Genomic DNA, 57,671 nt, shown 5'->3' on the forward strand with positions numbered 1-57,671 from the left:
CCGCGCATCCCATGACGGCGATGTTGATGGGATGGCGCAGGTGCGCGGTGCGTTTCTCCACCTCTTCGGCAATCTTGAACAGGTCGATACGGTTGCGTGCGCAGGTGGGACACGCGATGATGCGCGGCGTGTTGGACTGGATGTGCAGCGCCTGCAGGATCTTCTGCGCCACGCGCACCTCGTCCACCACGTCCGCAGCCAGGGAGACGCGCATGGTATCTCCGATGCCCTCGTGCAACAGGATGCCCAGCCCCACCGAAGAGATCACCGCGCCGCTCAGGCCCGGGCCCGATTCGGTGATGCCGATGTGGCGCGGGTAGGTTGACTGGCTTGCGAACTTGCGGTACGCCGCCAGCGCCAGCGGAACGTGCGACGCCTTCAGCGACACGATTATGTCGTGGAAGTCGTGCTCCTCGAGTACCGCGATGTGACGGAAGGCGCTCTCCACCATGGCTTCGGGCGTGGGGAAGCCGTACTTCAGGAGCAGATCCTTCTCCAGCGATCCGCCGTTCACACCGATGCGGATGGGGAGCCTGTACTCCTTGGCCTTCCTGACCACCGCTTCCACGCGATCCTTGCTGCCGATGTTACCCGGGTTGATGCGCAGCTTGGCGATGCCGGTGCCGGCCACCTCCACCGCCATGCGGTAGTTGAAGTGGATGTCCGCCACCAGCGGCACGTTGATCTGCCGGACGATCTGCTCGGTGGCGCGGACGCTATCCATGTCCGGGACGCTCACACGCGCGATGTCGACGCCGGCCTCCTCCATGCGTTTGATCTCGTCCACCGTGCGTTTCACGTCGGTGGTGGGGGTGGTGGCCATGGACTGGATGGAAATCGGGGCGCCGCCGCCGACGGCGACGGAACCGACCATGACCTGGCGGGTGGGTTGATAGGGAGTGTGGCTCAAAGTAAGTCCTGGTCTGGTTGCGGCGCGACTACCGGGGAAGAACCTCGCTAAAGGTACACCGCGGCAGCAGGCGCGCGCAAGTCTTTTGGGCTGCTATGGTCCATGCAATGTGACACTTACGCGCGCGGGCGGTTCGGGATATAATGCGCGCATGAACATTCAACGCGCTCTCTTGACAACCGCGCTGGCGTCCCTTCTCGTGACCGGAGCATCCGCCGCCCGCGCGGGTGGCGCGCTGGGCATGGAGTGGTGGTTTGGCGCCGGCGTCAACCGCCCGGATTACAACGACCGCTACATTGCGGTTGGACGTGCCGGAGCGGGCGTGACGGTGCTGGAGCGATTCAGCCTCGGTGTCAACGTCCAGGCGGACCGCGATCGCTGGTTCCGCTTCGGGTACGCGGGTGTGGTGCTCCCGGCCATCGGGTTGGTGGAGCCCTACGGGCGGTTTCACTACGGGCGGCGCGACGACATTGACGACGACTTCATGCAGGTGACCGGTGGACTGCGCTACGGGGTGGACGAGGTGAAGCTCTTCCTGGAGGTGTTCGGAATCATCGAGCCGGGGTATGGAACCGGTGTGTGTTTCGGCGTCACCTTCTAGGCCTGAAAAGACGAGAACCCGGGATGGATCCTCGTCAACCGGACAGTCGCGAAAGAGGGAGAAAAAATCGACTGTCAGCGCAGAGGATCGACTCCGGGTTCCGTCCGTTCGATCCGATTTCTTTTATCACCGGCGGGTGGTGCAGGACTCCCGAACCATTCGTCCCACACCAGGATGTATCGTTAGGATTCAATCCTCCCGCCGGTGATGACTCTTCGTTGAGCGAAGAGAAGATTTCCGGTGACCGGCCCCTGTGGACTTACGCCCCCACCGTCCACATGGTGCTGTACCGTAAAGATGCCCGGCCACCGGAAAATGTGCTTTGCTTGTCCCGCGGGAAGGAAACGACATTCTCCGTGCCGGTACAATGATGCTTTATAGGGTACTCCTTGGGTATGGCTTCGGCAACCTATTTCTGGGACCGGAGGTACGCCGCCAGGTTAATCTCGCGGTGATCAATCTGCAGTTTGCGGCGTATCGACTGCCGGTGCTTGTGGACCGTCTGCGGCGAAAGGCCCAGGCCCTCCGCGATCTGCTTCGATGACCGACCCGCCCCGATCATCTCCAGGATGTCCAGCTCGCGCGGGGTGAGCTTGGAGATGTTGTTCTTGAACTGATCGATGTGCAACCCGGTGACCTTGTTGAGGGTCTGGGTCAGGCGGTCGTACTCGGCGGCGGGGATGGCCCGCTCGTCCCGCAGCCGGTTCAGCATGGGGAGCACCAGGTTCTCCACGTTGCAGCACAGCTCATGGCGGTACTGGTCCTTCTCCTTCTGCAGGTGCTCGAGAACCTCGTTGAGGGCGATGTTCTTGCGCACCATCTCCACGTGGTCCCGGCGCAGCTTCTCGGTGGTCTCGCGCAGCCGTTCGTCCGCCAACCGCACGTCGGTCATGTCGCGCGTGACCGCAAGCAGGCAGCGGCGGCCATCCAGCTCGATCAGTTCGGCAGAGACCACGCACGAGCGCGTGGACCCGTCCTTGATGACCACGTCCATGGGAAAGTCGCGCACGTGGCCCTCCCGGGCCAGGGTCTCGGCCAGTTCGCGCCTCCGCTGGGGGTCTTTCCAGATGCCCAGTTCGAGCGAGGTCCTGCCGATCACCTCGTTGCGTGCATAGCCGGTGATGCGCACGAAGCCGTCGTTGGCCTCCACGAACTCGCCCGTGTCCAGGTAGGAGATGGTGATGGAGTCCGGGCTGTTCTGGAACGCCTTCTCGCAGCGATCGTGGGTGCGGCGCAGTTCCAGCTCCACGCTCACGCGCTCGGTGATGTCGCGGTAGTTCATGACCACGCCGCGCACGTCCTCGTCATCCACCAGGTTCTGAACTGTGGCCTCGATGGTCCGCCAGCTGCCGTCCTTGTGGCGCGCGCGGATGGCGCCCACCCGGACCACGCCCATCGATTGCTTCACCCGCTCCAGCGCGCGCAGCGCCAGGTCGGTATCTTCGGGGTGGACGTAGGCCAGCGGGTTGGTGCCGAGCAGCTCGCGGGGATCGTACCCCAGCACGGCCGTGACGGACGGGCTGGTGAAGATGGTCCGGTTGCTCGTATCGACCACCTTGATTACGTCGAACGCGTTCTGGATGAGGGCCTTGAAGAGTCGGGCAACGCGCTCGGCGTCGAGCGATTCGTGGACGTTCGGGCTCATGACGCTCCGCCGATTTGGGTATAAAGTTGGTACGGATAAGGATACCCGGAACCGCGGGCGGAATCAAGCCTCTCCGACCTTGCGCCTTGTGTTATCGTAAGTTAAGGGGGTTGAACCCCATCTCGCATGGACAGGAATCAGGATACCCAATCGCTGCAGGAAGCCGCCGCCCGGTTTCCGTCTGACCCCGGCGTCTACGTCTTCAAGGACGAAGCGGGCCGCGTCCTGTACGTGGGGAAGGCGCGCTCGCTGCGCACGCGCATCCGCAGTTACTTCCGCGAGGGCGGTGACGGGCGCGCGCGCATCGAGTTTCTGGTTCGCCGCGCACGGGCGCTCGAGTACATCGTCACCGAAACCGAGCAGGAGGCGTTGATACTCGAGAACAACCTCATCAAGAAGCACCGGCCGCGCTACAACGTCGTCTTCAAGGACGACAAGACCTACGTCAACCTCCGCTTGAATACGGACCACGCCTTTCCGCGCCTCACGGTGGTGCGCCGGCCGCGCCGCGACGGCGCCACCTACTTCGGCCCCTTCGCCTCGGCGGGATCGGTGCGCCAGACCATCCGCACCATCGGCCGCATCTTTCCCATGCGCACCTGCACCGACGCCGAGCTGGCCAGCCGCACGCGCCCCTGCCTCTACTATTACATCAAGCGTTGTCCGGCGCCGTGTGTCGGGCGGGTGAGCGCGCAGGAGTACGCGGACACCGTCAAGCGCGTGACGATGTTCCTCAAGGGGCGCAACAACGAGCTGCTGAAGATGCTGCGCGACCGCATGGACCTGCAGTCCGCGGAGCGGCGCTACGAGGCAGCGGCGCGCACCCGCGACCAGATCCACGCCCTCCAGCGCGTCATCGAAAGACAGCGCATCACGTCGCCCCAGCGCGCGGAACGCGATGTGTTCGCCGCCCACCAGCGCGAGGAACGGCTGGTCATCCAGTCGCTGGCGGTGCGCGACGGCGAAGTGTCGGGGGGCGAGACGTTTTCGTTCGGAAGCGCGCTCGAGGACACGCCGGTGCACCTGGCGTCGTTCTTGAACCAGTACTACCAGGGCGGCGCGCAGATCCCCGACGAGATCCTGCTCGCCGGGGAGATTCCCGGCGCCGACGCGCTGGCAAAGCTGCTCAGCGACCGCGCGGGACGCGTCGTGCGCATCGTGGTTCCGCGGCGCGGCGAACGGGCCGACCTGGTCGCGCTCGCGACCAGGAATGCGCTCGTCGCGTTCGACGAGGGCCGGGGTGGCGAGCGCAACCACGAGCTCCTGGAGGACCTCAAGGAACTCCTCTCGCTGGAGCACTACCCGCGGCGCATCGAGTGTTTCGACATCTCCAACATCCAGGGCACGCGCGCGGTTGGTTCCGGGGTGGTGTTCATCGACGGTGAGCCGGTCAAGGGGGCGTACCGCAAGTACAAGATCCGCACGGTGGAGGGCTCCGACGACACCGCGATGATGCGCGAGGTGCTGGAGCGGCGCTTTTCGCGCGGGCTCAAGGAAGGCGATCTTCCCGATCTGCTGATGGTCGACGGGGGTCGCGGGCAGCTCAACGTTGCGCTCGACGTGCTCCAGCGCCTGGGCGCCGATGCGGTTTCCGCCATCGGCATCGCCAAGGTCCGCGGGGACGGTAATCGCAAGATTCGGGGCCAGGAGCGCATCCACCTGCCCGGGCACGAGGATTCGATCCTGCTGGACGGCGCGTCGCCGGCCCTGTTTCTGCTGGAACGCATCCGCGACGAGGCCCACCGCTTTGCCATTTCCTACCACCGGACGCTGCGCAGCCGCGCCATGGGGGAGTCGAGGCTGGATTCCATCCCGGGGGTCGGCCAGGTCCTCAAACAGCGGCTTCTGGCGGAATTCGGCAGCGTGGAGCGCATCCGCAAGGCCCCGCTGGACGTGATCGCAGCCGTGCCCGGGGTGTCCCGCCGCCGGGCCCAGGCCATCAAGGATGCGCTTGGCTGAGCCCGCCGAGCGTGGTAAGGGCTTGGAGGCCGTTGACTTTCCGGTGTTGGCCCCCTATGATGCCCGTGTCCTGGTGCCGCGTCCCCGCGGACGCCCGGCGCCCAGGACTCCCCCACCGGTCACCAGCGCAATTCTCATGGAACACGCCATCGCACCCGGCAGGTGCGTCGTGTCCCGAAACCGCGCCGGGGTTCACGGGCCCGGAGAGCGGGCGGCGAAGAGCCGCGTTGGAAAGTCTTCTGGAGGTTTTCGAGGTGAATTCGAGACGCGTACTCGCTTATGTCGCCCTGGCGGCACTGATCTTCGTCGTGGCGTGCGGAAACGACCCGACCACGCCGCCGCCACCGGCCAAACCGCCCCAGATTTCCACCGTGACCAGCTGGACGCGCACCCAGGGGCTTCCCAGCAACGACGTCTACGCCATCCTGGTGACCACCGAAGGCGAGCTGTGGATCGGCACGCAGGCGGGAATCGCCGTGTATCCCAGCATCACGTCGACCTCGCCCAACGACACCATCAACGAACTCAACGGCCTGCCCAACCCGAAGGTGCGCGCGATGACCGAGTACAACGGTTTCATCTACGTGGCCACCTGGGGCGGGGGCATCGGCATCTTCGACATGGCGGCAGACACCTGGAGCTTCCGCAACACGGCCAACGGCATGCGTGCGAACAATGTTGCGGACGTGGAAGCGTCGCCCACCGAAGACCGCGTGTACTGCGCCACCACCAACGGCGTGAGCATCTACAATGTCACCGCCAACAACTTCTCGAGCTTCATTCCGCCCAACCTGCTCGACCCGGTGGTCTCGGCGATCGGCGTTCGCATGAACGGGGCGCTGGTGGAGCGCTGGTACGGACCCCGGTTCGACTCCATCATTCCGCCCGGCGCCGCGGAGGACCAGCACGGCATCACGGTGTCCCGCGGCGCGAGCACCGTCATCAAGTACACCCTCGCCAATTCCGGACTCGCCGAGGCGCGGGTGAATGACATCTTTCCCGACAGCGACCCCGACTCCGTGTGCTGGGTGGCGTGCACGTCTGCGGGTCTCGCGCTCGTCGATCCCAACGCCAGCACCTGGACCTACGCCACGACGCAGAACGGACTGCCCTCCAACCTGGTTTATTCGGTGACCCGTGCCAGCGGCACCATATGGGTCGGAACGCAGGGCGGGCTGGCGCGCAGGCGCAGCGGCGGCAGTTGGCAGGGGTACGATCGTGGCGCCGGCCTGCAGGCGGACCGTGTGCGCCGGGTCTACAGCGACGACGGAACCCGCCTCTGGCTGGGCTTCATCGAGGGCGGCGCGGCGCGCGTCAACCCCGCCAGTGCGCAGTAGGCGAGCGTCCCACCCCCGCGCGGGGCTCAGGGAATCTCGAGGAACTTCGGAAAGCGCGTCAGGTTGCGGATGCCGGTGCGTGTGACCAGCACCGTATCCTCGATGCGCACCCCGCCCACCGGGTGGTAGTAGAGCCCGGGTTCCACCGTCACCACCATCCCCGCCTTGAGCCGGGTATCGTTCATGGCGATGCGCGGGGGCTCGTGGATCTCGAGCCCGAGACCGTGGCCGGTGCCGTGGAAGAACCCCTGCATGCGTCCCTTCGCCTCTCCGGTGGGAAACCCGCGTGTCTCGAAGAGGTCGAGGATCGCCCCGTGGATATCGCGCGAGCGGGCCCCGTGGCGCACCATGCGCAGCCCCAGACGCTGGCCGGCGAGGACGGTCTCGTAGATGTCCTTCACCATGTCACTGGCCGTGCCCTTGACCACCGTGCGCGTGATGTCGGCAAAGTAGCCGGTCGCCTCCGAACGCGGGAAGACGTCGATGATGATGGGCTGGTTGGCGCGAATCGCGCCGCCGCCGACATCGTGCGGGTCGCAGCCGCGGCGCCCCGCCGCCACAATGGTGTTGGCGGGGATGCACCCGCGCGCGAAGATCTCCGCGTTGAGCACCTGGCGCAGCTTCTCCGCGGTGAGCCGGCGCCCGCCGCTCATCACCCAGCCGCCGCGGATGGTGGCGGCGCGCAGCAGGTCGATGGCCGCCTGCAGGCCTGCCTCGGTGGCGCGCATGGCGCGCCGGATGTGGGCCACCTCGGCCGGCGTCTTGAGTTCGCGCTGGGGAAACAGGGGGCCGCGGGCCACGCGCACGCGCACTCCGTTCTCGCGCAGCCCCTCGACGATCCCGGCGGCGGCGGTGGCGGACACGGTGACGGAGCGGATCTTGAGTTCGCGAAAGACCTCCGCGATCACGTCGGCCACCCCTGGGATGCGGCCGGTGCGTTCCACGACGCGGGCCGTGTAGTGGGACAGCGACAGCACGCGGTGCGCGTTGGACCGCGACCGCGCCCGGCCGATTTCGAGATCGCTCATCACGTAGATGCGTTTCCCGGCCGCGGTGCGGATGAAGATGAAGGGGTCCGGGCAGTGAAAGCCGGTTGCATACAGAACGTCTGCATCGCTTTCGCTGGACGCGTATAGTAGAATCGTGTACGGCTTTTCCTTCGAACGGCTCACGGTGCCTCCCTGGTTGCCGTGATCATTGCAGCGCGGCAGGGTACTTGTAAAGACGCACATGACGACATCCGAAGCACGCATCGATCTCCACACGCACTCCAACAACTCGGATGGCGTTCACGCCCCCTCGGCCCTGATCGACCTGGCCAAGTGGAAGGGCATCTCCGCCATCTCCCTGTGCGACCACGACTCCCTGGAGGGGTACCCCGAGCTCGAAGCGGCGGCCCGTCGCGAGGGCATCGAGGTGCTCACCGGCGTCGAACTCAGCTGCGAGCACATCGGCCACGACCTGCACGTGCTGGGATACGGGGTCGACCGCACCAGCCCGCCGCTGCAGGCCCTGCTGCACGACTTTCGCGCCGCGCGCCAGCGGCGCGGGGAGCAGATCGTGGAGAAGCTGGCCGGGCAGGGAATCCGCATCGACATCGAGAAGGTGATGGCCAAGGCGGCGGGTGGCGCGCTGGGCCGCCCGCACATTGCGGCCGCGCTGGTGGAAGCCGGACTGGTGCCCGATTTTCCGCAGGCCTTCGCCAGGTACATCGGCGAGGGATGCCCCGCGTACGTCGAGAAGTACAAGATGCTCCCGGACGAGGCGGTGGCGGCGATCCACGCGGCAGGCGGACTGGCGTTCGTGGCGCACCCCGGTTACTACCTGGAGGACGAAGACGCGTTTCGAACCATGCTGCAGCGCGGATTCGACGGCGTAGAGGTCTACCACCCCTACCACCAGCCCGCGGTGATCAAGCGGTTGCTGGGAATCGCGAGCGACTACAACCTCCTGATTTCGGGGGGCTCGGACTTTCACGGCTTCGCCGGGCGCGACAACCTCGGCGAGCCGGCCGTTCCGTACTCGCTCCTCGAACAGATCAAGGAAGCACTCCACAAGAGGAAACCGTCATGATCGAAGCAGGCAAGAAGGCCCCCGACTTCACGCTCACCGCCGACGACGGCAGCGACGTCAAGCTGTCGGCGTTGCGCGGACGTCCCGTCATTCTGTTCTTCTACCCCAAGGCCGACACCCCCGGGTGAACGGCCGAAGCATGCGATTTCCGTGATGAGATCGCCGCATTCAAGAAGAAGAAGGCCGTCGTGCTCGGCGTGAGCAAGGACTCGGTCAAGGCCCAGGCGAAGTTCAAGGCCAAGTACGAACTCCCGTTTTCACTTCTGAGCGATCCCGACGGTGCCGTGTGCGATGCCTACGGCGTTCTGCAGGACAAGTCGATGTACGGGAAGGTATTCAAGGGCATCGTGCGCTCCACCTTCGTCATCGATGCCGACGGCAAGGTGGCAAAGATCTTCCAGCCGGTGAAAGTGGCCGGTCATGCAGGCGCGGTACTGGAGGAACTCTAACGGTCCCGGCGCCGGTGGAGCACGCGATAGCACAGGAAGATCTCGTCACCCTCGCGGCGCAGCGATTCCAGCTTGAGATGCTGGTGGCTGTCCTGCAGGAAGCCCTTGCCGTCCAGCAGTGACGGCGCGCCCATGCCGCCGATCAGGCGCGGCGTGATGGTCACGTAGAGCCGGTCCACCAGGTTCGCCTCCGCGAAGGCGAAGTGCACCTCTCCACCGCCCTCCAGCAGCAGCCCGCGCAGCCCGCGCGCGTGCAACTGCGACACGATCGCCGCCGGTGAGAGCCTCCGCCCCGGCAACACCACCACGTCCGCCACACTGCCAAAGCGTTTCACGCGCGCCACCGGGGCCTGCCGGGTGGTGAACACGATGCGCTCGGTTTGGTCGGTCTGGAAGAAACGGGCGCGGATGGGGAGGTCGAGCGCGCGGCTCAATACCACGTTCACCGGGTGTGGAGAACGCCCCGCCGCCACGCGCTTCTCGCGCAGGTCGGCGTAGCGGATCAGCATGGGCCAGCCGTCGTGGCGCACGGTCCCGGCACCCACGATGACGGCGTCCGCGGCCGCGCGCAGCTCGTCCATGAGGCGGCGGTCGTTCTCGCTGCCCAGGGCGAAGTGCTCCCGGGTGCGGGTCGTGATGCGCCCGTCGACGCTGACGGCCATGTTGACGGAGACGGTTGCGGCGTTTCGTTTGGGCATGATTATCGTGCGGGGCGCAGTTGAGCTTGCCGGCCCCCGCTCCTATAATACTCAACATGCCGGCCCCGATCATCGTCTTCCTGCATGATGCGCGCTACGACCGCGTGTACCAGGCGGTCAGCCTGCTGGCGACGGCCGTGCGCATGGGGCGCCCGGCGTACCTCTGTCTATTCTACGACGCGCTGGCGTCTCTGGTGGCGGGAACCTGGGACGACGTGGAAACGCTGCGCGCACTGGGCGACGACCCACCGTGGCGCGTCGCCATCGCGCTGGGGTTCGCGCGCAACGAGGGGCCGCCGCCCACGGAGATCCTGGCCGCGGCCCGGGCGGAGGGGTGCAAAGTCTTCGCGTGCAGCACGTCGGTTCGCATCATGGACCTGGATCCGGTCGACGTGGCCCCGAAGGTGGACGCAATCGTGGGTATGGCCACGATGCTGGAAGCGGCAGGGGAGGGCGCGGTCGCGCTGTATATCTGAACGGCCCGGAGCGTCTCGTCCGCGAACGGAACAACCCGATATCAGCCGAAGATGCGGCGGAAGCGTTCCACCGCTTCATTGATCACCGGTACCGGTGTGGCCGAGAACGACAGGCGCACGTTGTCCGTGAAGTGGTGCCCGAAGCAGGAGCCGTACACCGTGGCGATACCGTTCTCCATGAGCAAATCGTAGATGTAGTGATTGCGGGCTTCGCCGCTGAGATCACTCGGGATGATCCTGGTGAAGTTGGGGAACATGTAGAACGCGCCCGCGGGACGGTCGATGGTGATACCGGGCAGGTCCTTGAGGCCTTCGTAGAGCGTGTCGCGGCGGCGCCGAAACTCCTCGTTCATGGCCGCGATGGCGGCGCGGCTCTCCTGCACGTTGTTCATCGCTTCCGCGGCGGCGAACTGCAGGAAGGTGGTCACACCCGCCGTCTGCGTGTAGTTGCCCAGGCGCAGCAGTTTCGCCACCTTTGCGTTGCGCGTCACCGCGTAGCCGATGCGCCACCCCGTCATTGAGTACGCCTTGGACATGGTGAACACCGTGATGATGTTCTCCTGCGCGAGTTTGGAGAGCGAGAAGTGCTCGCCGTCATAGATGATCTTCTCGTAGGCCTCGTCCGCAATCACGAAGGCACCGTGGCTGGTGCAGATCTCCACGATGCGTGTCAGTTCATCCCGGGTGAACACCTTGCCGGTGGGATTTTGCGGATTGTTGAGATAGAAGAAATCGCGCCCGCGCACCGCATCATCGACGCGGTCGTAGTCCACTGAGAAATCCGCGTTGAGCGGCACTTCCTTGAAGTCGATCTGCGCGAAGGGAACAAAGTTCTCCAGCGCGCAACTCCACGTGGGCGAGAAGCCCGCGCCGCTCTTGAACAACTTGAACGACAGCTCCAGCCCCTCCTGGCCGCCGTAGGTTGCGACCACCTGCGACGCGTCGACGTCGGCGTCGTGGTCGATCTTCAGGCGTCGCGCCACCGCCTCGCGGAAGAAGTTCTCGCCGCCGGACCTGGGATACTTGGTGAGCCCCTCGTCCAGCCCGCGCTTGGCGGCGTCCACGATGAACTTCGGCGTGGGGAAGTCGATCTCGCCGCGCTGGAAGAAAACGAACCTGCCCCCCGTCTTCTCATACTCGACCGCCCGCACCCGCGCCGCCTCGCTGATGGAGACGATGGGAGACATACGAATGTCTTCCAGGGCGGGGTTGAACGAACTGCGCAGATTCTTGGATGCGGTCATGGAGCGGGTGGTCGGTTGCATGGGACCTTTCGTCCGGCCGTGGCGCGCGATCGGCGCCGCCGGCATCTGATTGAAAATGAAATGCGATACGAATTCAGGATGTTTTCCGGCGCCTGCGCGCCGCGCGGCGCAAACGGTGGCGCAAGGTGTGGAGGTCGGCATTGTACTCCGTCACCTTGGCCTTCTGGCCTTTCGACGACGCTTCCGCGCGCTTGGCCTTCAGCTCGCGCACCAGCAGCTTGAGCGTGGGGACGTCGCGCGCGCTGCTCTTTCCTCCCCGCGACGGCGCCGAGGTGCTGGAGCCGCCGCTCGCGAGCAGCTGCACCAGGTCGTCCTTCTTCATCGAGGAGATCCCCTTGACGTCACCGAGCTTCTTCGCCTCTTCGCGCAGTTCGGCGACGGTCATCTTGCGAAGCGAATCGACGTCCATGGGTGGTTCCTTTCGAAAGGGTGTTTCGCTCGAGGCGACCGTATGATACAACACCTGAAAATCCGGCAACAAGTCGTTCGTGACGGTGCCCGCGATTCGTCCCGTTCCCATGCGGAATGGCCGGGTTCGTGCGCCGGCGCTGGTGCTCCCCCAAGGCGGCTCCATCATGTCCCATCGAATCCTCCTGGCCCTGTGCGCGGTCGTTCTCCTCGCCTCCTGCGGCAAGAAGTCCCCGGAAACCACACCCGCTCCCGGGGGCGCTGCGGTCGCGGAGGGCAGGAGTTTCCAGGAACTCACCGTGCGCCAGATCATGCAGGGGCCGGGTATCGTGGGTACCGCGCCCACCGCACCCCGTTTCTCCGCCGACGGCAACACGGTCTACTTCAACTGGAACAGCCCCGCCCGCCTGGATTCCATGAACGCCACCGGTCCGGAGAACGCCTACGACCACTGGCTCGATCTGGAGAAGGACGCCGGCACCTGGCGCCTCGACATCGCCACCCAGGCCATCGAGAAGCTCGCCGACGCCGTGGCCGACACCACCGTGCCCGACGATTCCGCGTGGGACCGCGCGCGCCGTCGCCGGGCCGAGATCCGCAAGGGCGACGTCTACCTGGCGGAGCGGGACGGCCGCACGCGCCGCATCACCGCAACCGTGGCCGCGGAGAGCGCCGTGCAGATTTCTCCCGACGGCGAGACGGTGTGGTTCCGTTCCGGCAACGACCTGTTCTCGGTGGCGTGGCGGGGCGGCCCGGTGCGGCAGATCACCAACCTCGCCCTCGCCGATGACCCGGAGGCAAAGAAGCCGTCGCCGCAGCGCCAGTACCTGATCGACCAGCAGAAGGAACTGTTCGTCGAATTCAAGGATCGCGGCGAGAAGAAGGACGAAGCCGAGCCGAAGAAGGTCTACGTGGGCGAAGGGCTGGAGATCAACCGTATGCTGGTGTCGCCGAGCGGAAAGTACGTTGCGCTGGCGGTCACGCGTCCGGCCGGCGGCGACCGCGACCCCATCATTCCCCTCGCCATCACCAAGAGCGGTTACGTGGAGACGGAGGACGTCCGCTCCAAGGTGGGGGACGAGCAGGAGTCGCAGTTCGTGCTGTTCGTGGACCTGGAGGGTGACTCGCTGGTGCGCCTGGCGGACGACGACAAGTCGGACGAGATGACCGACAAGAAACCCGACGAGAAGATCATCGAGCCGATGTCATGGTCGCCCACCGACGACGACCTGCTGGTGCGCCGCATCTCGGGCGACTGGCACGACCGCTACTTCATGGTGGCGTCGCCGCGACAGCGCGGCGCGGACGGCAAGGTGGCCGCGCGCGTGCTGGACCGCTTCCACGACGAGGCCTGGGTGGATGGCCCGTCGTTCTACGAAACCGGGGCGTGGATGCCCGACGGCAAGGCCATCTACTTCATCAGCGAAGCGGAGAAGTGGGGCCACCTCTACACAGTGTCACTGTCGGGCCGCAAGACGCAGCTCACGCGCGGCGCGTACGAAGTGCACGACGTGTTCCTCGACGAACAGCGCGACCGCTGGTTCGTGGTCAGCAACGAGGAGTTTCCCGGCTCGCGGCGCGTGTGGAGCATGAATCTCGACGGCTCCGAAAAGAAGCTGCTCACCCCGTCGCGCGGCGACTACGCGCTCACCTTCTCGCCGGAGATGGACAAGGCGGTGGTCATTCACTCCACCAGCACCATGCCGCCGGAGTTGTACCTGTTCAACCCGGACACCGGCGCACTGGACGGGCCCCTGACGGAGTCGACCACCGCGGTGTTCCGAAGCTGGTCGTGGCTGGATCCGGAACGCATCGTGTTTCGTGCCTCCGACGGTGTCGGTGTTCCCGCACACCTCTTCAGGCCGGAACGCTTCGGCGGCACGCCCAACCGCGCCGGCGTGATCTTCATTCACGGTGCCGGCTATCTGCAGAACGTGCTCGACAGCTGGAGCCCGTACTATCGCGAGTTCATGTTCAACAGCATGCTCGCCGCGCGCGGCTACACGGTGCTCAACATCGACTACCGCGCGTCGGCCGGTTACGGGCGCGACTGCCGCACCGCCATCTACAAGCACATGGGCGGGCGCGATCTGGACGACATCATCGACGGCGCGCGCCTGTTGGTGAGCGACTACGGCGTGGAGAAGAACCGCGTGGGCACGTACGGCGGATCCTACGGCGGATTCCTCACCCTGATGGCGATGTTCAAGTATCCCGATGACGTGGCATCCGGGGCCGCGCTGCGCTCGGTCACCGACTGGGCGCACTACAACCACTGGTACACGGTTCGCATCCTGGGCACGCCGGTGGACGATCCCGAGGCGTACCGTCGCTCGTCGCCCATCTACTTTGCGGATGGTCTGCGGGGGAATCTGGTCATCCTGCACGGACTGCGCGACGACAACGTGCTGGCGGCCGACGATGTCCGCCTCTCGCAGCGGCTGATCGAGCTGGGGAAGGAGAACTGGGAGCTGGCCCTGCACCCGGTGGAGCGCCACGGGTACCAGCGCGCCGCCTCCTGGACGGACCAGATGACGAGGGCCTTCAAGCTGTTCGAGAGGACCCTCCCGGCGGCCGCCGAGCGGCCCGAAAATTAGCTTTTGCCCCGGCCGCGGCCGTTTGGTAGACTCAACCCGGTTTGGCGAGCCCCCCTGGTGTATCCCCCGGATACGCTGGCCGGGCCGCACCCGTTGCTCTTACATCACAGTACATTATCCTTCCCTTCGCTCGTGCGGGTTCCACTGGAGATGTTGTTTCTCCCCGCAGCATCTCGACCGTTCGACGGAGGGAAGGACTTTTTTTTGGGGGGAACCGCGCGGCTCAGGGCGTGGCCGCGGTGTCGTAGACCGACAGGTCGGTCCCGTTGGGGATTGCCAGCATCATCTGCACCACCCGCACCTCGTCGTCGGTGATGTCCGTCGGCAGGGGCTGCCCGCCGAACATGATGAACCCCGCCGGTAGATGGTCCAACCGGATCGTGTGCCCGAGTTCGTGCATGAGGATGGCGTACAGCTTCACCGGGTCCGAGAAGTCGTTGACGATCTTGATGCGCTCTCCCGAGGGATACCCCGCGGCGTCGTTCTGGTGCTCGGTAAGGCCGTTCTGGATGCCCATGGAGGAGCGCGGCAGGAACTGAAACTCGATGCCGCTCGCGGGAATGGCGGGCACCTCCACGAAGACTTCCAGCCCGGTTCTCAGGTTCCACTGCGCGGCCGCCTGGCGGGCGAGGGCGGTGTAATCCAGCCCGTTCCCGTTCACGTAGGCGGGCGCATAAAAGGGAATCGGGTACGTGTTCCAGCGCTTCAGCACCTGGCCCCCGCCCGCCGTCACCAGCGCGTCCAGCAGGATCTGGAATGTGCTCAGGTAGATGGGTGAATCGGCGGCGATCACCGGGATCATCGGGACGGACAGGACCGTGTCGTCATCGAGGATGAGCGAGCTCTCGAACGCGTGATAGCGGCTCGCCGCCGACCCCGTCTCGATGCGAATCCCCACCGTGCCTCCCGTGATGTCATCCAGCACGATCCGGCCGTCGGCCCCGGTGGTGAAATTCCATGGCGTGCTGGTGGTGAGCAGCGCGTCCAGTCCCTGCACCGGGGATGCCGTGAGCACGTCCGCGCAGACGGCTTCGAAGCGGAGCCCCGGGATGTGCAGGTGTGTCACCGGTCCCACCAGCGATGGGTTGCCCGCGGCATCGTAGGTCCGGACCGCCGTGTAGAGGTCGCGGCCGCGGGGCGGCGCGGGCAGCGTGTACGTCTGCGGGGTGCCCTCGGGCTCGGGAGCGGGCGGGTCGGTGACCGCAGCCGACAGGTCCCAGTCGAGTGGGAACGCGTACGCATAGCGGATGTCATACCGCGCCACGCGATTGGTCTTGTCGTCGTCGCGCGGGGCCGTCCAGGCGAACTCGACGTCTTTGCTGGCATCCCGCCAGGTGAGCACGAGGTCGCCGACCGTCTGCGGTGCGACCGTATCGGTGGTGTCCCCGGGCGGGGGAGGCCCCTGGGTGGTGGACGCGGGACCGCCGCCCTCGTCACAGGCCAGACAGGCTGCAAGCATCAGGGCGGTGGCGCCGACATAGCGTTGTAAACGGGACGGCATGGAACTCCGGTTTCCGGTGGGGCACTGTGAATGGTACGGCACCCGCGTGCGCTGTTCAACCGCCGGTCTTGACTTGGCGTCAAACCGGTGTATAGTCAACGGGTTAACCACACGAAAGGGACTCTCGGCATGGGCGCAAACATCCACAACATCATCATTCTCGGTTCGGGTCCCGCGGGGCTCACCGCCGCCATCTATGCAGCGCGGGCGGATCTGTCGCCCCTGGTCATCGAGGGCATCCAGCCGGGGGGGCAGCTGACCATCACCACCGAGGTCGAGAACTACCCCGGCTTCGACACCGGCATCATGGGCCCGGAGCTCATGGACGTCATGAAGAAACAGGCCGCGCGCTTCGGCACGGCGTTCGAGTTCGCGAGCGTCGACCGCGTCGAGCTCGACGGTCCGGTCAAGACGGTGTACGCGGGCGACCGCGCATTCCGCTGCCGTGCGCTGGTGGTTGCCACCGGCGCATCGGCGCGCTGGCTCGGCATTCCCAGCGAGTCGAAACTCATGGGCCACGGCGTGTCGGCGTGCGCCACCTGCGACGGATTCTTCTTCCGCGACCAGGTGATCGTGGTGGTGGGTGGCGGCGACACCGCGCTCGAAGAGGCCACCTTCCTCACCAAGTTCGGCTCGAAGGTGTACGTTGTGCACCGGCGCGACGAGTTGCGCGCGTCGCGTGCCATGCAGGACCGCGCGTTCAAGAACCCCAAGATCGAGTTCGTCTGGAACTCGGTGGTGGAGGAAGTCCTGGGCGAGGGCAAGGTGTCCGGCGTGCGTCTGAAGGACGTGACCACCGGCGCCGAACGCACGCTCGATTGCGGGGGATTGTTCATCGCCATCGGCCACACTCCCAACACGTCGATCTTCAAGGGCCACCTGGACATGGATGAGAACGGCTACCTGCTCGTAGAGCCCGGCACCACCCGCACCAACGTGCCCGGTGTGTTCGCGGCCGGCGACGTCTCGGATCACGTCTACCGCCAGGCCGTGACCGCGGCCGGCATGGGATGCATGGCGGCACTCGACGCGGAACGTTTCCTGGTGCACTCGGAGGCCGGGAGCGAAGCCGTGGGAAAGGAATAGGACCGTGGCGCGCGGCAAGCCCGTCAAGCAGGAGCGCACGGTGGCCGGCGACCCGCTGCAGGCATCGGTGCGGGCGTTCCTGAAGGCGCTCGATCGCGACCCGGACGCCGTTGAACTGCGCGAGACGCCGGCGCGGGTGGCGGAGGCGTGGCGCTTCTTCACCCAGGGTTACGGCTCCTCCGCGAAGGCCGTCTTTGCCGAGGGCGTCTTCGAAGACGCGTACGATGGCATGGTGCTGGTGCGCGACATCGACTTCTTCTCCGTGTGCGAACACCACCTGGTTCCGTTCTTTGGCAAGTGCTCGGTGGCATACGTGCCCGCAAAGCGCGTGGCCGGTTTGAGCAAGATCGCCCGCCTGGTGGAGGTGCATGCGCGCCGCCTGCAGGTGCAGGAGCGCATGACCCGCGAGATCGCCCGCGACCTCCAGACCCACCTCAAGCCGCGCGGCGTGGCGGTGCGCGTGGAAGCGCGCCACCTGTGCATGGCCATGCGCGGGGTGGAGCAGGTGAACAGCGACGTCGTCACCACGCACGCACTCGGCGTGTTCAAGACGGATCCGGCCATGGCGGAGGAGTTCCGCGCCGCCCTCCGCTGATCCGCGAGCCCCCGGGAGGCCCGGCCGTGACGCCGATCTACCTCGACTACAACGCATCCGCCCCCGCGCGCGACGCCGCGCTGGAGGCGTTCGGGTGTGCCGCCAGGGACGCGCACGGCAATCCCGGGAGCCTGCACCGTTTCGGCCGCGACGCGAAGCGCGCGCTCGACGGCGCGCGCGTTGTGATTGCCGGTTGCATCGGCGCGCGCGAAGGCGAGATCGTCTTCACCGGCGGGGGCACCGAGTCCGACAACCTCGCCCTCACGGGGATCATGGCGCGTCATCCGCGCGGGCACATCGTCACTTCCGCCGTGGAGCACCCCGCCATACTCGAGACGTGCCGCAGCCTGGAGGCGCGCGGTGTGCGCGTGACGCGCGTTGCGGTGGATGCCGACGGGCGCGTGGATCCGTCGCGCGTCGGGGAGGCCATCGGTGACGATACCGTCCTGGTCTCCGTCATGTGGGTGAACAATGAAACCGGCGTGGTGCAGCCGGTGGAAGAGATCGCCGCCATCGCACGCGCGCGTGGGGTGACGTTTCACACCGATGCGGTGCAGGCATTCGGTCGCGTGGCCATCGACGTCGCGGGCGCCGGCGTGGACCTGCTCTCGATTTCCGGACACAAGTTCGGCGCACCTCCCGGCGTGGGGGCGTTGTTCGTGCGCCGCGGATGCGACATCGAGGCGGTGATGCACGGCGGGGGCCAGGAGCACGGCCGGCGCGGCGGAACCCCGGCGCTACCCCTGGCGGCGGCGATGGCCGCGGCCGCGAGGGAGGCGTGCGACGAATGCGCGGCGGAAACGGTGCGGCTCGGCGCGCTGCGAGATCGCATGGAGCGCTCGCTGCTCGAGCGGATCCCGGGGGTGGCCATCAACGGGGCGGGCGCCGCCCGCGTGGCCAACACCAGCAACATCCGCATTCCCGGGGCCGACAGCGAGGCGGTGTTGCTGGCGCTGGATGCCCTGGGAATCGCCGTGTCGAGCGCCTCGGCCTGCGCGGCCGCGCGGCGCGACACCTCCCACGTGCTGCGGGCCATGGGCCGGTCCGCCCGCGAGGCCGGTAATTCGCTGCGCGTCAGCCTTGGCTACCGCACCACCGCGTCCGATGTGGATAACTTTCTCGCCGTGCTGCCCGACACGGTGGAAGGAATGCGCGCGAGCACGAAACCGGCCCGGACGCTTTGACAGGCGGCGGTGGCTGCGTTATCCTGCCCGCCCGGAAGACCATTCTCTTAACACTCGAGGAAACCAAACATGTCGATCAAGCCGGACAAGTGGATCACCCGTATGGTCAAGGAATACGGGATGATAGAGCCCTACGCGGATGCCCAGGTGAGCAGCAACGCCGTGTCCTTCGGCGTGTCGTCGTACGGGTACGACATCCGCATCGCAGACGAGTTCAAGATCTTCACCAACATCAACTCCACCGTGGTGGACCCCAAGAATTTCGATCCCCGCTCGTTCGTGGACTACAAGGGCGACGTGGCCATCATCCCCCCCAATTCCTTCGCGCTGGGGCGCAGCGTGGAGTACTTCCGTATTCCGCGCAATGTGCTCACCATCTGCGTGGGAAAATCGACCTACGCGCGCTGCGGCATCATCACCAATGTGACCCCCTTCGAGCCGGAATGGGAGGGCTACGTGACACTGGAGATATCCAACACAACACCGCTTCCGGCGAAGATCTACGCCAACGAGGGCATCGCGCAGGTACTGTTCTTCGAGAGCGACGAGGACTGCCTGGTGTCCTACAAGGACAAGAAGGGCAAGTACCAGAAGCAGGTGGGGATCACCCTGCCCCGGGTCCCCGGAAAATAGCCCCAGCGGGCGTCTGGGAGGGGTCTGGAAAATCGGCAGGCGGTATTCGGCCCCGGGCGCCCGAAATCGGGCGTCTGGGGCTTTTTTGTGTTTGACAGGTTTTGGCGTACCTGATATTCCAAACGCAGCAAAGAGGCTCTGGAGAGCCGTTTTCTCACCATTCACAATCTCTCTCGGAGGGAAGTCCGAAATGGCAAAAGCTGCAAAGAAGGCCGCGAGCGTCGAGCTCATCATCTCCAAGTCGCGGACCAAGGGAGCGGCCAAGGGTTACAACGTGTCGAGCGAGTTCTATCCGGCGCTCGACAAGTACGTCCGCATGGCCATCAAGGCTGCCGGCGACCGCGCCAAGGCCAACAAGCGCAAGACGCTGAAGCCGTCCGACCTGTAGAACGACGGTTGACGTTTGAAGTCACGAAGGGGCTCGGCCGAATGGCCGGGCCCTTTTCGCCGGGTGTCTCGATGGAACGGAGGCGATGAGATATGTGCCGGTGGATGGCCTACCAGGGCGGCTCGATTCTCCTGGAAGAGCTCCTGTTCAACGCTCAGAGCAACCTCATCGACCAGAGCATGAGTTCGCGTTCGGCGGAAACACCGACCAACGGCGACGGGTTTGGCGTGGGCTGGTACGGGTCACGAGAGCGCCCCGGCCTGTTCCGCAGCATCCGTCCCGCCTGGAACGACTTCAATCTGCGCGACCTGGCCGGCCAGATCCATGCGCATCTCTTTCTCGCGCACGTGCGCGCCACATCGCTGGCGACCATTCAGGAGACGAACTGCCACCCGTTCCGCTACGGGAACTGGCTGTTCGTGCACAACGGCGAGATTTTCGAAGTGGAGAAGGTGCGCCGCGACCTGATGATGGCTGTGGACGAGCGCTACTTCAACAACATCGCGGGAACGACAGACTCCGAACTGATGTTCCACCTCGCACTGACCTTCGGTCTCGAGAAGGATCCCTCCGCTGCACTCGCGCGCATGGCTGGTTTCGTTGAGGCAACCGCGCGCCGGCATGGCGTCACGGAATCCCTGTGGATGACGCTGGGGTTGAGCGACGGCAAGCGGCTCTTTGCCGTCCGCTACGCGAGCGACGGCGATGCGCCGACGCTGTATCACTCGCAAGCCGTGGAGGAGTTGCACCGCATCAACCCGGCTCTGCGCGAAGAGCTGGGACCACAGACGCGCGTGGTGGTCTCGGAGCCCATCGGGCGGTTCGCCGAGATGTGGGTGGAGGTCCCGCAGGGATCGCTGCTCGAAATGCAGGGCGGCGACCTGGAGATCCGTCCCTTCCAGCCGACCGGGTGACGGGCGCGCCGACCCGGGCCGCGTGCACCCCTTCTACTGGGCCGCCTTCGTGGCCTCGGGGAGGCCCTGACGCCGCAATTCCCGCAATTCCCACCCCTTGCGCCGTCGCGGGCCGCGTGGTAGATTCACCCAATTAACCCGGAGGACAGTCCGAATGCCCGATAAGATCCTCGGGACGGGGGTGACGTTTGATGACGTTCTCCTCGTACCCGCGAAGTCGTCATTCCTTCCCGGCGACGCCGACGTTTCCACGCGCCTCACCAAGAAGATCAAGCTGAACATCCCGATCGTGTCGGCGGCCATGGACACGGTGACCGAGGCACAGTTCGCCATCGCCATCGCGCGCGAGGGCGGCCTTGGGTTCATCCACCGCAACATGACCCCGGAGCGGCAGGCGGAGCAGATCGACCTGGTCAAGCGCTCCGAGAGCGGTGTCATTTCCAACCCCATCACGCTGGGTCCGTCGGTGCTGGTGCGCGACGCCAAGGCGCTCATGAAGAAATACGGCGTGTCCGGCGTGCCCGTCACCGACAAGAACGGCATTCTGGTGGGCATCCTCACCGCGCGCGACCTGCGTTTCAACGACGACGACTCGCTGCCCATCAAGAAGCTCATGACCGCGAAGGGCCTTGTGACCGCACCGGTGGGCATCAGGATGGAGGCGGCGCGCAAGCTCCTGCACGAGCACCGCATCGAGAAGCTGCCGGTGGTGGACGCGAAGGGCTATCTGCGCGGGCTGATCACGGTGAAGGACATCCAGAAGAAGCTCGACTTTCCCAACGCCTGCAAGGACACGCTCGGCCGCCTGCGCGTGGGCGGTGCGGTGGGGGTGGGCCCCGAGGCGCTGGTGCGCGCGGGCCTGATGGCGGAGGCGGGCGTGGACGTGGTCACCATCGACACCGCGCACGGTCATACCACCAACGTGATGGAGACCATCGCCGCCATCAAGAAGAAGCACAGGACGCTACCGGTGGTGGCGGGCAACGTGGCCACCGCGGCCGCCACGCGTGACCTCATCAAGGCCGGCGTGGACGCCATCAAGGTGGGCATGGGTCCGGGTGCCATCTGCACCACGCGCGTTGTCGCCGGCGCCGGCGTCCCGCAGATCACCGCCATCATGGACTGCGCTTCGGTTGCGTCCAGGGCGGGCATCCCGCTCATCGCCGACGGCGGCATCAAGTACAGCGGCGACATCGTCAAGGCCATCGCCGCCGGCGCGGACGTGGTGATGATCGGCAGTCTCTTTGCCGGCACCGACGAAACACCGGGCGAGGTGATCCTCTACGAAGGCCGCAGTTTCAAGAGCTACCGCGGCATGGGTTCCATCGAGGCCATGAAGTCGGGGAGCAAGGACCGCTACGGCCAGGCCGACGTGGAGGAGGCCAAGCTCGTGGCCGAAGGCATCGAGGGTCGCGTGCCCTACAAGGGGCGCCTCTCAGACTCGATCTACCAGCTGGTGGGCGGCCTGCGCGCGGGACTGGGCTACTGCGGCACCGCCAACCTGGCGGATCTGCGCGAGCGCGGGCGTTTCATGATGGTCACCTCCGCTGCGCTGCGCGAGAGCCATCCGCACGACGTCATCATCACCAAGGAAGCCCCCAACTACCGTTTGAGTTAGCATGACCTGGCACGGACAGATCAACCGCACCATCTGGGAGATCTCGGAGGCGATCAAGAAGCACCCCGAGCAGAAGCGCTACCGGCGCGAGCTGCTGCGTGCGCAGTTCCTGCAGCACTTCGAGCAGGACAAGGCCTTCCACGTGCCGCGCGACGACCGCACCTTCCTGTTCCTGCACGAGGGCGAGGGCCCTGTGGTGCTGCTGCTGCACGGTTCGGCGGGCACGCCAGCCGAGTTTCGCGAGCTGGGCAACCACCTCTACGCGCGCGGCATTTCGGTGTACTGCCCGCGGCTCACGCGCCAGACCGGGCGTGACCGTGAGGCGCTGTGGGAGTCGTGGGTGACGCAGGCGCAGATGGCGCTGGAAGCGGTGGCCACCTGCTCGGAGATGGCCTACGTGTGCGGCATGAGTCTGGGCGGCACCGTGGCGCTGATCCTGCACGACCGCGCGCCGTTGCACGGGATGATCCTGCTGGCTCCCGCCCTGTTTCCCCGGCTCAGCATCAAGGCGCGCTTCTTCCAGGTGGCCCGTGTGGTGACACCCACGGTGTTCTATCACTTCGCGGGCTGGAACGGCGAGGTGCTCAAGGCCATGGAACACGCTCGCAAGAACACGCGCGACATCCAGATTCCGGTGCTCGCCCTGCAGGCCGCCGACGACAACCGCCTCTCAGCGCGCGGATTGAAGATGGTGCGGCGGGTGGCCAAGGGAGCGGAGAGCGACATCCGCATGCTACCCACGGGTTCGCACGTGCTCACGCGCGGCGAACGCAAGGCCGACGTGTTCGAAGCGGTCAACGGGTTCGTAGAAAAGTCCGCGCGCGCCACCGGGTGGACGCCGCCGCGCAGTGGCTCGGGACCGGATCCTAGATCTGATCCATCGTGAAGCGGAAGGTCTCGTCCAGCTTCTGAATCTTCTTCACCAGTTCCTTCAGTTTCTCCCGCAGTTCGGGATCCTTCGATTTCTGATAATCCGAGTAGAGGTCGAGGAACTGGTCCTGCAGTTCCTTGAGCTGCTTGCTCGATTCCACGCGGTCCAGCGAACGTTCCAGGTGGTACACCTCGCCGGTGGAGAGACGGTCGAGGATGTTGAAGTACTCCCCGCGCATGTAGCTGAGGATCTGCACGTACTGCTCGAATCCCTTGGAGAGTTTCTCCAGCACCTCGCTGATGGCCGTGGCCTTGCGGAACATCGACTGGCTGTATGAGTAGGCAAACTGGTAGTACGCCTTGGCCCGCCCCACGTAGACCTCTTCGTTGTCCTTCATCAAAGCACCCATCGAGCCCGGCTTGGAGCCGTCGGAGTTGCGGAAAATGCCGATGGATATGAGCAGGAAGTCGGCGTTGGTCTTGTAGATGGTGTACTTGAGCCGCACGTCGGACGACTGCCGCACCTTCTCGAACAGATCGGTGTCGTAGCGCGAGAGATACTTGCGCGTGCGCTCGTGGTAGTCCGGGTTCATGAAGGACGTGAGCAGGCTGGCGAGATAGACGTTCACGTCCTCGTCGTAGTAGGTCTGGTTGGACGGGTTGCCGGACTCGAGCCTGCTGTAGAGCAGGCAGTTCATCACGAAGAAGAAGGTGGGCTCGACGTCGCGCTGCCCGCCGGGACCCAGGGTGATGTGACTTTCGCCTTCCATCTCGCGCTCCGATGCGGTTTCGGTTGCTGTCGAGCGTCGGGAAGGCGGCCACGGGGCCCGGCCGCGCCCCCACGCGATTCCGGCTGATGGGGGAGGCAGCAAGGCCCATGCCACGCAGCCTTTCCGCACCGCCGAGGGGCGCGTAGTGTAACGCACTGTTATATATACGGTTACTAATGGCGCCGCGCAAGCGCGTTTCCAGTTTGGGAACGCGTGAAATTGGGTTATAATTGCCCCCGGCGCCCCCGACTCTACTTCTAACTTATTAAAGTATAATGAGATGGGGCGTCGGGCGCGCGAGGGCGCGGGCCGGCCGGCCTGCGATACCGCGCGGAGACGGGGGGTCTTCACTTGAAAATCGGATTCCTGCAATTGCGCCCGCAGTTCGGGCGCGTCAAAGAGAACGTCCGTTCCGCCAAGTCGATGCTTGCGGGGATCACCGACACCACGGTGGTCCTGCCCGAGCTGTTCAACACCGGCTACCTGTTCCGCAACGCAGAGGAAGTCCGCAAACTCTCCGAGTCCGCGGCCAGCGGCTACACCGTCAGCGAACTGAAGAAGATCGCGGTGGCGCAGCAGTTGAACCTCGTGTTCGGCATGGCCGAGGCGAAGAACCGCAAGGTCTACAACTCCTCCGTGCTCATCACCGCGAAGGGAAAGATCCACACCTACCAGAAGGCGCATCTCTTCGACCGCGAGAAGCTGTTCTTCCAGCCCGGGACGCGCGCGTTCGCACCCGTCGCCGTGGACGGCGGCAAGCTGGGAATGATGGTGTGCTTCGACTGGTTCTATCCCGAGGTCACTCGTATTCTCGCCCTCGGCGGGGCGCAGGTCATCTGCCACCCGTCCAACCTGGTGCTGCCCTGGTGCCAGGAAGCCATGAAGACGCGTTGCATCGAGAACCGCGTCTTTGCCGTCACCGCCAACCGCATCGGTACGGAAAAACGCGGTGCGCATCAGCTCACCTTTACCGGCAAGAGTCAGATTGTGAATCCCATGGGTGAAGTTCTCGTCAGCGCCGGGGAACGAAGCGAGTCTCTGAAGATCGTGGAAATCGATCCGGCGATGGCATTGGACAAGCATGTCACCCCCAATAACGACCTGTTCAAAGACCGCAAGCCGGCCCTGTACAAACCGCTCCTTCGCAAGGTCGTATAAGGCCTAAAAAGCAACGCCAGGGCGCCCCCGTCCGTGCAAACTGCACCGGAACGGCGCGCCCAGGCCCTCCCGCGCGCCCCTCTATCCCCCGGTAATCACGTGCGTTAGGCCCCTGAGTGGCCACCGCCTGCTGGCATGTTACTTGCGTGACGGCGCGAGGCGAGCGCTGTCATTGCGCCCCGCTGTCCCTTTATTTCCCGGTGTCCCGACCGCCGGCCGATCAACCCGAAGGAGTTTCATCGTGGATCGCAAGAAGCCCCCGGTTCTCACTTCCCCGCGGAAAGTAGGCTTCCTGGTTGCGCTCATGCTGGTCGTTACCGGCCTCGGTGTTGGCTACTTCATCTCGGGTGCCTTCGGTCTGAAATGGCACTGGCTCGAACTCGGCGGCCTGTCGCCGACCACGTGGACGTTCAACCTCGACGCGTTCATCGAGGAAATGGTGCCGCTGGTGGCGCTGGTGACCCTGCTGGCCGTGGCGGCCCACGTGCTGGTTTCCGGCGCGGTCAAGCGCTACACGCGCTACGTCGATTCGGGCACGGAATACAAGCAACTGCTCAAGTCCATCAAGACCATCGATGATCTCGAGGACGAGGAGCGTCTGGAACAGCTCAAGCAGCACCCCGAACTGCGCGAGTTCCTTCTCGGTTTCAAGACGCGCATGGCGGCGCGCGAGCGCCAGCTGAAGGAAGGCGAGCGGCGCCCCGTGGCCTCGCGGGAGAACGATGGCGCGGCCCGCAAGCTCCCCGCCGAGTGCGGCATCCTGGTGAGCGCCATCATGAACGGAAAGGCCGGCTTCTCCGGCGACCTCGCCCTCACCATTCCGGAACTCAAGCAGATTGAGCGCGCGGTTCGCGACAACCTGCCGGGCGACAGCGCCGCAAGCGCGGAAGTCGAGTCGCTGCGCAGCCGCATCAATACCACGGTGGAAGCGGTGCGCAATCGCAGCGCCGGCATCCGGCGCGACGTCGACGCCTGCGTCACCGGCGTGCGCGAAATGGAGAAGATGCTCGCGCAGCTCAAGAAGGCCATCGAGAAGAACCAGGAGGCCGCGGTTGCCACCGAGGGCATTTCCAACGCCGCCAGGCAACTCGACAGCATGGCGGAAGCCCTGACCGGCCTCGGCGAGGAAACCCGCCGCATTGCCATTGCCGCCGCGCTGGAAGTCAGTGGTGGCGCCGAGGGGCAGTCCATCAAGGTCGCCGAAGAGGTGCGCACCATCGCCACGCGCTTCAACGCCGTCGCGGCGCAGTGGAAGAAGGCGGGCCCCGCGTTGCGCACCGGCCTTTCCACCATCGAGAAGGGCGTGTCGTCCAACGGCCAGCGCCGCAAGCAACTCGTCGCCTCCGCCGCCAAGGCCACCACCCTGGCGCAGAAGTGGGGCGAGCGCCTGGTGGCGCTGCAGGAGCAGATCTGCGAACTCGAGCGCGCCGCCGGAATTCAGGCCGACGTGGGCGAGTCCCGCGAGTGGGGAGCCATCGACGGGGACCTCAACGAGTACGCGCCGGAAGAGACCGTCGAGCCCGACATCCACGAAGAAGAGGACGACAGCTACGAAGCGCCCTCCGTGGACGAGGACGACGCGGTCGACGAGGCCGAGCCGGAGGCGGTGGAGGAAGAGACGGTTGCCGGTCTGGAGGAGAGCGGAACGGAATCTTTCGAGAATAACGCGCCCCCGGCCGTGTTCGAGGAGGAAGCCGGCGAGGACGAGTCCCAGTTCGCGGACATCCCCGGCTTCGAGAAGGAACAGCGCGTGTTCAACGAAGGAATCGCGCAGACCCCGGGCGAGCCGGACGACACCGGCGACGGCCTCGAGGTGGAACCGGAATCGTCCGATGTCTACAGCGAAGCCCGCCACCCTGCGCCCTCCGCCGAAGCTGCGGCCGAGGAGCCCGCGCCCGAAACGTCGTCGCACTCCGACGACGGCTTCCTCACCGGACCGCGCGGCAAGGCGCCCGCCAGGAAGGCGGCCGAGCCCGAAGCGGAATCCGATCCCGCTCCCAGGCGCCGTCCGCCCATCAAGGTGGTGCCGGTCGAGGTCGACACCGAACCCGAAGAGGACGGCCGCATCGATATTGACGCCGAGGTCGAAGAGGATGCCGACGCCCTGGATCTGTACGCGCTGGGCGCGGTGGATTTCGTGGAGGGCGTGCACGCCTGATCTGAATGGACAGTCGCTCGCTATTTGCCCGTCAGGTACGCTCGCAGTGCGAAACGCTCTGCGAGCTTCTGACTTGTCCGGTGGACACGCCGGTTCCGGAAGCGGTGCTCGAGCGCTGCAAGGTCAGCATCCGCATGCTGGCCGGCAGCATGCTCGTGGTCGACCTGACGGACTGGTCGCGCCTGCTCGGCGCGGTGGAAACCCTGCTCACCGTGCACGGCGAGCGCAACCTGGGCTGGGACGAGCGCATGGCGCAGGTGATCTTCGAGCTCATCGAGAAGGAAGAGCTGCTCGCCTCGTGCCATGAGCGCGACGGCGAAGAGGGCGCGCGCAAGTCCATCCCCACCCACGAGGTGGATGCGCTCATCGCCGGTGTCGACGCGCTGCGCGAGGAGTGCGAACACATGGAGCCCGCGCCGCCGCCGGCACCGCCCGCCGCCGCCAGCCCGGAGCGCCTGGGCAACGTCGCCGCACAGTTGCGCGCCGCCTGCGAACAGGTTCTGGACACCATTACATCGGATGCGTGGCAGGGCCGCAACAGCGACGCGGACACCGTCGAAGACCTGCGTCGCGCGCTGGGAACCATCGAGTTCTATGCGCGCGCCACCGACCGAATCGTGGCGTCGGTGGAGGAGTCCGTCGTATCGCCTCGCTGCGACCTGGCGCCACTGGAGACCGCGCTCGGGGACTTCGCCACCGAACTCATGCACGGCTCCGGCCGCGAACTCGCCATTTCCATCACCGGCGCGAGCATCGAGATGGAACCGTCGCTGCTGCCCGCTGCGTACCGGATCCTGCACGCAATGATCGGGGACATCTTCGAAAGGTGCACCGAGGGGCGGATCGAGGTTGCGGTCACGGTTGAAGACCGGCGCGGTGCGTTGCACTGGACGGTCGCCGACAACGGAGAAAACTTCCTGTCCGATTCGCGGCTCGACCACGAGGACCAGCTCGCGTTCTACCCGGGGCTGCGGCACGTGGTTCGCACGCTCAAGGAACACCACGGCACACTGGCCGTGGAGCCCGGCGCGGGCCGGCAGGCGCGCTTCGAGTTTTCGCTGCCCGCATCCACCCAGGCCGAGTCGCTGGTGGTGTGGGAGCACGCGGGCCGCACCTTCTCGGCACGGGCCGCGCAGGTGGTGAAGGTGGTTCCATCCAACGCCGACATCCGGCGCGAGAACGCCTACGGGGAGCACATGCTCATCGACGGTCGCAAGATCCCGCTCATAAAGCTGGACGTCCTGTTTCCGGAGGCGCCCTCGACCGGGGCGCGCATCGCCATACTCGGCGCCCTGGAGAAGAACGTCGCGTTCTACGTGCCGGACGACGGGTTGACCCAGGTCGGGGTGGTGCTGGGGGATTCGATTCCGGTGTGGAAGGGTGCCCCGCACGAAGTGGCGCGCGTGGATGGCCGCCGGGTGCCGCTGCTGGACGCGGACGATCTGCTGCGCGGCTACCTGTCGATTACCGGCACGGTGAGCTACGAAACCATGTCGTCGAGCGGCGTACAGGATCCGCTGGATATCTATGCGTCGGGGAGCATGTCGGGCGAAGAGCCCGTCGATGGAGAAGGGGCTGCGGCCGACGTGGGCGACGAGATCGAGATTCTTATCATCGAACAGAGCGAGGCGACACGAAACGCCTTCACGGACATTCTTGCGCGGCAGCGCCTGCGCGCGTCGTTTGCGGGAGACGTGGAGGAGGCCCTGGGCCTGATTCGTCTCAAGGAGCCGCGCGTGATCATAAGCGAGTTCCGGATTCCGACCATGGCCGCCAAGCGCATCGTGGACTCGCTGCGCAAGGAGGGACTTGCCATCCCCGTGCTGGTCACGACGTCGCAGTCCGGCAAGACCGCCGACCTCCTGGTGGAGAAGCTCGGCGCGTCGGGTTACCTGAGCAAGCCGCTGACGTCGTCCCAGGTGGCGTCGCAGCTCTCAGGGTTTCTGGGAGTGGTGCATTAGGAACCTGCAGGGTACCGAGCCATCCGCCGATTGCGTTTGACGGTGGCTCACGGTGCAAACTGCCCGCCGCGGGGCCCCATGGGGCGCGGGGTAACGGTGTAACTGCTTGTAAATACAGGCAGATGCATTTGGTACGCTTCGTGCTTTTGATTTGTCAGCCTCGGGGTGGGAACTCAGGCAGCACCGTCAACGAGAAGGATGGCGCAAAGATGAGCAAGTGGAGAGACACCGACTACTCGAGCATCGTGATCGGCGGTGCCGAAGACCAGGACGTTGTGATGACGTCGGTTGAGGCCGCCGAGTATCTGAAGATGCACGTGAAGACCGTGTGCCGGCTCGCCAAGGAACGCAAGATTCCGGCGAAGAAGGTTGGCAGCGAGTGGAGGTTCCTGAAGAGCGTGCTCGACAAGTGGTTGGCGCAAGAGGTCGTGTAACGACCGAAAGGTTCCTCCGAACTCCATCGCGCCCTCGGGCGATGCGTGCCGGGAGTCCTCATGCCGCCAAAGACAACGATCGAGAAGCTCTCGTCGTCCGTACCGGACGTCACAGTATTCAAGATCACGGGGACTCTCGGCTTCCACGAAAAGACAGTTCTGGAACGTCTGTTCAACGAGTGCAACCGGCGGGGGTTGGCTCGTGTCCTCTTTGAGGTTTCCGAGCTCGAGTCCCTGGGAGGCGGTTGCGCCAGCATCATTCGCGATGAGGCCAAGCAGGGCCGCATCGCGATTGGTCTGGTAGGGGCCCGTCGCACCGTTCTCAAGTTCCTCAAGAAAGAAGACGCACCGCGCATCGTGGTGGCGGAGTCGGTCGACGAGGCCACCCCGCACGTGCTGCGCATGGCGCTGGCCCACGAGGCGCACGCCGACCCGGACGTGGACTCCGACGACGCGCTGCTGTCCAACCTGGAGGAGATCCTCGAGCTGGGCGACGCGCCCGCCGACGAGGAAGACGCGGAGGTGGCGCTGGACGCCGAGAACGCCGAAGCCGGGGTGGACGTCCGGGCCGAACCCGAACCCGCGCCGGAAGCGCCGCAGCCCGAGCCGGAGCAACCGCGCAGACGGTCACCCGCCGAGCGGCGCGCGGCGGAAGCGGCCGGCGAGGAGTCGGCGGCGGCCCCGAAGGCGCCCGCCGGCGCGGAAGCGCCCTCCAAGGACCTGCAGAAGCGGGTGGTGCAGTACAACACCCTCTTCTCCATCAACTCCGAGTTCCACCGCTTCCAGGACCGCAAGAGCCTGCTGGACGCGTTCCTGCTCACCGCCATCGCCCAGTTCGGCGTGGAGAGCGCGGTGTTCATGGAGCGCAACCGCGGCTACTTCGTGCCCGTCGCCATGAAGGGCATCGAGCCCGGTGAGCTGCGCGGCTTCGCGGTGTCCGAGGAGCAGCTCAAGATCAAGACCTGGAAGAAGGAAGTGGAAGTGCAGACGGTGGAGAAGTCGCGCTTCGGCGACGACGTCAAGGCGCCGCTGCTGGCGCTGGGCTGCACCTACGTGGTGCCCTTCATCGTCCACGGCGACATCCGCGGCATCGTGCTGCTGGGACGGCCCATCAAGAACGAACTGGACGCCAGCAACACCGAGTTCCTCAAGATCATGATCAACCAGGCCGCCATCGCCTACGAGAGCATGTCGCGCTTCGAGGAGGAGAACGAGCGCACGCTGGGTATCGTGCAGACGCTGATCTCCCTCATCGAGGAGAACACGCTGGCCCGCGGCAACACCAACCTGGTGACCAACTACGTCTTCGCGCTGGCCACGCGCCAGCACTACCCGCAGGAATACCTGCGCGATCTCATGTACGGAACGGTGCTGCGCGACATCGGCATGATCAAGGTCAGCGATCTCATCGTGCGCAGCCCGCGCGAACTCATGCCCGAAGAGTGGGAGATCATCAAGCAGCACCCCACCGACGGCTCCAAGATGCTGACCAACATGAAGTTCTCCAGCCACGTGACCGACATCGTGCTGCACCACCACGAGCGCTTCAACGGTGAGGGTTACCCAAACGGCAAACAGGGGCAGGATATCCCGCTGGGCGCGCGCATCGTTTCGGTGGTGGAGAGTTACGCGGCCATGCTGCAGGAGCGACCCACCCGGCCCGCATTGTCCCGCGAGGAGGCGTTGAACACGCTCAAGGAAAACTGGGGCATGCGTTACGACCCCGAGGTGGTGCGCGGTTTCATTGAACTTCTGGAGGAGGAGATCCGGTCCGGCAAGAATCTGCACGAGAAGAAGTTTGCCATGTTCAGTGTTTGAGGGGAGACATGAGCACACCCATACTGATCGTCGATGACGATCCAAAAATACTCGAAGTGGTCGGGGTATCGCTGGAGCGCCGCGGCTACGACGTGCGCACCGCGCGCAGCGGCCGCGAGGCACTGCGGCGGGCCGCGGAGACGCCACCGGACCTGGTCATCCTGGACCTTGGCCTGCCCGATATGAACGGCATGCAGGTGCTGGCGCGCGTGCGCGAGGGCGGCAATCCGCCGGTGCTGTTCCTCTCCGCCGAGACCGACGTGGGCGTGCGCCTGGAGGCGCTGAGCCGTGGCGCCGAGGACTTCCTGGTCAAGCCCATCTCCCTGGAGGAACTCCACGCCAAGATTACAGGCTGTCTCAAGCGCCACGCGCGCCTGCGCTCGCTGGGAGAACGCAACCAGGTGCTCGAAGCGGAATTGGAAAAGGGCGCGGAGAAGGCGGCGCGGGAATTCAAGCGCCACCTGCTCTCCATGCGCACGTTGCTGTCCATGTCCCACGACCTCAACCGGGCCATGCAATCCGACGAGCTGGTCAAGGTGGCGTCACTGACGCTGCTGGGCGAGTTGAAGGTGTCGAGCATGGCGCTGTTCGGGGTGGAGCGCGAGAACGCCCCGGACTTTCGCCTGCTGGGCGTGAAGGGCTTCGATGCAAAGCGCTTCGACGGCATGACCGTGGCGCGAACCTCGCCGTTCACGGAAATGCTCGCCCAGGAGACGCACGCGGTGCGCATCGCCCGCAATTCCGACCAGCGCTGGGTGAAGAATCTGCCCGACCTGCGCCTGGCGGTGTTCGAATACGCCACGCCCATCATGGTGCGCGGAAAGATGAAGGGCGTGATCTTCACCGGACCCAAGCTGACCGGTGACGATTACAGCGAGTACGAGCTGGACATCATTACCATCATCGCCAACTCGGTGGGCATCGGCATGCAGAACGCCAGCCTGATCACGCAGCTGCAGACCACCTATGTCTCCACGCTGCGCTCGCTGATTTCCATCATCGAGGCCAAGGATCCCTACACCAAGGGGCACACCGAGCGCGTGGCGTCATACTCGGTGGCGTTGGCCACGCGCATGGGCCTCACCGGCGGCGACATCAAGCGCATCATGTTCGCGGCCCTCATGCACGACATCGGCAAGATGGGCGTGCTGGACGAGATCGTCAACAAGCCGGGCGCGCTCACCGAGGCGGAATGGGAACTGATGCGCGCGCACCCGGTGGTGGGCGCGGGCATCGTGGAGAAGATGGAGTTCCTCACCGGCACCGCCGACATCGTGCGCCACCACCACGAGAGCTGGAACGGCAAGGGCTACCCGGACGGGCTGCGCGGCGAGGACATCCCGCTGGGTGCGCGCATCGTCACGGTGGCCGACAGCTTCGACGCCATGACCACCGACCGCCCCTACCGCAAGGCGCTCACCTTCGACGAGGCCATCGAGCGCCTAGAAGGATCCGCCGGCGTGCAGTTCGACGCCGAGCTGGTGAAGGTGTTCGTGAAGTATATCCGCGAGAAAGAGCGCGCCGAAGCGGCGGTGTGCGAAGACTGATTCTGTCAACGCGGTTGAAGATTGACGGCCCGTTCGTCAACCGCGTTCACACCTCGCCGATGGCGCGGCGCCGGGTTTCAGGCTCCGTGTCATCTTCTTCCCTCCCGTAACCTTACACACGGCAATCGATTGACGGCGACGTTGCGTTCGTCGCAGCGCTCGTGCAGTTTATGGCACCGCGCTTGCCATAGACCGAGGCATCCATGACCGGCCTCGACACGGAGCAACGGCGGCGCGTGTGGTTGCGGTGAGAGAAGGGTGAGTCGCCGTTGCTCCGGCGCGGGCCACTGCGTGACAGGGAAGAGGGAGCGGGGGTGCGGCGGAAACGGGAGGAGTCGTCGCGCTCAGCGGGCCCGATTCGACCAAGCGAGCCTTTGCCCCGGCGATGAGCCGGATCCGAGCGTGTGCAGCCAGCCCGCGAGTCTGGGCGTGCAACACGAGTACCCCACTCGGGGCTGACGCCGGGGACAGAGTTTCGCAAGGCCGGCTCGACGCCCGTCGCTCCCTCTTTCTTCTTACGTCCGGCCCGCGGCCGGACGCAAGTATCTACCGGCTTGTCGCCATTCCGTCTCTACGCTTATAGTCGGGGTCTCGAAGCCAACCGATCCCCATCAGCAAGGATTTCACCCATGTCCACCCAGCGCATCACGGAAAGCGACGTCCTCAAAAAGACCCTCCCCAATGGCCTCACCGTCCTCGTCAAGGAGGACCACGCGGCACCCATCGTGGCGGTGAACATGTGGTTCGGGGTGGGGTCGGTGCACGAGAGCGAGGAGATGAACGGTCTCGCCCACTTCCAGGAGCACATGGTCTTCAAGGGGACGAAGAAGTACGGCGTGGGCGACATCGGGCGCATCGTCAAGTCCGCGGGCGGCAACCTCAACGCCGGCACCAGCTACTCCTACACCATGTACTACGTGGTGCTGCCCTCGGCGAAGTTCGACACGGCGCTCGAGGTGCAGGCAGACGCCATGATGAACTCCACCTTCGACCCCGAGGAGTTCAAGAAGGAACGCCTGGTGGTGATCGACGAGGCGCGCATGTACGACGATCGCCCCGAGTCCTTCACCTTCTATCGCACCATGGAGCTGGGTTTCGAGCGGCACACCTACCGCCGGCCCATCGCGGGCTACCAGCCCATCGTGGAGAAGATCACGCGCGACCAGCTGCTCGACTTCTACAACAACTACTACCGTCCCCGGAACGGCCGCCTGGTGATCGTGGGCGACATCGACCCCGAGGTGGCATTCCGGCGCGCGGAGGCGGTGTACGGGGGCTGGAAGGACGGTGCTGTGGCCATCAACGAGCCGCCGGCGGAGCCGCCGCAGCGGACCTTCCGCTACATGGCCTACGGTGGCCCCATGGACCACGCCTACCTGGGCGCGGGCTTCCACGTGCCCAGCATCCTGCACGAGGACTACCCGGCGCTGCAGATGCTGGCCGAGCTGTTGAGCAGCGGGCGCAGCTCGCGCCTCTACCGGCGCGTGCGCGAGGAGAAGCAACTGGTAACATCGGTGAACGCCGACATGCTGGCCGAGAAATGGCCGGGGTTCTTTCTGATCGCGGCCTCGATGCCCCCGACGCGCTGGGATCCGGCGTGCGCGGCCATCTTCCAGGAGATCGAGCGCTTCAAGCACGAGCCCACACCGGAGCGCGAGCTGGAAAAGGCGCGCCGCCAGGTGGAACGCGGCATGTTCAAGGAACTGGAGACGATGGAGGGACAGGCGTCCAACATCGGCTACTACGAACTGCTGGGCGACCACCGCCTGGCCGACGAGCACCGCGAGGCCATCAAGAAGGTCACCGCAGAGCAGGTGATGGCGGTGGCGAAGAAGTACTTCCACCCCGACAACCTCTCGCTGGTGAGTTACCAGCCGCGTGAAATCACCTCGCCCGGCGACCACCTGGTGGAGAAGATGGTGCGGGGCACGCTGTCCAGCGAGGGGGGCATCAAGAAGATTCCGGTGGACGCGATCTCAACTGCCCGCGCGACGCGCGAACATGGAAAGCGCTCGGGACAGACCACCGCGGGCAAGCCCGCGGTGGTGGAACAGTTTTCCCTCGCCAACGGTGTGCGCGTGCTCCTGAAGCCGCGCCCCAACGTGCCGCTGGTGTCCATGCTCACCGTGTTTCCGGGCGGCGGGCGCTTTGAGCCGGCGGGCAAGGCCGGGCTCGGGCTCCTGACCCACCGCATGCTCACCAAGGGCAGCGCGCGCTTCAGCGCGGAAGACATCGCGGCCGGCATCGAGGGCCTCGGCGGCGGCATCGAAAGCTATTCGTCGTTCGACACCGGTGGCGTGTCGGTGGGCGTGTTGTCCGAGTATGCCGAGGACGCCATCGACATCTACCGCGACGTGCTGCGCGAGCCGAAGTTCGACTCCATCCGTGTCGCGCAGGAAAAAACGCGCCTGCTCGAGGAACTCAAGCGCCGCCACGACAACCCGGTGCCGTACGCCATGGACAAGCTGTTCCGCTACATGTTCGGCCGTCATCCGTACGCGCACCCGTTCCTGGGCGACCCGTCCGAGCTGGAGGGGATCGCGCCGGAGGAATGCGGCGCGTGGTACCGCGGACTGCTGGCGCCCGAGCAGGTGGTGCTCTGCATGGTGGGGGACCTGTCCACGGAACGCGCGCGCGCCATCGCGGAGAAGCTGCTGGGGGACCTCACGCCGCACCCCGCGCCCGCGCCACACCCCGCGCCGGCCGCGCCGGTGCGCCCGGGTGAACACGTCAAGCGCCGCGCGGGCATCAAGCAGGCGGTGACCTTCGTGGGCTTCCCCGCGCCGGCCATGATGACACCCGCGTCGTGGGCGCTCGAGGTCTTGAACGGCGTGCTCACCGGCCTGGGCGGGCGGCTGTTCGTCGAGCTGCGCGACAAGCGCTCGCTGGGCTACATGACCGGCTCCGCGTACAACTCGCTCCTGCAGGGCGGCATCTTCTTCGGCTACGCCAACCCGGGTGCCGAGGGCGTGGACGAGGCGGTGCGGGTGATCCTGCACGAGCTGGAGAAGGTGGCGAAGGAAGCGGTGAGCGACGAGGAGCTGTCGCGCGCCAAGGAGTGGCTCATCGGGTCGCATGTAATGGAGCTGCAGCGCAACGGCGCGCAGGCGGGCGCCTACGGCGCCTACGAGGCGCTGGGCTACGGCTGGGAAGCGGTGGACCGCGTGCCGGACGACATCCGTGCCGTCACCAAAGACGACATCGTGGCGGCCGCGCGCGCAACCTTTGTAAGGGAGAACGCCGTGATCGTCCGCATGCTGCCCGCCGACTGAGCGCGTCTCCCAACTACGCCGATTCCGCCGCCGCGCGCGGCTTGGCTGCCGCGCCGAAGCTCGTGTACAGCGCGTTGCGCAGCGTGGAGATGTCCACCTTGCGGTAGAGCTTGCCCGACTCCGCGTAGGCAATGCCACCCGTCTCCTCGGACACGATCACCACGATGGCGTCGGTTTCCTCGGACAGACCCAGTGCCGCGCGGTGGCGCGTGCCCAGCGCCTGCGCGAGGCGTTCGTCCTGCGACAGGGGCAGGATGCAGCCCGCCGCCACCAGGCGGTCGCTCTGGATGATCACGGCACCGTCGTGCAGCGGTCCCGGGCGCGTGAAGATGGTTTCGATGAGTTCGGCGCTCACCCGCCCGTCGACCGGCGTGCCCGTCTCCAGGTAGTTCTTGAGCCCCATGTCCTTCTCGAAGACGATCAGCGCGCCCGTCTTCTTCACGGAAAGCTCCTGCACCGCCTTGCACACCTCGGGAATCACGCCGCTCTCGCGCATGCGCACGAAGCGCGACAGCCAGCGGTTCTGGCCCAGCATGGAGAGCGCGCGCCGCAGCTCGGGCTGAAAGATGATCACGAAGGCAATCACCCACACCGTGCGCAGGCTGGAGATGAGCCAGTTGACCGCCAGCAGGTTCATCCACTGCGCGATCACCGACAGCACGAACAGCACGATGAGCCCGAAGAACATGTGCACGGCGCGCGTGCCCTGCATGAGCGAGAACACCCGGTAGAGCAGGAACGTGACGATGAGGACATCGAGCACGTCGAGGATGAGTTCGAAGGGGATGCCCTGCATGGCCTAGCGTGGGGGGCGGTGCGGGCCGGGGTTGTCGATGGCGTCCAGCACGCGGAACAGCCCCGCGGTCTCGGCCACGTCGTGCACGCGCACCATTTCCACGCCGCGCTCGCGGCACAGGGCCGCCACGGCGAGGCTGCCGGGGAGGCGCGCGTCGGGTGCCGCACCGCCCAGCAGCGTTCCCAGGAAGGATTTGCGCGACGCACCCACGAGCACGGGATAGCCCAGCGCGCGCAGCGCGTCAATCCTTTTCAGGATTTCGAGGTTGTCGATGAGGCGCTTGCCGAAGCCGAGGCCGGGGTCGAGCACGATGCGCGACGACTCGATGCCGGCCGTCTCCAGCGCCGCCGCGCGCAGCGCGAGGAAGTCGGCGATCTCCTGCGGCGCGTCGTTGTACGCCGGCTCCTGCTGCATGTTCTCCGGCTCTCCCAGCATGTGCATCAGGATCACCGGAATGTCAGGATGGTCGCGCAGCACGTCCACCATGGTGCTGTCGCGGGTGGCGTTGACGTCGTTGAGCAGGGTGGCGCCGGCGTCGAGCACCGCGGCCGCCACCTCCGGGTGGCGCGTGTCGATGGATACCGGCGCCGGCAGCGGCGGGCGGCCCTCGCCCCCGCGCACCAGCGTCTCCACCACCGGCAGCACGCGGGCCAGTTCTTCGGTGACCGAGATGGCAGACGCGCCCGGCCGCGTGGACTCGCCGCCCACGTCCACCAGGTCCGCCCCCGCAGCCACCATGGCGTGCGCGTGCGCCACCGCCGCGCGGTGAGACACGAACTTGCCGCCGTCGGAGAACGAGTCGGGGGTGACGTTGAGAATGCCCATGATGAGCGGGCTCCCACCGAAGGTGAGCGTGCGTGGGCCGCAGCGGAGGGAGCGGGGGTGGGTGGTGCTCATCAGGATCAAAACGCGAACGGCGCCCGCGGCGCCGTTCGACGGGGAAGGCTACGTGCTCGGGCCGGGCTCCACGATGGGCGGCAGCCCCGGCATCTGCTTCTTGCGATCCGTCTCGGCGGGCTTTGCCGCCGGCTTCTCCTCGGCCGGCGCCGCGTGCAGGCGCTCCGGGTCCATCGGGGCCAGCGTGCCGCCCTCGAGGAGGGTCTGGATTTCCGCGGCGTCCAGCGTTTCGCGCTCCAGCAAGGCGTTGGCCATGCGGTGCAGGATGTCGATGCGCTCCTCGAGGATCACGCGCGCGCGCTCGTACTGCTCGTCGACGATGCGCTTGACCTCTTCGTCGATCTCCTGCGAGGTCTTCTCGCTGTAGTGCGTGTTCTGCACGATGTCGCGCCCAAGGAACACCTGCTCGTCGCGATCACCGAAGGCAATGGGCCCCAGCTTCTCGCTCATGCCCCAGTGCATCACCATGCGGCGGGCGAGCTTCGAAACCATCTGGATGTCCGACGACGCGCCGCTGCCCATGCGCTTGAGTATCAACTCCTCCGCCACGCGGCCGCCCAGGGCCTGGGTGATGGTGTCGAGGCACCACGCCTTGGAGTACTCGGAGCGGTCGTCCTCGGGCAGGAAGAAGGTGAGGCCGCCGGCCGCACCGCGTGGGATGATGGTCACCTTGTGCACCGGGTCGGAGTATTTCAGTGCCGCGCCCACCACGGCGTGGCCGGCCTCGTGGTACGCGGTGAGGCGCTTGGTCTCTTCCTTGACCACGCGGCTCCTGCGTTCGGGGCCCAGGTAGATCTTGTCCTTGGCGTCTTCCAGGACGTCCATGGTGACCTTGGTCATGCCCTTGCGCGCCGCCAGCAGCGCCGCCTCGTTGATCACGTTGGCGAGGTCCGCGCCGCTCATGCCGGGTGTGGCGCGGGCCAGCACGGCCAGGTTGACGTCTTCGGCCAGCGGGGTCTTGCGCGAATGAACGCGCAGGATGCCTTCACGCCCGCGGACATCGGGCAGGTCCACCACGATGCGGCGGTCGAAGCGGCCGGGGCGCATGAGTGCGGGGTCGAGCACGTCGGCGCGGTTGGTGGCCGCGATGAGAATGACGCCCTCGTTGGACTCGAAGCCATCCATCTCCACCAGCAGCTGGTTGAGCGTCTGTTCGCGCTCGTCGTGGCCGCCGCCCAGGCCGGCGCCGCGATGGCGGCCGACCGCGTCGATCTCGTCGATGAAGAGGATGCACGGCGCGTGCTTCTTGCCGGTCTCGAACAGGTCGCGCACGCGCGACGCGCCAACGCCCACGAACATCTCCACAAAATCCGAACCGCTCATGGAGAAGAAGGGCACGTTGGCTTCGCCGGCCACGGCGCGCGCCAGCAGCGTCTTGCCGGTGCCGGGCTGGCCCAGCAGCAGCGCACCCTTGGGGATGCGACCGCCGAGCTTCTGGAACTTCTTGGGTTCGCGCAGGAACTCGATGATCTCATGCAGCTCTTCCTTGGCCTCGTCGCAGCCGGCCACGTCGTTGAAGGTCACCCGCGGCCGGTCGCCGCCGAACATGCGCGCGCGGCTCTTGCCAAAACTGAACGCGCGGTTACCGCCCGCCTGCATCTGGCGCATGATGAGCAGCCACAAACCAATAATGAGCAGCAGCGGCAGCCCGGACGTGAGCACCTTGACCCACATGCTGCCGCCGGGAACCTGTCCCTCCACCATGGCGTCGGGGTTGCGGTCGAGGATGCGCTGCGGGAGATCCTTGTCTTCCACCGGCAGCGCCAGCGTAAACTGCTCCACCTTGACCTCGCGGGTGCGCTCGCGGTCGGTGGTGTTGGGAATGGGAACCAGGGTGGGCGTGGTGAGTTCGCCACGCACCTCGAGTCCCTTGAAGGTAATCTTCTTGATGTTGCCGGAGTCTACCTGCGAGAGGAACTCGGAGTACGAGATACGGTACTGGGGCGTCTTGCCCATCTCGAACATCTGGAAGGCGACGAGCAGGACGATGACCAGCAGCACCCAGAACACCATGGCCTTGAACGGCCTGGTGGGCCGTCCCGCGGGGGGACGGGGGGTGAGCGGCGTGCGTCCGCCAGGACGCTTATCCGAGTCTCGTTGATCCGACATGAGGTACGACCCGATGTTCAGGAACCGGCAGGCCGGTCATAGCCGGCCACAAAGGGTAAGTTACGATAATTCTCGTCGTAGTCCAGCCCGTAACCGACGACGAAAACGTCCGGGATCTCGCGGCCGAGATAGCGGACGGGAATCCCGGCCGGTTGCGGGAGCCGTTTGCGCAGGAGGGCGCAGATTTCGAGGCTCGCCGGATTCCGTAACTTCAACATATTCACAATATAAGCCAGAGTTGTGCCAGTGTCTATGACATCCTCCACCAGCAGCACATCGCGCCCGGCGATGTCGATATCGAGGTCCGCCACAATCCGGACCACCCCGCTGGACTGCATGCCCCCATTATACGACGACACCCGCAAAAATTCGATGTGATGGGGAATGGTGAGGTGCCGGATGAGGTCGGCCAGAAACACAACCCCGCCCTTGAGCAAGCTGATGAGCACGGGGTGGCGGTCGCTGTAATCGAGCGAAATGGCCCGGCCCAGGCCGCCCACGATGTCCGAGATCTCGGCTGACGACAGAAGCACGGGGCCCGGAGAGGGATGGTCGGGGCGGTTCACGCGGGTCCTCCCGGGGATGCGGATTCGGCGGTGATGTGGATCAGCGGCATGCCGTCGCCGGAAACGCGGGTGGACTCGGATGCCACCACGCCGGGCACCCACACGATCTCGCCGCCGCTCTCGATGACGACGGCGCGCGCGCGATCGCGATGCGGGATCTTCTTGTCGATGAAGATGTCGCTGAGCTTCTTGCTGCCACTCATGCCGAAGGGCCGAATGCGGTCGCCGGGACGGGGCGAACGAACCGTCAGTTGTCTGACCGGAAGTGAGGCTTGTTCTCCGCTCAGGCACTTCGCGCGCGATGGTTGAAAGCGCGCCTCGTGAAATCGCGTCGAACAAGCCTCACTCCCGGCCAGCTCGTCCGCTCGAAGTGCCCTCACAATCCAACCATTCAATTCGACGGCGCCCGGAACCGAAAGCGGTGCGGCACGCAGTTCCTCGTTCACTTCGACACCGCGCACGCGCCACACGAGGGCGTCGTGGTCGCGGCGGACGGAAACACCGGGCAGATCAACGGAGGCACCCACGCGTTCGGCGCGCGCGAGCGCGCGCACGTGCCCGTAGTGAACGGCGGTTACACCCGCCAGGCACCCGATGCGCTCCAGAACATCGCCGAGGAGGATCGCCACCTCGCTCTCATCCAACCCGGCGAACGCATCCACGGGCAGCACCCACGCGCCGTTGTCGCGGCAGAGCCGCCCCAGACGGACGTCCGTCACCAGGCGCGCCGCGCGAAGCGCCTCTTCCGCGCCGCGCGACGTGCGCAACAGCGCGTCGTCGATAGTCGGGAAGGCGCGGCGCAGCGCGGGAAGTGTGTCGTGGCGCACGGCGTTGCGCGCAAAGCGGCGGTCGTCGTTACTGGGGTCGGTGACGAATGCAATGCCGTGCCGCGCGCAGTAGTCGAGCGTGTCGGCGCGCGCAACGTCCAGTAGCGGACGCACCAGACTATCGCGCTCGCGCGCAATGCCGGCCAGGCCGCGCGCGCCCGCGCCGCGCAGGATGCGCATGAGCACCGTCTCCACCTGGTCGGAGCGCGTGTGCGCGGTGGCGATCCAATTGCACGATTCGCGCGCGGCGGCGTCGCGCAAGAATTCGTAGCGCGCCTCGCGCGCCGCGGTCTCCATGGAGACACGCGCGCTGCGCGCGCGCGCGGGGACGTCGCCCGCCCCCGCCACCACGCGGATGCCGTGCGCGTCCGCAAGGGCGCGCACCGTGTCGATGTCGCGCGCGCTGTCCCTGCGGATGCGATGGTCGAAGTGCGCCGCCACCACGCGCGCCCCGCCGCGTGCCGCGTGATCCGCGGCCGCCGCGAGCAGCGCCATGGAGTCCGCACCGCCCGACACCGCCACCAGCACACGCCCCCCGGCCGCAAAGGCCGGCGTGCGCGCCAGGGCATGGTCGATGGGGTGGGAGGAAAGCATGGCCTCAAGCATAGCGCACCAGGAGCGTCGGACAACCCGAAAGGGAAAGGAAAGTGGTGGCGGAGCAGGGATTCGAACCCCGGACACGCGGATTATGATTCCGCTGCTCTAACCAACTGAGCTACTCCGCCCACCCTGAACAGACTTGTATTTGAAGCAGTTACGAGGTAAGCTGGCCCTCGATCGCCCTCGCGAACCACCGGGCTACACGGTTCGCAGGCAGTTCTCGGAGGACGGGTACACGGTTCGCCAGGGAGGACAACACCATGCAGCCAACAAGGCTCACCGAAGCATTCATCCGGCAACTCGCGTACGAAGACAAACCCGTCGTCGTCCGGGACACCATCGTAAAGGGACTGATGGTCGCCGTCAATAAGCACTCTAAGTCCTATAAGGTCCAGCGGGACCTGTGGGTCGGCCAGCGCGGCCGCCGGCGCAAGACCAAGACCGTCCGGCATACCCTCGGGACCACCCTGGAGCTCACCTTGGACGACGCCCGTACGCGCGCCATGGAGGTCATCACGCAGATCAAGCGGGGGGTGGACCCCAACGCCTCGGACGTCGAGCCAGGGGCGGAAACGTGGACCGTGGAGCGCATGTTCGAGGAGTACATGGCCGACCTGCGGGCGCGCGAGTGCGCGGACCGTACCATCTCGGACGTCCGGGTTCAGATGAACCGGTACCTGGCGGACTGGAAGCCCATTCCGATCTCGGACGTGACGCGCTCAATGGCCCGTGAGAAGCACCGCCATATCTCGGAGCGTCATGGCAAGGCGGTGGCGAACAGCTCACTCCGCCTGTTCAAGGCGGGGTACAATCTCGCGATGCGCGTTGTGGACGACCCCGACGCCTTGCCCGACAACCCCGTCAAGGCCGTCACGTTCAACAAGGTCCGCTCCAGCAACCGCGTCCTGATGCCCGAGGACTTGCCCGAGTGGTGGGCGAAGGTTCAGGCGCTTCCGAACCCGCTGCGACGCGTCATGCACACGCTCGGGCTCTTCAGCGGGCTCCGGCCCGGGACGCTCGTGTCGCTCCGTCGTGAGTGGCTCCACCTGGACGAGCACGCAATCTCGATTCCGCGGATGAAGTCAGGCGAGCCCTTCGACCTGCCGCTCTCGAACTACATGGTCGGGCTCGTGCAGCAGGCACTGGAACTGGGCGACATGCTGTACCCCGGCTCTGAGTGGCTTTTCCCGACTCGCAACGTGCGCGGTAAGATCATCGCGACAGCGGTCTGGCGGGAGAAGACGCTGCCCAGCGAAACCGGGCACATCCTGCGCCACACCTACCGCACGATCGCGCAGCGCGTGGGCCTCGACAAGATCGACGCCCGCATGCTGCTGGACCACAAGGTGGTCGGCATCGACCGCGTGTACGTCCACGAAAAGGCGCTTTTCGATCGGCTGCTAGCCTCGCAGGAGACGATGACGGCGGCAGTGCTGGAACTCATTCATGAGGATGGTCGCGTGGGCGATTCAGTTAGTGCGTATGACCGATAGCGACACCAAGAAACCTGCCGCAACTGACAGCGTCCCACAGCGGCAGAAGGTTCAGTGGATGCACTTCAAAGAAGCGGGCTACAGCTTTTTCTTCCCCATGAGCGTCAGCCCGTCGCGGAGCACAAGGAGGCGGCGCATTCGCGGTATCTCATCAACTTCGTGGACAATTTCATCTGGTTCTGCTCATGACTCCATCCTCTCACGGAATGGAGCCTCCGACAATCCCGGGGCGGTTCAGTCCATCTTCGGCGCAGGCAGTCGGATATTCTGACGGTTCTTCGGGACTTTTTGGTTGACAGGGCATCTCGTGTGAAACACACTTGTCTTCGCAGCCGGGGAGTTTCAAATCATTGTGGCAACGGGGAGGAGACCATCTCTTGGATCTCGCGAGGTGCCGCAACCAGCCGCATACCATTTCCTGCGTACCGCCAGAGTTGGCGGCGCGTTGTTCGACCAGTTCGGAGCGTCGATCTGAGCGTTCCCACTTGGTTGGCAGAGTTAGCTTGAGGCGAAGCATCGCCGCCATTCCGCAACTTCTGCTTTTTCCAGCCATTTTTGTTCTCATTTCCATGTTGTTCTGGGATGCGCCTTCGCATGCTGCAGAGATCGGGCGAATCGTGGATCGTGTTGAGGTTGGCGTTGGCTCTGTGGGTGGCGTAGGCCAGGTTTCTACTTTCAACGTGCAGAATGCAGAACATGTTACTGCATTCGATGCAGTAGCGCTCAGACTGGTAGTATGCGGTCCAGAGGTAGTTTGGCGAATATTTCCTCTTGTTATGACGACTTGGGGAGCGGGAAATCCGTTCTTGAATATCTCAAGTGCCGATGGCGCCCACATGGAAATCGATGAGTTGATTGTGGGGGGGGGTGTCGGTCTGACGACAGGAATTGGTTCCGCCACATTCGTTCTCACCGTTGGCGCAGCATACGTTCGAGAGAGCGTGAGTGCTGACTATACAGCGTGGTTTGGCGAGAGCGCGTCGTTCGTCCATGACGGCGCCGGCGCAATTCTGGGTGGTGCACTTCGCTTTCCGTTTGTTTCATTCGCCGACGTATTCGTCCAATACGAAGTCACCGTGCGGAAGCAATACGAGACTTATGGGACATTCGCGCTGAACCGGGTCTATTCTTTCACCTCGTCCCATGCTCTGGACAGCGCGACTATCGGGATTAGTATTCCTCTCTCTCGGTCGGACCACGATGCGGAGTAGTTCCAGAACACGTCAGCGATAGCATGTCTGGGGGGATACAGTGTTCCATCCGCTCTGTTTGAAAAAGTTCGACTGCGCCTTTCTCGCAAGCATCGTGTGTCTGCTTGGCGCCATCGCGTGTAGCGTTGATGTTGTCCCCCCACCAGACGACTGTGCTGCAAACCCAGCGTTTGTTCTGTGGGTGGAGGCAAACGTTCAAGACGGAGTCACGACTGACTGGACCTCATATGTGAGACTGTAAGCTTTTCTGTGTAACTGGCCTTGGACTACACTCTATCAAGGAGGAAGGACCATGGCCAAGCCAGATCCCACCGACAAGTTCATCGACGACCTCATCCGGGGCAAGAAGCCCGAAGAGATCTTAGGCGACGAGGGCGTCCTCAAGCAACTGACCAGGCGGCTCGTCGAACGCGCGCTCGAAGGCGAGATGACGCATCATCTTGGCTACGAGCCTCACGCGCCCGAGGGCAAGAACACCGGCAACTCGCGCAACGGCAAGACGACCAAGACCGTGATCGGCGAGAGCGGCGAGCTGGAGATCACGGTTCGCCGCGACCGCAACGCTGAGTTCGAGCCCAAGCTCATCGGCAAACGCCAGCGCCGGCTCCCCGGCTTCGACGACAAGGTGATCGCGCTCTACGCGCGCGGCATGACGACCCGGGAGATCCAGGGGCATCTGGAGGAGCTTTACGGCGTCGAGGTGTCTCCGCAGCTGATCTCGGCGGTGACGGACTCAGTGATGGACGATGTGGCGACGTGGCAGAGCCGGCCACTCGATCCGGTCTACCCGATCGTGTACTTGGACGCGCTTCACGTGAAGATGCGCCACGAGGGCCGCGTGCAGAGCCAGGCGGTGTATCTCGCGCTCGGAATCACGCTTGAGGGGCGCAAGGAACTTTTGGGGCTCTGGATCGGCGAGAACGAAGGGGCGAAGTTCTGGCTCTCGGTGATGACGGACCTCAAGAACCGCGGCGTTCGGGACATCCTGATTGCGTGCGTCGACGGCTTGAAGGGCTTCCCGGACGCAATCGAGACCCTGTACCCGAAGACGCAGGTCCAGCTGTGCGTGATCCACATGGTGCGCCACTCGCTCAAGTACGTGGGATGGAAGGATCGCAAGGCGGTCGCGGCTGACCTGCGCACGGTCTACACGGCCCCGACCGCTCAAGCGGCCGAAGAAGCGCTCGACGCGTTCGAGGCGAAGTGGGCGCCGCGCTTTCCGTCGATTGTGAAGAGCTGGCGGACAAACTGGGTGAACCTGATCCCGTTCTTCGATTACCCGCCGGAGATCCGCAAGGTGATCTATACTACCAACGCCATCGAGTCGATCCAGGCGAGTCTTCGGAAGATGACGCGGCAGCGGGGCGCGTTTCCAAACCAGGACAGCGTTCGCAAGGTGATCTACCTGGCGCTGTCGCGGATCTCGAGAAAGTGGAAGCGGCCGGTCCTTGACTGGGTCGCAGCCTTGAATCACTTCAGCGTGGTGTTTGAGGGAAGAATCTAAGCAGCAGGAGAAGATGGGTCAGTTACACAGAAATCTTGACACTCTCGCTGTTGGGCTGACCCTCCATGCGGTGGTTGCTGCGAGGAGAAGCCGAAGGATGACGGCATCCCTTACCAGGCCTTTCTCCCGGTGTTCCTCCGCAGCACGATCTGGCCGGCGCTCCGCGTCGTGGTTGTGTAGATCGCCGCAAGAGAGGGGGGATGGTCATGCATGCATTAATCATAATCGTCGCGTTCGCTCTGGCGAGCGGCGGTGATGTGGCCGAGTTAGCCGCACAAGCGCAGTCCCTGTCGGTTTCTGCCGAAACGAAGGCGTCGGTCCCCGAGGTGTACCTGTACGGCAACTCAATACCCGGACCATACAAGGTTGACCTTGTCGGAGCGACCGTCCAGATCAACGGAATCCAGGTCTTTCCACCGCTCGTGGACCCCGGCCCCCCGCCACCGGAACCGACGCCTGAAGTGGTTGAGCGACATGCGTTCAGTCAGCAAGGCTGGGCGCTTCGGCGGCAGATGGAAGCGGAGGGAAAGTGCTGTCGGGAGCTCGCGGACGCGCTGGCGGATTTTTATCGCGCGCGCACCGACCTCGTTGCGGAGGTCTCGGGAGTGACGGACCACAGCTTCTGGGTGAGGTGGACGGATGGGACGGAGAGCGAAACCCTTATTTCGCCTTCCGAACGATCGCAGACGCCGGAGGACAAGGCGCGTGGCCGTTGGAAACTCGTTCAGGAACTGCTCGAGAAGGGATGCATCATCATTATTTCGTCGTCCGGCGGTGTCACGGTTCCGCCGAACGACGCACAGCGACTCGAGGAGCTGCGTGCGGAGATCGCGCGCGCCCGCCGTACGCCGATCGACGTGTTCGGAACCGAAGCGACCCATTACACCGACGGGCGATGGGAAGGGAAGCACCTGCCGGCGGATATCGCTCGAGAGTTCGCCCGCCCGCGAAAGTTGAGCACCCAACAGGAGGACTGAAATGCGACGCACCATCATCGTACTCGTCCTCCTAGGCATTCCGGCCGGAGCGTGGGCGCAGAACCAGACACCGAGTTCGAAGCAGGCGTTCCTGTTTCAGCCGTACTTCTTTGCTCTCGGAGACATGGGGGACGCCTACTTCGCGGCAGCGATCGACCAGGGCTACGTTGTCACTGAACGTTCGCAGCCTATCGCGACCACAACTCCCCAGTACGGGCTTTCCGACATGTTCTCCGGCCTTTCAGGCGGCTATGGGCTTTTCCTGCATTCCTCGCATGGGGGAGAGAATGGGACGGCTGCTGAGGCGTTCGAGTACACCCCGGACGGCCTGAGCGCGAGGGACAACAAGTACAACTACTACGTTACTCACGGCGTTCCAGCAGCAGACATCTACTCTGGCGAGTCCGCCCCCGATGGGTATCACATCAGCGTCCGACCGGCAGCGATCAGTTCGCGGTACGTCTCGGCCAACTCCATTGTCTACGTGATATCCTGCAGAGCGCACACGTGGAATGCGACCGCCTGGCCGAACTCTCGCTGCCGTCTGGGCTACACCCCGGACTGCTACCCCACGCCGGCGCGCAACGATGCGACCGCATTCTGGGACGCGATGCGCGGCGTGAATGGTGTCGCCAACCGAACGGTCACAAATGCAAAGAGCGGCACGATGATCGAGCTGGCGGGGGACGGTGCCACGACGCTCACGCCGTGGGTCAGCGGATTCTCACACACCTCCGGGACTAGCATCCCGGGAACGCTTGCGATCTGGTGGACCTTCGACACGGGCACGAACCAGGCGGCCAATCCGATCGGTACCGACGGGATCGTACAGCTCGTCTCGTATGTTTGGGATTCGTCCACGCAACTCTCGGCGACTGTCCAGTGCGCGGGCGACGGACAAGGGAACGTGTGGGCGAAGGGTGCGGCCATTGCAAGCGCCAACACGACGCAGTTGTTGCTGAACGGTTCGCGCAACTACTCCGTGCGCCTCACGTGCGGCGACAATCCCGCGGCGGACATCCACGGTATCACGTTCCGCGAGGGGATCGTGACCTTCGAGGTCGGTTCGGAGCCCGACATCGGACCCGGCGCCAACGATCACTACGAGATCGAAGCGAGTACGTCGCCTACCGGTCCATGGCGTGTCGTGGCGATCGTGCCGGATGGCGCCGGTCGACGCGCGATCCGCATTGGCAATGCCGATCCGTTTGTTCGGCTGGTCGAGGTCGAGAAGGACGGTGACCGCCTCGTTCACAACACGGCGCGCGCGGACGCCGCAGCCCAGGTCGTGTTGACGCCACCCTTGTCGGAAGAGGCGCGGCGGGAACGGTACGGAGAGCTCAAGCGCGGTCGAGCGCCCACGTTGGCTCAGCGCGCCTTACAAGTGACCGGCGAGACCGTCGTCGCATACGCGATCCCCGATCTTGTCTCGGTCGTCGAGTCCGAGATTGCATCATTCTGGAGCGCGCGGGGTGCCACGGTGACTGTGGTATCTACCATCGGCTTCCCAAGCGACCCCGATGACTTTCGCTCGGCAGTCAAGGCCGACATCGCGAGTCGCGTGGGGAGCGGAACGGACGCGGTGCTCCTCGTCGGTGACGCGAACGATCACGTCCAGTTCATGGGCGCGGAGTATCCGTCGCTCTGGCTTCCCGAGAACGGCTGGGAGACGATTCGCCAGAACTACCTGGCCGGCGGTTATAGCGACCAGTCGAGCCGCGACGGAATCCCGACCTACTACTTCGCGGATACCGACCCGCGCAGCGTGAACATGGGGTACGTGACCCCGTACTGGATGAGCGACTGGCCCTACGTCGACGTGGATGGCGACGGATTGCCCGACGTCCCGATTTCACGGTTACCCTTCACGACGCCCGATGAGGTGCAGGCATATGCAGGGAAGCTCCTCGAAACCCAGATCGGCGACTTTGGCGCCGAGAGAATCGGCTTGTTCGCCGGTGACGTCGATCATGGGGGAAACGAAGGAAGCGACATCCTTGCCTCGATGGCAGCGATTGCGAACATTGCGACTGGCAGGCAGCTCGAATGGTTGTACGAATCCGGATATCCGTCGATCGTGGATCGCAACGCGGCAGCCGCTGACATCTGGAACAGCGCACGCCCGGAAGTGGTCTTCATCCTGAGCACTTGGTCGAACCGAAGCTGGCCGGGAGGCTTCTTCGACCAGACGGTGACGCCGCCGTTCACGATGGACTACCTTGCCTCTCACACCGGCGTCGTCGTCGCACTCTCCTGCGGCGGTGCCAACTTCGCGCAGACCGAGGATAACGACTATGGCCGACCGATCGGCGAGCGCTTCCTTGCGGAGTGGCTCAAGGGTGCCATCGTTTGGGTTGGGCCGACCGTCGGTACCTGGCAGCACGCGAACGACCCACTCGCAATCTCGTTCGCCGAGGAGCTCTTCACCGACTTCTCGCGACCAATTGCCGCCTCGTACCTGGTGGCGCTCCGGCGGATCCTCATAGATCACGCGAACCAGCCGGAGGTCGTCCGGTCAGTGCTCTCGACGTCTGTCCTCGGCGACCCGCTCGCCCGGGTCAACAGGACCCAGGTCGCGACGGCGGTCGGCGGCTCGCCTGGCCGCCTGCGGTTCGCCTTGGAGCAGAACGTGCCGAATCCCTTTAATCCGGTGACGCGGATCGGCTTCTCGGTGTCGGAACCGGGGCGCGTGTCGCTGCGTGTCTACGACGTGCACGGGCGACTCGTTGCCACGCTGACCGACGGCAGCTTCCCCGCTGGCCGGCACTCCCTGCTCTGGGACGGCAGGAACGCGCGCGGTGAGAGCGTGGCATCGGGACTGTACTTCTACCGGTTGCTAGCGGGGGACCGTTCGGAGAGCCGCAAGATGGTGATTCTGAAATGAACGCACGTGCGAATCAGCATAGAGGTCAGAGTGTACCAGGTCGGTGCGCCGTGGTCGTATTCACCTTTGTCGCCTTCGTGTTCGTTCATGGCGTGGTGGCCGCGGCGACGCAGGGCAGCGAGCGCGCTACCATGCGCGACGGTGTCAAGTACGTCGTGAATCCAGGCGTCGGTACCGAGCCAGCGAGGGTATTGACGACAACTGAGCTCTGGCGACGAGGCGGCGAGGAGGACGAGGTCGTCTTCGGAACGATCGGGGACATCGTCCGCGACCGGCTGGGCAACGCGTACGTCCTGGACAACCAGTTGAGCGCGATCCACGTGATAGGGCCGGACGGCGCGTACGCGGGCACTGTAGGTCGCAAGGGCGAAGGCCCGGCGGAGTTCCGCATGGCGAGTGGAATCGTGCTGCTGGAGGACACCGTGCTGTGCATCACCCAGGTGATGCCGGCACGGGTGGTCAAGCTGAGCACGGGCGGCCATGCCCTTGGCGACCATCCCCTCTCACGCGACCTCGTCACCTCGTACCTCAACGGATGCGCGGTCGTCGATGGCCGCCTGGCCGTCAAAGCGAGTCGGATGACACGCGACAAGACGTCCGTAGCGCTGCAAACGGTGTTTGGCGTGCTGGACGAGACCGGCACCCTGGCCAAGACGTACTGGGAGCGGTTCCAGAAAGCCGACTTCGCGAACATGCAGTTCGACGAGAAAGCGGACGCGGAGCCGGTGTGGGCGTTCGGATCTGAGGGCCGACTGTATATCAACAGTGATTGGGACCGGTATGCGATCGAGGTGGTGGGTCCGGGCAAGAAGGTGGAGCACGTGATCGAGCGCGCGTATGAGCACCTGCCACGCTCGGCCGATGATCTTGAGGCGGTCGAAAAGCAGAAGCGGGCCGGGGAGATCTCCCCGGAGACCAGGGTCAGCGCGACCGAGCGCGATGTCGTGCGGCTGTTCCCGCGACACGACGGCTCGCTCTGGGTACTCTCGAGCCGCGGCGATCACGAGGTTCCCAGCGGCGTTATCGCGGTGTTCGACGAGTTCGATCGCGCGGGCGTGTTTGTGCGGTCGCTGACGGTGCAGGGGCCGCGGCATCCACACCTCGATGAGTTCTACCTGGTGGACGATCTCGTGTTTGTGGTAGTGAACGGCGCCAGCGGGAGTACCACGAGTAACGAGACCTCCGCGAGCGGGGAGATCGAGATCGTGTGCCTGCGCATGAGCGTGGGTCGCTAGGGCTGCGGCCGTGTCGCGGAAAGCGCAGACTCGGGCGATCGCCGCGTGGGCGCTCACCGGTCTGTCTTCTTTCGCCCTGTTGGACACCGACGCTTCGGCCGCCGCATTGCACGGGCTGGGTTGCCCGTGCCCCGAGAGTCCGCCGTCGTGGATCGCCTACCCCGATTCAGTCCGCGGGGCGCCGGACTTCTTCAGGAAATCCTCCATCCAGGTCCAAGAGGTTGTGCTGTGCGAGCGCGGCGTCCACTTTCTCTTTCGGAGCAAGCAAGCCGCGAAAATGCGGGAGACCTGCCTCTTCATCGGCGAACCGACGCTCGATCAGAGCCTGCAGCGACTCCCTGCGGATTCCATTCCGAGCGATATCGATTTTGAGCGAATGACCGAGCGCTTGGAGGCGGACCGCAGTGTGTTCGCCGAGCGGATGAAGTCGCTGCGGAGCATCCTCCGTCAGCCAGCGAATGGAAACCACCGTGTGGTTTTCAAGACGGGATGGTTCCGGAATGCCCCGAGGGTCTACCCAAGTGCACCGATCAAGTTTCGATGGAACGGACAGTCGGTCGAGCTGCCCGGCGTCTTGGATGTCTACTTTCGGGAGTAGCGCCACGAGAGTGTGAACATGCTCTTCGAAGGCGTGCGAGAAGCGTTCCTGGACAGCATGACAGACATGGCAAGGCTCCAGTTCCCGTGGGACGCTGGTGTCCAATGAAGCGCCAAACCCCTCCTTGCCCTCACGGACCCTCGTCATCCCCGGTTCGCAAAACGGTTCGCGCGAGGGTGACGTCCGCATCTGGCTGTGATTTCTTCGAGTTAGCAGCGTTGAAAGAGGATTATGATTCCGCTGCTCTAACCAGCTGAGCTACTCCGCCCACCCGTTCAAAATCGTATCTGTCGCCGGGAATGGATTCCGGAAACACGGAAGGCTGTCGCGGGCTGGAATCTAGCGCATGCCGGAACGTGTGTCAATCGGGTCAGAAGGGGCCACCGGCGGGGACGCCGGGGGCTCCACGGTTCTGAAACGGTTCGCGCGAAGATCTCACCGTCCGCGCTGAATCGGCGAGTCTGGCCCGAATATCTGGTACGCCTGCACGCGCACCTCCTCGACCTCGACGGCCCCGGCACTCTTGTCCGCCTGCGACAGTCCTGGCACGTCGCGGTAGACAGACCGCGCGACCGCCTGCCCGCCCCTCACGAGCACGAGAACGTTGCCCCGGAGGTACAACTGGTCGTTTTCCGGGTCGAACTCACAACGAACGTCGTAGCGCCCATAGCTCGACCCTGCTTCGTCGAACAGTTCGTATGTGCCCGCTCTGTCCGCCTCCTGGGACAGCGGGACGTGCGCGGCTGGTTTCACGAGGAAGAACTTGCCGTCCACCCAGTGCAGACTCGCAATTCGTGGAAACGACGCGCCCGGATCTCTCTCAAGGCGGCGAGCGAGTTCGCGCACGCGCGCGTCATCCCCATCCCATTCCGGCAGATCGACCACGCGCGCCTCGCCATCACAGGGATGTCCCATCGTAACGCGATATTCTCCGCCAGGATCTGCAAACAGCATGCGGCCATCTGGAGCAACGTCCCATCCGTGCACGACGAAAGCATAGAGGTCCTGAGGAATGAACACCACGCAGGCGGACGTGACGTTCCTGTCCGTCGTGAACAACGTCTGCACGCGGCCGTCCGTCACCCGAAGACGCCTGACAGAAGCGGACCTGCCGCTCGCATCGAACGCCTCCCCCGGGTCGGTCACCGGTCGGAGAGTATTGACGCTCGCCAGTATGAGTTCATCCCGGCGACCGGACGCCGCTCGCACCCAGATCGTGCTCGCGTAGCCTTCCTTCATGGCTGACAGATCGAACATGCCGCACGCATCGCCGCGCGGAGTAAGGCAGACTGCGTGTCTCGAGAACGTCTGCACGACCACGCAGCGCCCGTCTCGAAGGAGCGTCATGCGTTGTGGATGGCTCAGGTCCCCAGGGCCTTCCCCGGGGCGCCCGATCGAAGGGAGCACACGCCCCCCGAGAGTAATCGCCCGTACCTCATGAGTCTCGCGATCCAGCAGATAGACCACGCTGTCCGACACGGCAACGTCCAGGATGACACCCATCGGCGCCGGCAGAGACTCGTCGGAGATGTCAAACAGGAGTTGCGGTCGATGCAGAGTCTGCGCGAGGGACGGTGCGGCGGCGAACCCGATACAAGCACCCAGCCACGCTGCCGCACAGAAACATCGTATCGAAGAGATCCTCATGCCGACATATTGCACCAGTGGTTTACCTGATTCTGCCAGTGCCCGACTGCGGCTGTCTCAGGCTCACAGTGTGCGATGGGGATCATACCTGCCCACCCCGACAGACACTGGTTTAGACTGTACTCCGCGCCAGCTAATCCCATCAGCGCGCCGGTGCACCCATCGATAAATGGCACGGCTGGGGCCTCGGCGACAGCCGTCACGCAGACCACAAGAAGACAAACACCGATGAACACGCGGAAGTAACTCACTTGAACACCTCGCTCTCGATTGGGTAGGAAGCGGCGACTTCTCATTCGAGACCGGCTGCGAACCTTCCCCGAGTCGCCGCAAGACAAAGGCTATTCCCCCCCTGCGAACTGTCAAGCGTTCTCTGAACTGTGAAAGCACTCTATGTGACCGCATCACTGCGAAGCAATGGCCTTGCGCGTCCCGGGCGACTGGCGCTCCACGCGACTCAGAACCTTGGGAGCCCTCACGGCCCCTCGCGATCCCCGGTTCGCAAAACGGTTCACGCGAGGGTGACGTCCGCATCTGGCTGTGATTTCTTCGAGTTAGCAGCGTTGAAAGAGGATTATGATTCCGCTGCTCTAACCAACTGAGCTACTCCGCCCACCAGTTCAAAATCGTATCTGTCGCCGGGAATGGATTCCGGAAACACGGAAGGACAAGCGGCCTACAATCTACCCGACGCCCGGGCGGGTGTCAATCGGGTCGGGAAGGGTGCCCGGCCGGCAGGGAGCGTAACCCGGTGGGGGATGCCGGTCGGGCGTTTCGGCGGGTTGTCATCAGGGAATGCGCAGCACGATTGCGTGCGGGTCCCCGTCGCCAATATTACAGATGGCCCGCGGATCGGTGGCGCCGTGCACCTTGACCCGGTAGCGGTGCATCGACTGCTGCGTGTACTCGAAACGGAAGCAGCCATTGGTATCTGTCATCATTGACGTATGCCCGGAATGGTCCCACTCGTCCGACATCATCCCGCCGGCGCAGCGCTCGAAGTCCACCGCGACACCCGGTACCGGGCTTCCCGTCTGGCTGGAAACCACCGTGCTGTGCATAACGCCAAATCCGATAATGAGATGGCAACAATGGGGTGGCTCAGGCCTTGTCGTTTTCGTCCGGTTCGACGTCCCGAACCCGGGAAAGAGCCCGCTCGAACTTCCGCCGGCTGCCCCGCTTTGCACGCTTCTCCAGGAACTCCTCGGTAAGAAGAGCTGAAAGCTTCTCGGCCAGCGCGGTCGTAATGAGCTGATTGATCGAAACGCCCTCCCTCTCGGCGAGTTCACGAACCCGCTCGTGGAGCGACTCAGGCAATCGTAGACTGATGGTGCTCACAACTCTCCAATCTTCCGGAGGAATTCCCCGGGAGTGAGTGCCTCAACCCCCAGGCGCCGAATACCCGCAAAATCCGAAATGTTATGCGTGACAATGTAGTCCGACTCGCTCTCAACCGCGAGTTCCAGAACCATGTCGTCGCCGGGGTCACGGAGAAACGGGCGCCAGAGAAAGTGGACCTTGCGGTGCTCCGCGACCGAACAAACGTAGTCGAGAATGTCGTCTATGTCGGCCTGTCGAAGCCCCAGGGATCTCGATATCCGCTTGGAGGCGCTTTCGTACTCCAGAACCAGAGGAACCGAAATGCATACCTCGAACTTGCCTTGTCCAAGCAACTTCAGGAGCCGGTGGGACGCCCCGCGACGCGATCTCAGGCCGGCTACCAGTACGCTTGTGTCCAGGACGACGCGTGTCACTTTGGTATCATATATGATACCATTGAAATCGTCAAGCCCAGGCCGCCCCATGGTGTAAACTCGACTCCCGTTTGGGGCTGGAGGCCCGCGCGATGAACGTCTACACCCCCGCCGATCTGGCCCGAAACGTCCTCACCGACGCCACCATTGCCGTGCTCGGGTTCGGCAACCAGGGTCACGCGCACGCGCTCAACCTGCGCGACAGCGGGGCGCGTGTGGTGGTGGGGGCGCGCCGGGGCGGTTCCGGATGGAACGCGGCGGCGCGGGAGGGGTTCGAACCCCGGGAGATGGCCGGCGCCGTGGCCGCCGCGGACGTGGTGGCGCTGCTGGTGCCGGACGAGGACCACGCCGCCCTCTTTCGCGACATCGTTGCTCACGCCCTCAAGCCCGGCGCGGCACTCGTGTTCGCCCACGGCTTCTCGGTGGCATTCGGCGGGGTCGCGGCACCGGCCGGGCACGACGCGATCCTGGTGGCGCCCAAGGGGCAGGGGAACTTCCTGCGCAGCACGTACGTCGCGGGGCACGCGCTCACCAGCCTGGTGGCGGTGGAGACCGACGCCTCCGGCACCGCTCTTGCGAAAGCGCTTTCGTACGCCGCGCTGGTGGGTTGCCTGGGCGCGGGCGCCATCGAAACCACGTTTCGCGAGGAAGCCGTCACCGACATGTTCGGCGAGCAGGCGGTGCTGTGCGGCGGCGTGCCGGAACTGGTGCGGGCGGCGTTCGAGACCCTGGTGGCGCGCGGGTATTCGCCCGAGGTGGCGTACATCGAGTGTCTCCACGAGCTCAAGATCATCACCGACCTGATGATCGCGGGCGGCATCTCCGGCATGCGCAGGAAGATCAGCGGCACCGCGGCGTGGGGCAGCTACGCCAGCGGCCCGCGCGTGGTGGCGGAAGACACGCGCCGCGCGCTGGCCGCCGTGCTGGACGACATCGAGTCCGGCCGCTTTGCAAAGGACTGGCTCAACGAGGCGGCCATGGGAAAGAAGCGCCTCGACGCGCACATGCGCGAGGAAGCAGGGCATGAGATCGAGCGCGCCGGGCGGGCTGTCCGCAGGCTGCTCGATGCAGGTGCGAGTTCAACCCCGGATAGTGAGGAGCAATCGTCGTGAGTGTTTCAAGATCGACCATCGGGCGACGCCGCGCCGGCGCCGCATTTGCCGCGTGTGCGGTCATCGGGCTTGCCGTGTGGGGATGCGACAAGGGTTCCAACGAACAGGCGAAGACGGGCGCGAAGAAGACCGCGCCGCGCTACGTGGTTCCCGCGGCACTGGATCGCGCCCTCAATCCCACGGAACTCGACAGCATGCGCAGCATGAAGATCTCGCAGAAGATCACGCGCGACGAGTACTGGGACGGCTACGGCGGCGTGCTCGCCAACGACTTCGTCGAGGTGTGGTACCCCGACGGCGAGGTGAACGTGCTGCAGGGCGCGGCCACGCTCAAGCACGCCATGGCGGCGCGCCGCAAGCTCACCGAGGTGTTCGGGCGCGCGCCGGAGAAACGCGCCGTGATCATCTGCTCGGGCAACGTGGAGATGTACACATGGGCCACGGGGCGCGAGTGGTGGACGTACTCCACCATCGATGGAGACACCATCAGCCTGCAGGCTCCCATCGACCTGTACACGCGCGGACTGCTCGAGGTGGTGGGCCCGCGCGAGTACATCGAGTGGGCGATGGTGGAGATGACCCACGGCAACGCGCCGCGCTGGGTGCAGGAGGGCTTTGCGTCCTACCTGGCGGGAGAGGCGGTCATCCTGGAGGACATGCGCCAGGACTTCGTGGTGCTGGGCCCCGAGGCCATCAAGCCAGCAGAGACCGAGCGGGTGTTGAAGGAAGAGAAGGACCGCCGCGAGTCACGCCGCGCGGCCTACAACGCGTACCGCATGACCGAAGAGATCGTGAAGAAGCACGGCGAGACGGCGATGGCGGCGTGGATCAACGCGCTCGCCGACAACCCCGACCTCGATGCCGCCTCGCAGAAGGCGTTCGGCGAGAGCTACAATGCGTTGCTCGACGAAGCGATGGCCTGGGCGGCTATCGAAGCGTCTCCCTGATCGCCTGACCGCTCGACCTATTTGAGCAGCGTCATCTTTCTGGTGGCCGTGAACGCTCCGGCCACCAGCTTGTAGAAGTACACGCCGGTCGACACCGGTGCCCCGTTCTCGTTGCGGCCATCCCACACCACCCGGTACGCTCCCGGAGCCCGCTGCTCATCCACCAAATCCCGAACGCGGCGCCCGGCA

The 57,671-nt window shown here is 65.1% G+C and carries 49 protein-coding genes and 1 tRNA gene (1 of these 50 running past the window's edge); 31 read left to right on the forward strand and 19 right to left on the reverse strand.

Annotated features, from left to right (window positions below; translation table 11 throughout):
• Positions 1–910, reverse strand: a 910-nt coding sequence (gene ispG / locus OEX18_09640; protein MDH4337520.1) for a flavodoxin-dependent (E)-4-hydroxy-3-methylbut-2-enyl-diphosphate synthase, incomplete at its 3' end; no start/stop codon positions are given.
• Between the two features lie 151 nt (positions 911–1,061).
• On the opposite strand from ispG, the gene OEX18_09645 reads away from it, so the two are divergent.
• On the forward strand, positions 1,062–1,511 hold the full coding sequence (locus tag OEX18_09645; GenBank protein ID MDH4337521.1) for a hypothetical protein: 450 nt from the start codon (positions 1,062–1,064) through the stop codon (positions 1,509–1,511).
• A gap of 409 nt (positions 1,512–1,920) precedes the next feature.
• Here the strand turns inward: OEX18_09645 and OEX18_09650 are convergent, their stop codons facing one another.
• Positions 1,921–3,156, reverse strand: coding sequence for a PAS domain S-box protein (locus tag OEX18_09650; protein MDH4337522.1), 1,236 nt, complete (start codon positions 3,154–3,156; stop codon positions 1,921–1,923).
• A gap of 126 nt (positions 3,157–3,282) precedes the next feature.
• Between OEX18_09650 and uvrC the strand changes: the two genes are divergently transcribed.
• Both uvrC and OEX18_09660 read left to right on the forward strand, forming a co-directional pair.
• On the forward strand, positions 3,283–5,115 hold the full coding sequence (gene uvrC, locus OEX18_09655) for an excinuclease ABC subunit UvrC (GenBank protein ID MDH4337523.1): 1,833 nt from the start codon (positions 3,283–3,285) through the stop codon (positions 5,113–5,115).
• 254 nt (positions 5,116–5,369) lie between these two features.
• Positions 5,370–6,452, forward strand: coding sequence for a hypothetical protein (locus OEX18_09660; GenBank protein ID MDH4337524.1), 1,083 nt, complete (start codon positions 5,370–5,372; stop codon positions 6,450–6,452).
• Positions 6,453–6,478: 26 nt separating this feature from the next.
• Here OEX18_09660 and OEX18_09665 read toward each other — a convergent pair whose 3' ends face one another.
• Positions 6,479–7,624, reverse strand: coding sequence for a Xaa-Pro peptidase family protein (locus OEX18_09665; GenBank protein ID MDH4337525.1), 1,146 nt, complete (start codon positions 7,622–7,624; stop codon positions 6,479–6,481).
• A gap of 58 nt (positions 7,625–7,682) precedes the next feature.
• Here OEX18_09665 and OEX18_09670 point away from each other — a divergent pair, with 58 nt between their 5' ends.
• Complete coding sequence (locus OEX18_09670) at positions 7,683–8,525, forward strand: PHP domain-containing protein (protein MDH4337526.1); 843 nt, start codon at positions 7,683–7,685, stop codon at positions 8,523–8,525.
• On the forward strand, positions 8,522–8,974 hold the full coding sequence (gene bcp, locus OEX18_09675) for a thioredoxin-dependent thiol peroxidase (protein MDH4337527.1): 453 nt from the start codon (positions 8,522–8,524) through the stop codon (positions 8,972–8,974). The genes OEX18_09670 and bcp overlap by 4 nt, the downstream gene beginning before the upstream one ends.
• Here the strand turns inward: bcp and OEX18_09680 are convergent.
• Complete coding sequence (locus OEX18_09680; GenBank protein MDH4337528.1) at positions 8,971–9,672, reverse strand: dihydrofolate reductase family protein; 702 nt, start codon at positions 9,670–9,672, stop codon at positions 8,971–8,973. The genes bcp and OEX18_09680 overlap by 4 nt on opposite strands.
• A 56-nt stretch (positions 9,673–9,728) precedes the next feature.
• Here OEX18_09680 and OEX18_09685 point away from each other — a divergent pair, with 56 nt between their 5' ends.
• Positions 9,729–10,148, forward strand: a complete 420-nt coding sequence (locus OEX18_09685; GenBank protein ID MDH4337529.1) for a hypothetical protein — start codon at positions 9,729–9,731, stop codon at positions 10,146–10,148.
• 41 nt (positions 10,149–10,189) lie between these two features.
• Here the strand turns inward: OEX18_09685 and OEX18_09690 are convergent, their stop codons facing one another.
• Together OEX18_09690 and OEX18_09695 are read right to left on the reverse strand one after the other, a co-directional pair.
• Positions 10,190–11,413: an aminotransferase class I/II-fold pyridoxal phosphate-dependent enzyme gene (locus OEX18_09690; protein MDH4337530.1), complete on the reverse strand. Its 1,224-nt coding sequence runs from the start codon at positions 11,411–11,413 to the stop codon at positions 10,190–10,192.
• A 73-nt stretch (positions 11,414–11,486) separates the two neighbouring features.
• Positions 11,487–11,822, reverse strand: coding sequence for a Rho termination factor N-terminal domain-containing protein (locus tag OEX18_09695; GenBank protein ID MDH4337531.1), 336 nt, complete (start codon positions 11,820–11,822; stop codon positions 11,487–11,489).
• A 166-nt stretch (positions 11,823–11,988) separates the two neighbouring features.
• Here OEX18_09695 and OEX18_09700 point away from each other — a divergent pair, with 166 nt between their 5' ends.
• A complete protein-coding gene (locus OEX18_09700; GenBank protein ID MDH4337532.1) occupies positions 11,989–14,418 on the forward strand; it encodes a prolyl oligopeptidase family serine peptidase in 2,430 nt (809 codons plus the stop codon).
• A gap of 223 nt (positions 14,419–14,641) precedes the next feature.
• Here the strand turns inward: OEX18_09700 and OEX18_09705 are convergent, their stop codons facing one another.
• On the reverse strand, positions 14,642–15,919 hold the full coding sequence (locus tag OEX18_09705; GenBank protein MDH4337533.1) for a hypothetical protein: 1,278 nt from the start codon (positions 15,917–15,919) through the stop codon (positions 14,642–14,644).
• Between the two features lie 129 nt (positions 15,920–16,048).
• On the opposite strand from OEX18_09705, the gene trxB reads away from it, so the two are divergent.
• The 8 genes from trxB (at position 16,049) to OEX18_09745 (ending at position 23,223) form a co-directional block, all read left to right on the forward strand.
• Positions 16,049–17,005: a thioredoxin-disulfide reductase gene (trxB, locus tag OEX18_09710; protein MDH4337534.1), complete on the forward strand. Its 957-nt coding sequence runs from the start codon at positions 16,049–16,051 to the stop codon at positions 17,003–17,005.
• Positions 17,006–17,009: 4 nt separating this feature from the next.
• Positions 17,010–17,600, forward strand: a complete 591-nt coding sequence (gene folE / locus OEX18_09715; protein ID MDH4337535.1) for a GTP cyclohydrolase I FolE — start codon at positions 17,010–17,012, stop codon at positions 17,598–17,600.
• Between the two features lie 26 nt (positions 17,601–17,626).
• Positions 17,627–18,784 carry a cysteine desulfurase gene (locus tag OEX18_09720; protein MDH4337536.1) on the forward strand — a complete coding sequence of 386 codons (1,158 nt, stop codon included), beginning with the start codon at positions 17,627–17,629 and terminating at the stop codon, positions 18,782–18,784.
• A 69-nt stretch (positions 18,785–18,853) separates the two neighbouring features.
• On the forward strand, positions 18,854–19,417 hold the full coding sequence (dcd, locus tag OEX18_09725) for a dCTP deaminase (GenBank protein ID MDH4337537.1): 564 nt from the start codon (positions 18,854–18,856) through the stop codon (positions 19,415–19,417).
• A gap of 190 nt (positions 19,418–19,607) precedes the next feature.
• Entirely contained in the window at positions 19,608–19,805 is a 198-nt protein-coding gene (locus tag OEX18_09730; protein ID MDH4337538.1) for a DUF1931 domain-containing protein, read from the forward strand.
• Between the two features lie 92 nt (positions 19,806–19,897).
• Entirely contained in the window at positions 19,898–20,719 is an 822-nt protein-coding gene (locus OEX18_09735) for a class II glutamine amidotransferase (GenBank protein MDH4337539.1), read from the forward strand.
• Positions 20,720–20,873: 154 nt separating this feature from the next.
• Complete coding sequence (gene guaB, locus OEX18_09740; protein ID MDH4337540.1) at positions 20,874–22,337, forward strand: IMP dehydrogenase; 1,464 nt, start codon at positions 20,874–20,876, stop codon at positions 22,335–22,337.
• A 1-nt stretch (position 22,338) separates the two neighbouring features.
• On the forward strand, positions 22,339–23,223 hold the full coding sequence (locus OEX18_09745; protein MDH4337541.1) for an alpha/beta fold hydrolase: 885 nt from the start codon (positions 22,339–22,341) through the stop codon (positions 23,221–23,223).
• Here OEX18_09745 and OEX18_09750 read toward each other — a convergent pair.
• Complete coding sequence (locus tag OEX18_09750) at positions 23,204–23,977, reverse strand: hypothetical protein (GenBank protein MDH4337542.1); 774 nt, start codon at positions 23,975–23,977, stop codon at positions 23,204–23,206. The two genes, OEX18_09745 and OEX18_09750, sit on opposite strands and share 20 nt — an antisense overlap.
• A 351-nt stretch (positions 23,978–24,328) precedes the next feature.
• Here OEX18_09750 and OEX18_09755 point away from each other — a divergent pair, with 351 nt between their 5' ends.
• The 7 genes from OEX18_09755 (at position 24,329) to OEX18_09785 (ending at position 36,325) form a co-directional block, all read left to right on the forward strand.
• Positions 24,329–25,135 (forward strand): beta-ureidopropionase, encoded by an 807-nt coding sequence (locus OEX18_09755; protein ID MDH4337543.1) that lies wholly within the window; start codon positions 24,329–24,331, stop codon positions 25,133–25,135.
• A 241-nt stretch (positions 25,136–25,376) separates the two neighbouring features.
• On the forward strand, positions 25,377–27,293 hold the full coding sequence (locus OEX18_09760; protein MDH4337544.1) for a hypothetical protein: 1,917 nt from the start codon (positions 25,377–25,379) through the stop codon (positions 27,291–27,293).
• An 80-nt stretch (positions 27,294–27,373) separates the two neighbouring features.
• Entirely contained in the window at positions 27,374–29,254 is a 1,881-nt protein-coding gene (locus OEX18_09765) for a response regulator (protein ID MDH4337545.1), read from the forward strand.
• Positions 29,255–29,463: 209 nt separating this feature from the next.
• On the forward strand, positions 29,464–29,688 hold the full coding sequence (locus OEX18_09770; GenBank protein ID MDH4337546.1) for a helix-turn-helix domain-containing protein: 225 nt from the start codon (positions 29,464–29,466) through the stop codon (positions 29,686–29,688).
• A gap of 60 nt (positions 29,689–29,748) precedes the next feature.
• A complete protein-coding gene (locus OEX18_09775; protein MDH4337547.1) occupies positions 29,749–31,506 on the forward strand; it encodes an HD domain-containing protein in 1,758 nt (585 codons plus the stop codon).
• Positions 31,507–31,514: 8 nt separating this feature from the next.
• Positions 31,515–33,053 (forward strand): response regulator, encoded by a 1,539-nt coding sequence (locus tag OEX18_09780; GenBank protein ID MDH4337548.1) that lies wholly within the window; start codon positions 31,515–31,517, stop codon positions 33,051–33,053.
• A 629-nt stretch (positions 33,054–33,682) separates the two neighbouring features.
• Positions 33,683–36,325 carry an insulinase family protein gene (locus OEX18_09785; GenBank protein MDH4337549.1) on the forward strand — a complete coding sequence of 881 codons (2,643 nt, stop codon included), beginning with the start codon at positions 33,683–33,685 and terminating at the stop codon, positions 36,323–36,325.
• A gap of 13 nt (positions 36,326–36,338) precedes the next feature.
• Here OEX18_09785 and cdaA read toward each other — a convergent pair whose 3' ends face one another.
• The 6 genes from cdaA to OEX18_09815 form a co-directional block, all read right to left on the reverse strand.
• Positions 36,339–37,121 carry a diadenylate cyclase CdaA gene (cdaA, locus tag OEX18_09790; GenBank protein MDH4337550.1) on the reverse strand — a complete coding sequence of 261 codons (783 nt, stop codon included), beginning with the start codon at positions 37,119–37,121 and terminating at the stop codon, positions 36,339–36,341.
• Positions 37,122–37,124: 3 nt separating this feature from the next.
• Entirely contained in the window at positions 37,125–38,018 is an 894-nt protein-coding gene (folP, locus tag OEX18_09795) for a dihydropteroate synthase (protein MDH4337551.1), read from the reverse strand.
• A gap of 48 nt (positions 38,019–38,066) precedes the next feature.
• A complete protein-coding gene (gene ftsH, locus OEX18_09800) occupies positions 38,067–40,127 on the reverse strand; it encodes an ATP-dependent zinc metalloprotease FtsH (protein MDH4337552.1) in 2,061 nt (686 codons plus the stop codon).
• 17 nt (positions 40,128–40,144) lie between these two features.
• The gene (gene hpt / locus OEX18_09805; protein ID MDH4337553.1) at positions 40,145–40,693 is read right to left on the reverse strand and encodes a hypoxanthine phosphoribosyltransferase; all 549 of its coding nucleotides are present in this window, start codon (positions 40,691–40,693) and stop codon (positions 40,145–40,147) included.
• The gene (gene tilS / locus OEX18_09810; protein MDH4337554.1) at positions 40,690–42,114 is read right to left on the reverse strand and encodes a tRNA lysidine(34) synthetase TilS; all 1,425 of its coding nucleotides are present in this window, start codon (positions 42,112–42,114) and stop codon (positions 40,690–40,692) included. Before tilS ends, hpt begins: the two co-directional genes overlap by 4 nt.
• A 54-nt stretch (positions 42,115–42,168) precedes the next feature.
• Positions 42,169–42,245, reverse strand: a tRNA-Met gene (locus OEX18_09815).
• A 135-nt stretch (positions 42,246–42,380) separates the two neighbouring features.
• Between OEX18_09815 and OEX18_09820 the strand changes: the two genes are divergently transcribed.
• The 7 genes from OEX18_09820 to OEX18_09850 all read left to right on the forward strand — a co-directional run bounded on the left by OEX18_09820 (position 42,381) and on the right by OEX18_09850 (position 52,022).
• Complete coding sequence (locus OEX18_09820; protein ID MDH4337555.1) at positions 42,381–43,613, forward strand: tyrosine-type recombinase/integrase; 1,233 nt, start codon at positions 42,381–42,383, stop codon at positions 43,611–43,613.
• A 503-nt stretch (positions 43,614–44,116) separates the two neighbouring features.
• Complete coding sequence (locus OEX18_09825) at positions 44,117–44,824, forward strand: hypothetical protein (GenBank protein MDH4337556.1); 708 nt, start codon at positions 44,117–44,119, stop codon at positions 44,822–44,824.
• A 292-nt stretch (positions 44,825–45,116) separates the two neighbouring features.
• The gene (locus OEX18_09830) at positions 45,117–46,328 is read left to right on the forward strand and encodes an IS256 family transposase (GenBank protein ID MDH4337557.1); all 1,212 of its coding nucleotides are present in this window, start codon (positions 45,117–45,119) and stop codon (positions 46,326–46,328) included.
• Between the two features lie 206 nt (positions 46,329–46,534).
• Positions 46,535–47,305: a hypothetical protein gene (locus OEX18_09835; GenBank protein ID MDH4337558.1), complete on the forward strand. Its 771-nt coding sequence runs from the start codon at positions 46,535–46,537 to the stop codon at positions 47,303–47,305.
• A 1-nt stretch (position 47,306) separates the two neighbouring features.
• On the forward strand, positions 47,307–50,189 hold the full coding sequence (locus OEX18_09840; protein ID MDH4337559.1) for a C25 family cysteine peptidase: 2,883 nt from the start codon (positions 47,307–47,309) through the stop codon (positions 50,187–50,189).
• Positions 50,190–50,239: 50 nt separating this feature from the next.
• On the forward strand, positions 50,240–51,424 hold the full coding sequence (locus tag OEX18_09845) for a hypothetical protein (GenBank protein ID MDH4337560.1): 1,185 nt from the start codon (positions 50,240–50,242) through the stop codon (positions 51,422–51,424).
• A gap of 10 nt (positions 51,425–51,434) precedes the next feature.
• Positions 51,435–52,022 carry a hypothetical protein gene (locus OEX18_09850; protein ID MDH4337561.1) on the forward strand — a complete coding sequence of 196 codons (588 nt, stop codon included), beginning with the start codon at positions 51,435–51,437 and terminating at the stop codon, positions 52,020–52,022.
• A 435-nt stretch (positions 52,023–52,457) separates the two neighbouring features.
• On the opposite strand, the gene OEX18_09855 is transcribed toward OEX18_09850, so the two are convergent.
• The 4 genes from OEX18_09855 to OEX18_09870 all read right to left on the reverse strand — a co-directional run bounded on the left by OEX18_09855 (position 52,458) and on the right by OEX18_09870 (position 55,423).
• Complete coding sequence (locus OEX18_09855; GenBank protein MDH4337562.1) at positions 52,458–53,279, reverse strand: hypothetical protein; 822 nt, start codon at positions 53,277–53,279, stop codon at positions 52,458–52,460.
• Between the two features lie 1,178 nt (positions 53,280–54,457).
• Positions 54,458–54,730 (reverse strand): hypothetical protein, encoded by a 273-nt coding sequence (locus tag OEX18_09860; GenBank protein MDH4337563.1) that lies wholly within the window; start codon positions 54,728–54,730, stop codon positions 54,458–54,460.
• Between the two features lie 40 nt (positions 54,731–54,770).
• On the reverse strand, positions 54,771–55,007 hold the full coding sequence (locus OEX18_09865; GenBank protein ID MDH4337564.1) for a BrnA antitoxin family protein: 237 nt from the start codon (positions 55,005–55,007) through the stop codon (positions 54,771–54,773).
• Complete coding sequence (locus tag OEX18_09870) at positions 55,004–55,423, reverse strand: putative toxin-antitoxin system toxin component, PIN family (GenBank protein MDH4337565.1); 420 nt, start codon at positions 55,421–55,423, stop codon at positions 55,004–55,006. The genes OEX18_09865 and OEX18_09870 overlap by 4 nt, the downstream gene beginning before the upstream one ends.
• A 92-nt stretch (positions 55,424–55,515) precedes the next feature.
• Between OEX18_09870 and ilvC the strand changes: the two genes are divergently transcribed.
• Both ilvC and OEX18_09880 read left to right on the forward strand, forming a co-directional pair.
• On the forward strand, positions 55,516–56,535 hold the full coding sequence (gene ilvC, locus OEX18_09875; protein MDH4337566.1) for a ketol-acid reductoisomerase: 1,020 nt from the start codon (positions 55,516–55,518) through the stop codon (positions 56,533–56,535).
• Positions 56,532–57,482 (forward strand): hypothetical protein, encoded by a 951-nt coding sequence (locus OEX18_09880; protein ID MDH4337567.1) that lies wholly within the window; start codon positions 56,532–56,534, stop codon positions 57,480–57,482. The genes ilvC and OEX18_09880 overlap by 4 nt, the downstream gene beginning before the upstream one ends.
• A gap of 17 nt (positions 57,483–57,499) precedes the next feature.
• Here the strand turns inward: OEX18_09880 and OEX18_09885 are convergent, their stop codons facing one another.
• On the reverse strand, positions 57,500–57,671 hold the final stretch of the coding sequence (locus tag OEX18_09885; protein MDH4337568.1) for a right-handed parallel beta-helix repeat-containing protein. The gene runs 1,853 nt beyond the window's last position; 172 of the gene's 2,025 nt are visible here — the last part of the coding sequence; the start codon falls outside the window, past its right edge; its stop codon occupies positions 57,500–57,502.

It is taken from the genome of Candidatus Krumholzibacteriia bacterium (assembly GCA_029865265.1).
In the GTDB taxonomy this organism is placed as follows: Bacteria; Krumholzibacteriota; Krumholzibacteriia; order WVZY01; family JAKEHA01; genus JAKEHA01.

Excerpts from the sequence above, each read along its gene's own strand:
- OEX18_09645 (MDH4337521.1), top strand. The coding sequence starts at position 1,062 with ATGAACATTCAACGCGCTCTCTTGACAACCGCGCTGGCGTCCCTTCTC.
- OEX18_09650 (MDH4337522.1), bottom strand. The coding sequence starts at position 3,156 with ATGAGCCCGAACGTCCACGAATCGCTCGACGCCGAGCGCGTTGCCCGA.
- uvrC (MDH4337523.1), top strand. The coding sequence starts at position 3,283 with ATGGACAGGAATCAGGATACCCAATCGCTGCAGGAAGCCGCCGCCCGG.
- OEX18_09670 (MDH4337526.1), top strand. The coding sequence starts at position 7,683 with ATGACGACATCCGAAGCACGCATCGATCTCCACACGCACTCCAACAAC.
- OEX18_09680 (MDH4337528.1), bottom strand. The coding sequence starts at position 9,672 with ATGCCCAAACGAAACGCCGCAACCGTCTCCGTCAACATGGCCGTCAGC.
- OEX18_09685 (MDH4337529.1), top strand. The coding sequence starts at position 9,729 with ATGCCGGCCCCGATCATCGTCTTCCTGCATGATGCGCGCTACGACCGC.
- OEX18_09690 (MDH4337530.1), bottom strand. The coding sequence starts at position 11,413 with ATGCAACCGACCACCCGCTCCATGACCGCATCCAAGAATCTGCGCAGT.
- OEX18_09695 (MDH4337531.1), bottom strand. The coding sequence starts at position 11,822 with ATGGACGTCGATTCGCTTCGCAAGATGACCGTCGCCGAACTGCGCGAA.
- OEX18_09700 (MDH4337532.1), top strand. The coding sequence starts at position 11,989 with ATGTCCCATCGAATCCTCCTGGCCCTGTGCGCGGTCGTTCTCCTCGCC.
- OEX18_09705 (MDH4337533.1), bottom strand. The coding sequence starts at position 15,919 with ATGCCGTCCCGTTTACAACGCTATGTCGGCGCCACCGCCCTGATGCTT.
- trxB (MDH4337534.1), top strand. The coding sequence starts at position 16,049 with ATGGGCGCAAACATCCACAACATCATCATTCTCGGTTCGGGTCCCGCG.
- dcd (MDH4337537.1), top strand. The coding sequence starts at position 18,854 with ATGTCGATCAAGCCGGACAAGTGGATCACCCGTATGGTCAAGGAATAC.
- OEX18_09730 (MDH4337538.1), top strand. The coding sequence starts at position 19,608 with ATGGCAAAAGCTGCAAAGAAGGCCGCGAGCGTCGAGCTCATCATCTCC.
- OEX18_09735 (MDH4337539.1), top strand. The coding sequence starts at position 19,898 with ATGTGCCGGTGGATGGCCTACCAGGGCGGCTCGATTCTCCTGGAAGAG.
- guaB (MDH4337540.1), top strand. The coding sequence starts at position 20,874 with ATGCCCGATAAGATCCTCGGGACGGGGGTGACGTTTGATGACGTTCTC.
- OEX18_09745 (MDH4337541.1), top strand. The coding sequence starts at position 22,339 with ATGACCTGGCACGGACAGATCAACCGCACCATCTGGGAGATCTCGGAG.
- OEX18_09750 (MDH4337542.1), bottom strand. The coding sequence starts at position 23,977 with ATGGAAGGCGAAAGTCACATCACCCTGGGTCCCGGCGGGCAGCGCGAC.
- OEX18_09770 (MDH4337546.1), top strand. The coding sequence starts at position 29,464 with ATGAGCAAGTGGAGAGACACCGACTACTCGAGCATCGTGATCGGCGGT.
- OEX18_09775 (MDH4337547.1), top strand. The coding sequence starts at position 29,749 with ATGCCGCCAAAGACAACGATCGAGAAGCTCTCGTCGTCCGTACCGGAC.
- OEX18_09780 (MDH4337548.1), top strand. The coding sequence starts at position 31,515 with ATGAGCACACCCATACTGATCGTCGATGACGATCCAAAAATACTCGAA.
- OEX18_09785 (MDH4337549.1), top strand. The coding sequence starts at position 33,683 with ATGTCCACCCAGCGCATCACGGAAAGCGACGTCCTCAAAAAGACCCTC.
- cdaA (MDH4337550.1), bottom strand. The coding sequence starts at position 37,121 with ATGCAGGGCATCCCCTTCGAACTCATCCTCGACGTGCTCGATGTCCTC.
- folP (MDH4337551.1), bottom strand. The coding sequence starts at position 38,018 with ATGAGCACCACCCACCCCCGCTCCCTCCGCTGCGGCCCACGCACGCTC.
- ftsH (MDH4337552.1), bottom strand. The coding sequence starts at position 40,127 with ATGTCGGATCAACGAGACTCGGATAAGCGTCCTGGCGGACGCACGCCG.
- tilS (MDH4337554.1), bottom strand. The coding sequence starts at position 42,114 with ATGCTTTCCTCCCACCCCATCGACCATGCCCTGGCGCGCACGCCGGCC.
- OEX18_09820 (MDH4337555.1), top strand. The coding sequence starts at position 42,381 with ATGCAGCCAACAAGGCTCACCGAAGCATTCATCCGGCAACTCGCGTAC.
- OEX18_09830 (MDH4337557.1), top strand. The coding sequence starts at position 45,117 with ATGGCCAAGCCAGATCCCACCGACAAGTTCATCGACGACCTCATCCGG.
- OEX18_09835 (MDH4337558.1), top strand. The coding sequence starts at position 46,535 with ATGCATGCATTAATCATAATCGTCGCGTTCGCTCTGGCGAGCGGCGGT.
- OEX18_09840 (MDH4337559.1), top strand. The coding sequence starts at position 47,307 with ATGCGACGCACCATCATCGTACTCGTCCTCCTAGGCATTCCGGCCGGA.
- OEX18_09855 (MDH4337562.1), bottom strand. The coding sequence starts at position 53,279 with ATGTTCGATCTGTCAGCCATGAAGGAAGGCTACGCGAGCACGATCTGG.
- OEX18_09860 (MDH4337563.1), bottom strand. The coding sequence starts at position 54,730 with ATGCACAGCACGGTGGTTTCCAGCCAGACGGGAAGCCCGGTACCGGGT.
- ilvC (MDH4337566.1), top strand. The coding sequence starts at position 55,516 with ATGAACGTCTACACCCCCGCCGATCTGGCCCGAAACGTCCTCACCGAC.